49 protein-coding genes and 2 pseudogenes (1 of these 51 cut by a window edge) are annotated in these 56,599 nt (G+C 61.5%); 27 read left to right on the forward strand and 24 right to left on the reverse strand.

The genetic code is table 11. The features are described from left to right. Nucleotides 1-149 precede the first annotated feature (149 nt). From ACIPZG_RS10440 to ACIPZG_RS10455, 4 genes are all read left to right on the forward strand, one after another. On the forward strand, nt 150-383 hold the full coding sequence (locus tag ACIPZG_RS10440; protein WP_400713143.1) for a hypothetical protein: 234 nt from the start codon (nt 150-152) through the stop codon (nt 381-383). Nucleotides 384-696: 313 nt separating this feature from the next. After that, nucleotides 697-939, forward strand: coding sequence for a hypothetical protein (locus tag ACIPZG_RS10445; protein ID WP_400713146.1), 243 nt, complete (start codon nt 697-699; stop codon nt 937-939). 94 nt (nt 940-1,033) lie between these two features. Continuing rightward, nucleotides 1,034-1,297 carry a DUF3077 domain-containing protein gene (locus tag ACIPZG_RS10450; protein WP_400713149.1) on the forward strand — a complete coding sequence of 88 codons (264 nt, stop codon included), beginning with the start codon at nt 1,034-1,036 and terminating at the stop codon, nt 1,295-1,297. Nucleotides 1,298-1,644: 347 nt separating this feature from the next. Continuing rightward, nucleotides 1,645-1,917 carry a PepSY domain-containing protein gene (locus ACIPZG_RS10455; protein ID WP_008094514.1) on the forward strand — a complete coding sequence of 91 codons (273 nt, stop codon included), beginning with the start codon at nt 1,645-1,647 and terminating at the stop codon, nt 1,915-1,917. A 70-nt stretch (nt 1,918-1,987) separates the two neighbouring features. Here ACIPZG_RS10455 and ACIPZG_RS10460 read toward each other — a convergent pair whose 3' ends face one another. Together ACIPZG_RS10460 and ACIPZG_RS10465 are read right to left on the reverse strand one after the other, a co-directional pair. Continuing rightward, nucleotides 1,988-2,758 carry a class II aldolase/adducin family protein gene (locus tag ACIPZG_RS10460; RefSeq protein ID WP_400713152.1) on the reverse strand — a complete coding sequence of 257 codons (771 nt, stop codon included), beginning with the start codon at nt 2,756-2,758 and terminating at the stop codon, nt 1,988-1,990. A 52-nt stretch (nt 2,759-2,810) separates the two neighbouring features. Further along, nucleotides 2,811-3,650, reverse strand: coding sequence for a TauD/TfdA dioxygenase family protein (locus ACIPZG_RS10465; protein WP_400713154.1), 840 nt, complete (start codon nt 3,648-3,650; stop codon nt 2,811-2,813). Between the two features lie 212 nt (nt 3,651-3,862). On the opposite strand from ACIPZG_RS10465, the gene ACIPZG_RS10470 reads away from it, so the two are divergent. Together ACIPZG_RS10470 and ACIPZG_RS10475 are read left to right on the forward strand one after the other, a co-directional pair. Then, the gene (locus tag ACIPZG_RS10470; protein WP_400713157.1) at nt 3,863-4,549 is read left to right on the forward strand and encodes a TetR/AcrR family transcriptional regulator; all 687 of its coding nucleotides are present in this window, start codon (nt 3,863-3,865) and stop codon (nt 4,547-4,549) included. 220 nt (nt 4,550-4,769) lie between these two features. Continuing rightward, entirely contained in the window at nt 4,770-7,184 is a 2,415-nt protein-coding gene (locus ACIPZG_RS10475) for a TonB-dependent siderophore receptor (RefSeq protein ID WP_400713160.1), read from the forward strand. Nucleotides 7,185-7,277: 93 nt separating this feature from the next. On the opposite strand, the gene ACIPZG_RS10480 is transcribed toward ACIPZG_RS10475, so the two are convergent. Both ACIPZG_RS10480 and ACIPZG_RS10485 read right to left on the reverse strand, forming a co-directional pair. Then, nucleotides 7,278-7,721 carry a GNAT family N-acetyltransferase gene (locus ACIPZG_RS10480; RefSeq protein WP_400713163.1) on the reverse strand — a complete coding sequence of 148 codons (444 nt, stop codon included), beginning with the start codon at nt 7,719-7,721 and terminating at the stop codon, nt 7,278-7,280. 111 nt (nt 7,722-7,832) lie between these two features. After that, a complete protein-coding gene (locus tag ACIPZG_RS10485; protein ID WP_400713166.1) occupies nt 7,833-9,626 on the reverse strand; it encodes an alpha/beta fold hydrolase in 1,794 nt (597 codons plus the stop codon). Between the two features lie 398 nt (nt 9,627-10,024). Between ACIPZG_RS10485 and ACIPZG_RS10490 the strand changes: the two genes are divergently transcribed. From ACIPZG_RS10490 to ACIPZG_RS10510, 5 genes are all read left to right on the forward strand, one after another. Further along, nucleotides 10,025-12,217, forward strand: coding sequence for a sugar kinase (locus ACIPZG_RS10490; RefSeq protein ID WP_400713169.1), 2,193 nt, complete (start codon nt 10,025-10,027; stop codon nt 12,215-12,217). A 1-nt stretch (nt 12,218) separates the two neighbouring features. After that, nucleotides 12,219-14,174 carry a hypothetical protein gene (locus tag ACIPZG_RS10495; RefSeq protein WP_400713172.1) on the forward strand — a complete coding sequence of 652 codons (1,956 nt, stop codon included), beginning with the start codon at nt 12,219-12,221 and terminating at the stop codon, nt 14,172-14,174. 51 nt (nt 14,175-14,225) lie between these two features. Then, the gene (locus tag ACIPZG_RS10500) at nt 14,226-15,527 is read left to right on the forward strand and encodes a hypothetical protein (RefSeq protein WP_400713175.1); all 1,302 of its coding nucleotides are present in this window, start codon (nt 14,226-14,228) and stop codon (nt 15,525-15,527) included. A gap of 148 nt (nt 15,528-15,675) precedes the next feature. Beyond that, the gene (locus ACIPZG_RS10505) at nt 15,676-16,710 is read left to right on the forward strand and encodes a L,D-transpeptidase (RefSeq protein WP_400713177.1); all 1,035 of its coding nucleotides are present in this window, start codon (nt 15,676-15,678) and stop codon (nt 16,708-16,710) included. Between the two features lie 72 nt (nt 16,711-16,782). Continuing rightward, complete coding sequence (locus ACIPZG_RS10510; RefSeq protein ID WP_400713309.1) at nt 16,783-17,493, forward strand: murein L,D-transpeptidase catalytic domain family protein; 711 nt, start codon at nt 16,783-16,785, stop codon at nt 17,491-17,493. A 132-nt stretch (nt 17,494-17,625) separates the two neighbouring features. Here ACIPZG_RS10510 and ACIPZG_RS10515 read toward each other — a convergent pair whose 3' ends face one another. Beyond that, nucleotides 17,626-18,018, reverse strand: a complete 393-nt coding sequence (locus ACIPZG_RS10515; protein WP_400713180.1) for a GFA family protein — start codon at nt 18,016-18,018, stop codon at nt 17,626-17,628. 924 nt (nt 18,019-18,942) lie between these two features. Here ACIPZG_RS10515 and ACIPZG_RS10520 point away from each other — a divergent pair. Then, nucleotides 18,943-20,214, forward strand: coding sequence for a RidA family protein (locus ACIPZG_RS10520; RefSeq protein WP_400713183.1), 1,272 nt, complete (start codon nt 18,943-18,945; stop codon nt 20,212-20,214). Between the two features lie 56 nt (nt 20,215-20,270). Here the strand turns inward: ACIPZG_RS10520 and ACIPZG_RS10525 are convergent. After that, nucleotides 20,271-20,339 (reverse strand): annotated as a pseudogene (locus ACIPZG_RS10525) (MerR family transcriptional regulator); the annotation flags it as partial. Between the two features lie 50 nt (nt 20,340-20,389). Between ACIPZG_RS10525 and ACIPZG_RS10530 the strand changes: the two are divergent. Together ACIPZG_RS10530 and ACIPZG_RS10535 are read left to right on the forward strand one after the other, a co-directional pair. Further along, complete coding sequence (locus tag ACIPZG_RS10530) at nt 20,390-20,770, forward strand: hypothetical protein (protein WP_400639816.1); 381 nt, start codon at nt 20,390-20,392, stop codon at nt 20,768-20,770. An 11-nt stretch (nt 20,771-20,781) separates the two neighbouring features. Beyond that, a complete protein-coding gene (locus ACIPZG_RS10535; RefSeq protein ID WP_400713186.1) occupies nt 20,782-21,003 on the forward strand; it encodes a YMGG-like glycine zipper-containing protein in 222 nt (73 codons plus the stop codon). 194 nt (nt 21,004-21,197) lie between these two features. Here ACIPZG_RS10535 and ACIPZG_RS10540 read toward each other — a convergent pair whose 3' ends face one another. Then, nucleotides 21,198-21,419 carry a hypothetical protein gene (locus tag ACIPZG_RS10540; RefSeq protein WP_400713189.1) on the reverse strand — a complete coding sequence of 74 codons (222 nt, stop codon included), beginning with the start codon at nt 21,417-21,419 and terminating at the stop codon, nt 21,198-21,200. Nucleotides 21,420-21,639: 220 nt separating this feature from the next. On the opposite strand from ACIPZG_RS10540, the gene ACIPZG_RS10545 reads away from it, so the two are divergent. From ACIPZG_RS10545 to ACIPZG_RS10575, 7 genes are all read left to right on the forward strand, one after another. Beyond that, complete coding sequence (locus ACIPZG_RS10545; RefSeq protein WP_400713192.1) at nt 21,640-22,512, forward strand: serine hydrolase domain-containing protein; 873 nt, start codon at nt 21,640-21,642, stop codon at nt 22,510-22,512. Nucleotides 22,513-22,730: 218 nt separating this feature from the next. Further along, a complete protein-coding gene (locus ACIPZG_RS10550) occupies nt 22,731-23,582 on the forward strand; it encodes an STAS domain-containing protein (protein WP_400713195.1) in 852 nt (283 codons plus the stop codon). A 4-nt stretch (nt 23,583-23,586) separates the two neighbouring features. Further along, nucleotides 23,587-23,949, forward strand: coding sequence for an STAS domain-containing protein (locus ACIPZG_RS10555; protein WP_400713197.1), 363 nt, complete (start codon nt 23,587-23,589; stop codon nt 23,947-23,949). Next, nucleotides 23,946-24,350, forward strand: coding sequence for an ATP-binding protein (locus ACIPZG_RS10560; RefSeq protein WP_400713200.1), 405 nt, complete (start codon nt 23,946-23,948; stop codon nt 24,348-24,350). Before ACIPZG_RS10555 ends, ACIPZG_RS10560 begins: the two co-directional genes overlap by 4 nt. Beyond that, entirely contained in the window at nt 24,341-25,357 is a 1,017-nt protein-coding gene (locus ACIPZG_RS10565) for an ATP-binding protein (RefSeq protein ID WP_400713203.1), read from the forward strand. Before ACIPZG_RS10560 ends, ACIPZG_RS10565 begins: the two co-directional genes overlap by 10 nt. Then, complete coding sequence (locus ACIPZG_RS10570) at nt 25,350-26,219, forward strand: sensor histidine kinase (RefSeq protein WP_400713206.1); 870 nt, start codon at nt 25,350-25,352, stop codon at nt 26,217-26,219. Before ACIPZG_RS10565 ends, ACIPZG_RS10570 begins: the two co-directional genes overlap by 8 nt. Continuing rightward, nucleotides 26,209-28,155 carry a response regulator gene (locus ACIPZG_RS10575; protein WP_400713209.1) on the forward strand — a complete coding sequence of 649 codons (1,947 nt, stop codon included), beginning with the start codon at nt 26,209-26,211 and terminating at the stop codon, nt 28,153-28,155. Before ACIPZG_RS10570 ends, ACIPZG_RS10575 begins: the two co-directional genes overlap by 11 nt. A gap of 5 nt (nt 28,156-28,160) precedes the next feature. Here the strand turns inward: ACIPZG_RS10575 and ACIPZG_RS10580 are convergent, their stop codons facing one another. The 4 genes from ACIPZG_RS10580 to ACIPZG_RS10595 form a co-directional block, all read right to left on the reverse strand. Next, a complete protein-coding gene (locus ACIPZG_RS10580) occupies nt 28,161-28,520 on the reverse strand; it encodes a WYL domain-containing protein (protein ID WP_400713212.1) in 360 nt (119 codons plus the stop codon). 124 nt (nt 28,521-28,644) lie between these two features. Then, the gene (locus ACIPZG_RS10585) at nt 28,645-31,152 is read right to left on the reverse strand and encodes a TonB-dependent siderophore receptor (protein WP_400713312.1); all 2,508 of its coding nucleotides are present in this window, start codon (nt 31,150-31,152) and stop codon (nt 28,645-28,647) included. Nucleotides 31,153-31,261: 109 nt separating this feature from the next. Continuing rightward, a complete protein-coding gene (locus ACIPZG_RS10590) occupies nt 31,262-32,221 on the reverse strand; it encodes a FecR domain-containing protein (RefSeq protein ID WP_400713215.1) in 960 nt (319 codons plus the stop codon). A gap of 5 nt (nt 32,222-32,226) precedes the next feature. Continuing rightward, nucleotides 32,227-32,742, reverse strand: a complete 516-nt coding sequence (locus ACIPZG_RS10595) for a sigma-70 family RNA polymerase sigma factor (RefSeq protein WP_400713218.1) — start codon at nt 32,740-32,742, stop codon at nt 32,227-32,229. A 227-nt stretch (nt 32,743-32,969) separates the two neighbouring features. On the opposite strand from ACIPZG_RS10595, the gene ACIPZG_RS10600 reads away from it, so the two are divergent. Next, complete coding sequence (locus tag ACIPZG_RS10600) at nt 32,970-34,088, forward strand: DUF3616 domain-containing protein (RefSeq protein ID WP_400713221.1); 1,119 nt, start codon at nt 32,970-32,972, stop codon at nt 34,086-34,088. Between the two features lie 98 nt (nt 34,089-34,186). Here ACIPZG_RS10600 and ACIPZG_RS10605 read toward each other — a convergent pair whose 3' ends face one another. The 6 genes and pseudogenes from ACIPZG_RS10605 to ACIPZG_RS10630 form a co-directional block, all read right to left on the reverse strand. Further along, nucleotides 34,187-35,710 (reverse strand): DUF2235 domain-containing protein, encoded by a 1,524-nt coding sequence (locus ACIPZG_RS10605; protein ID WP_400713224.1) that lies wholly within the window; start codon nt 35,708-35,710, stop codon nt 34,187-34,189. A gap of 36 nt (nt 35,711-35,746) precedes the next feature. Further along, on the reverse strand, nt 35,747-37,450 hold the full coding sequence (locus ACIPZG_RS10610; RefSeq protein WP_400713227.1) for a hypothetical protein: 1,704 nt from the start codon (nt 37,448-37,450) through the stop codon (nt 35,747-35,749). A 42-nt stretch (nt 37,451-37,492) separates the two neighbouring features. Next, nucleotides 37,493-40,957, reverse strand: a complete 3,465-nt coding sequence (locus tag ACIPZG_RS10615) for a hypothetical protein (protein WP_400713230.1) — start codon at nt 40,955-40,957, stop codon at nt 37,493-37,495. Between the two features lie 457 nt (nt 40,958-41,414). Then, a pseudogene (locus ACIPZG_RS10620) lies at nt 41,415-41,795 on the reverse strand (response regulator transcription factor); the annotation flags it as partial. Nucleotides 41,796-41,945: 150 nt separating this feature from the next. Beyond that, nucleotides 41,946-43,826, reverse strand: coding sequence for a DUF1302 domain-containing protein (locus ACIPZG_RS10625; protein ID WP_400713233.1), 1,881 nt, complete (start codon nt 43,824-43,826; stop codon nt 41,946-41,948). A 114-nt stretch (nt 43,827-43,940) separates the two neighbouring features. Continuing rightward, nucleotides 43,941-44,849, reverse strand: a complete 909-nt coding sequence (locus ACIPZG_RS10630) for a LysR substrate-binding domain-containing protein (RefSeq protein ID WP_400713236.1) — start codon at nt 44,847-44,849, stop codon at nt 43,941-43,943. A gap of 147 nt (nt 44,850-44,996) precedes the next feature. On the opposite strand from ACIPZG_RS10630, the gene ACIPZG_RS10635 reads away from it, so the two are divergent. After that, nucleotides 44,997-46,421 carry an aldehyde dehydrogenase family protein gene (locus ACIPZG_RS10635; protein ID WP_400713239.1) on the forward strand — a complete coding sequence of 475 codons (1,425 nt, stop codon included), beginning with the start codon at nt 44,997-44,999 and terminating at the stop codon, nt 46,419-46,421. Nucleotides 46,422-46,501: 80 nt separating this feature from the next. Here the strand turns inward: ACIPZG_RS10635 and ACIPZG_RS10640 are convergent, their stop codons facing one another. From ACIPZG_RS10640 to ACIPZG_RS10660, 5 genes are all read right to left on the reverse strand, one after another. Then, nucleotides 46,502-47,875, reverse strand: a complete 1,374-nt coding sequence (locus tag ACIPZG_RS10640; RefSeq protein WP_400713242.1) for a DUF1329 domain-containing protein — start codon at nt 47,873-47,875, stop codon at nt 46,502-46,504. 67 nt (nt 47,876-47,942) lie between these two features. Further along, nucleotides 47,943-48,356, reverse strand: a complete 414-nt coding sequence (locus ACIPZG_RS10645; protein WP_400713245.1) for a GFA family protein — start codon at nt 48,354-48,356, stop codon at nt 47,943-47,945. Nucleotides 48,357-48,380: 24 nt separating this feature from the next. Continuing rightward, nucleotides 48,381-49,769: an MFS transporter gene (locus tag ACIPZG_RS10650; protein WP_400713248.1), complete on the reverse strand. Its 1,389-nt coding sequence runs from the start codon at nt 49,767-49,769 to the stop codon at nt 48,381-48,383. A gap of 69 nt (nt 49,770-49,838) precedes the next feature. After that, nucleotides 49,839-50,360, reverse strand: a complete 522-nt coding sequence (locus tag ACIPZG_RS10655; protein WP_400713250.1) for a flavin reductase family protein — start codon at nt 50,358-50,360, stop codon at nt 49,839-49,841. 66 nt (nt 50,361-50,426) lie between these two features. After that, the gene (locus ACIPZG_RS10660) at nt 50,427-51,488 is read right to left on the reverse strand and encodes an LLM class flavin-dependent oxidoreductase (RefSeq protein WP_400713253.1); all 1,062 of its coding nucleotides are present in this window, start codon (nt 51,486-51,488) and stop codon (nt 50,427-50,429) included. Between the two features lie 84 nt (nt 51,489-51,572). Here ACIPZG_RS10660 and ACIPZG_RS10665 point away from each other — a divergent pair, with 84 nt between their 5' ends. Next, nucleotides 51,573-52,496: a LysR family transcriptional regulator gene (locus ACIPZG_RS10665; protein ID WP_400713256.1), complete on the forward strand. Its 924-nt coding sequence runs from the start codon at nt 51,573-51,575 to the stop codon at nt 52,494-52,496. Between the two features lie 104 nt (nt 52,497-52,600). Here ACIPZG_RS10665 and ACIPZG_RS10670 read toward each other — a convergent pair whose 3' ends face one another. Together ACIPZG_RS10670 and ACIPZG_RS10675 are read right to left on the reverse strand one after the other, a co-directional pair. After that, nucleotides 52,601-53,161 carry a TetR/AcrR family transcriptional regulator gene (locus ACIPZG_RS10670; protein WP_400713259.1) on the reverse strand — a complete coding sequence of 187 codons (561 nt, stop codon included), beginning with the start codon at nt 53,159-53,161 and terminating at the stop codon, nt 52,601-52,603. Between the two features lie 447 nt (nt 53,162-53,608). Beyond that, entirely contained in the window at nt 53,609-54,355 is a 747-nt protein-coding gene (locus ACIPZG_RS10675; protein WP_400639831.1) for an enoyl-CoA hydratase-related protein, read from the reverse strand. Nucleotides 54,356-54,471: 116 nt separating this feature from the next. Between ACIPZG_RS10675 and ACIPZG_RS10680 the strand changes: the two genes are divergently transcribed. The 3 genes from ACIPZG_RS10680 to ACIPZG_RS10690 all read left to right on the forward strand — a co-directional run. Beyond that, a complete protein-coding gene (locus ACIPZG_RS10680) occupies nt 54,472-55,119 on the forward strand; it encodes a TetR family transcriptional regulator C-terminal domain-containing protein (RefSeq protein WP_008093403.1) in 648 nt (215 codons plus the stop codon). Nucleotides 55,120-55,195: 76 nt separating this feature from the next. Beyond that, nucleotides 55,196-55,912 carry a response regulator gene (locus ACIPZG_RS10685; protein ID WP_400713262.1) on the forward strand — a complete coding sequence of 239 codons (717 nt, stop codon included), beginning with the start codon at nt 55,196-55,198 and terminating at the stop codon, nt 55,910-55,912. After that, nucleotides 55,909-56,599 carry the 5' portion of a substrate-binding periplasmic protein gene (locus ACIPZG_RS10690; RefSeq protein ID WP_400713265.1) on the forward strand. The gene runs 74 nt beyond the window's last position, so only the first 691 of its 765 coding nucleotides appear in the window; the start codon lies at nt 55,909-55,911; its stop codon lies off the right edge, out of view. The genes ACIPZG_RS10685 and ACIPZG_RS10690 overlap by 4 nt, the downstream gene beginning before the upstream one ends.

A 56,599-nucleotide genomic window follows, 5' to 3' on the forward strand; every position in this document is an offset into this window, starting at 1 on the left:
ATCATCACAAGAAGTCGCAGCCAAGCACCCCGAACTCGCGAGCGCCATAGGGCAAGTTCTGCGGCTGCCAGTCGGCAGGCAAATCTTTCATGAGCCGCCTTGAGTCTTTCAGATAGTCAGACTAATACTAAATGACTGCCGGAAGAGGGATGATCATGCAGACGCGCTTTGTTGTGGTTCCCGCCGTACCTAGCCAGAAAGAAATTTTTCCTCGACGTGTTGGTTTTCCCAGCGCGCTGGGCGAGGGCTACGACCTGTACGACACGCAAGACAAGGTGCGCCTGAGCCTGAATTATTCGACGCGCGCCGAGGCTGAGTTCGACTGTGCATGCCGCAATGGTTGCCAAGGGACGAATGAGTCGAGCGTTGCCGGGAATGGCTGAGGTGTTTTGCGCGGTAGAAAATCAGTTTTAACCTCTTTCTTGTAGGACATTTCCCAAACATACTTCGGCCGCCTTTTTTTCGTTGCGGCCGCTTGGACTGCGCTCTAGTCTCGGCGGGTCGTTGCATTTTGACGACACGGCTTTGACAGGCCGTAACGAGCACATTGCATGGCTTTGCCGTTTATGGCGGCTGTGCATGGGGCACGCTTGCGTGCGCCGGTTTCTGTGTTCGCCGGTCTGTCAACCTATGCACAGCTGCCACCCTTCTGTTTGACAGCAGGTAGGTGGTGGTCCCACCAAGAGCACAGTCAATATGTTGAAAATTGTCCCCGATCCACCGTACAACTCCCATTCCCTCGAAGACACCCTCATCCAGGCCACGGACTACGCCCTGTGTGCGCAGACCGTGATTCATCAGGCACTGCTGCTGCAGCCCAAATCACCGGCTTCGATTCTGATGATGGCGTCGATGCATGAAATGGAGGCGCTGCGGGTGATGCTTGAGTCGATGTTGATCCTGGTGCAGATGCCGGGTGAGCCTAGGACTTTGCACTAGGGCTCAAGTGATGTGTTGTCTGGGCTGGCCTCTTCGCGGGGCAAGCCCGCGAAGAGGCCAGCCCAGGCTGCGAGAATGTCAGGGAGATTGAACGATGAATACAGACGACACCCATTTCACTGTCGGCAAAACCACCTTCTTCCAGGGCGAAAACCAAACCCACCCCCTGTTCCGCATCGAGCCCGGCATCCCTTGTCAGAATGCCCGCGAACAGGCCTCGGAACTGATGGGTTATGTACGAGAACTGACCATCATCGGCCTGATGGACGAGAAACCCATGATGATCTGGGCAGCGCACTACCTGAGTGCCCTGGCCAAGGCACTGATGGATGATGCCGAGCTGGGCATGATGCACTGAGTGCTTTGTCGACCAGACTGGCCTCTTCGCGGGACAAGCCCGCGAAGAGGCCGGCCCAGGCAGTGAAAATTTCAAGGAGATCGAACAATGACCACAGACAACACCCATTTCACGGTCGGCAAAACCACCTTCTTCCAAGGCGAAAACTAGACCCACCCTGCACTGGCCTCATCGCCGGCAAGCCGGCTCCTACACCGACCTGTGGAGATCTTGAGGATTGTGCAGTACCTGTGGGAGCTGGCTTGCCAGCGATGAGGCCGGCGCAGCAGCCCGCCATGTTTCAAACTGAACTGCGCCACCGCAGCCTGAGTCGCATCCTTTGAACCCCGCAAAAAAGGATGTTGGCAATGAAAACCATGACTCGACTGTTCACCGGCCTGGCACTGGCAGGTGCATTGGGCGCCTCGATGGCCTGGGCCGATCAGCCCGGCGCCGATTGGACAGTGACCAAGGATCAGGCCGAAGCTGCCCTGAAGGGCGCTGGCTATACCCAGATCACCAAGATCGAAGCCGACGACGGCCATTGGGAAGGGGAGGGCATGAAGGCGGACGGCAAGCGCTACGAATTCCAGGTCGACCCGCACAAGGGCACGATCATCAAGGATGAACTCGATCGCTGAAGGCACGCTTGTCCTGCCAGAGCCCGCGCCTGTGCGCGGGCTTTTTCATGACCAGGCGGGCGTCATCCGGCTATTCAAGCACTGTCGGATCGCGCCGGATCTCCGCCCGCGCCATGGCTTCCCAGAGGAACGGGAACCCGTTGGCATCGGTACGTTCCCCGGTTGCAAGCGCGACGCTGGCGGGTAACGGTGCGCCGCCTCCGAGTACCTCGACACGCCAGGCCAGGCGACTACGCCACTCCAGCGTGATGGCGCGCAAATGCGCCTGGCGAATGCCGTTGGCCACTACCAGCACGCCATGATTGGCAAGCAAAGCCCATTTCCGTGTACCCAGTGCCTCCACGGCGGCCCGGCCCAGTTGAATGTCTTCGACCGTGCCTCGGTACTCGTCATACAGCACCGGGTCAGTGTCGACCAAGGCCGAGGTCTGGTCGTAGATCGGCGGCACACGTCCCACCGCCGACCACACCGATCCCCACTGGGGGTGGTTGTGAATCACCACGCCAACATCATGCCGCGCCGCGTGCACATCCATGTGCAGGTTGATGGCCGGGGTGATGTTCCAGTCGCCCTCGATCACCTTGCCCTGCTGATCGAGGCGCACGATATCCGAGGCGGTGACCTCACCCCAGGTGAGTTCCCACGGGTTGGCCAGGTATGTGCCGTCCTCCTGGCGAACGGTGATGTGGCCGGCGATATGGTCGTTATAGCCCTCGCGGGACAATACCCGGCACAGCAAGGCCACGCGCTGGCGCGGTGTCAGATCGGGTAGCAGCGGGTAGCGACCTGGCCTGGGAATGTAGCGGGCCAGCAAATCATGGTTCAGTTCATCCTTCAGCATGGCTGTTTCCTCTTCAGCGACCGATGCAAGTGGTGATCAACCCGTCAGCGAGTCAGGCGTGGGCGGCCCCACGCGCGAACACCGAGGTGCGATGCATGCGCCGTTGGTGCGGTTGATAGTCCAGGATGGCGTTGTGCAGCACGCTGCGGTTATCCCAGAGCAGCATGTCCCCGACCCGCCAGCGATGGCGAAAGCCGAATTGAACCTGCTGGCAATGGGCATTCAGGTAGCCGAGCACCGCATCGCTTTCGGGGCTGGCCAGGCCGTCGATATGGGTGGTGTAGGTCGGGCTCAGGTACAACGCCTTTCGACCTGAAACCGGGTGCGCGATGACCAGTGGATGAAGGTGCCTGCGGTTCATCTTGATGACATCGACATAGCGCTCGTGCGTGACGACGTTCTGGCGCAGCGCCGCCGTCATCGGTCCGTTCATGTCGTGCCAGGCATTCAGGCCTTCGAGGTACTGCTTCATGCGTTCGGACAATCCGTCGTACGCGGTGGTCATGCTGATCCAGCAGGTATCGCCGCCGCAAGGCGGCAATACCTGCGCGTGTGTCATGGTGATGATCGGGGGGCTGGGCAGGAAGCTCTCGTCGTGGTGCCACATATCGGCGCGATCGCCCTGTTTGGAGTCGATCACGGTGATCTGTTCGAAACCTTTGCCCAGGTTGGGATAGAAGGTGTGAACTTCGGGCTCGCCGAAGTACCGGGCAATCGCCAGGTGCTGCTCGGGCCGTAACCCAGGTACAGACAAGATCAAGGTTTCATGCGTGATAAGTGCGGCTTCAAGTTTCGCCAGTGTTTCTGGCAAAACGACTGAAGCGGGATCAAGATCAAGCACTTCGGCGCCCAGGCTTGGACCAAGGGGGCGGACGGTGAACGTTGACGACATGGGCAATCTCCCGGCAGGGCTGAATATCCGAACTTGTCGAGCGCATCATTGCGCGGTGGGCAGTTGTCTGATCGACGAAAACGATCATACTCACGTCGCCAAGGCTCAGATATTCGCATTCCAGGAATGCTGGGTTTCATTTCTAAATGCTTGATTTTAATAATAAATACTAAAAATCATGGCGCCATGAAAAACGCCATACTCGGATTCTCATGAGCATAAGCAGCGGTGACTCAAAGGTGACCCCAAGCGCAACGCGCGAGCAGCTTCCTGCGTTACGCAAGCGCCCGACTCAATCGCGGTCGCGCGCATTGGTGGACGCTGTGGAGCAGGCGTGCCTGCGGATTCTGGATGAATCAGGCGAAGCCGCGCTGACCGTCGCCCGCATCGCGGAAATATCAGGGGTCGCAGTCGGCTCGATCTACCAATATTTCCCCAACAAGGACTCGATCGTTGCCTTGCTGTACGAGCGTATGCTCGACGAAGAATCCGAGGAGTTGCTTCGGGTGCGCGAGCGGTTGATTGGCGTGCCATTGAAATCGGCACTGCGCGTTATTCTGGCCAACATCATTCGTGTTGAAACACGTCTGTTCAAATTGAACAGGGCCTTTCACTTGCGTTATCACTCTGCCCTTCACCTGGGCATGTGGCGCGGTCCCTATCAAACGGCCGGTGAGTTCATCGAAGCGACCTGGCTGCCGCTCCTGCACATGTATGAGCATGAGATCACCACGCAGCACCCTGCGTTGGCGGCTTACTTGCTCGGGCAGGGGTTACGCAGTGTCATCCGCTCGGTATTGGAGGACGTTCCGGCGCACCTGGAACATCCCGCCTTGCTCGACAGCCTGGTCGCCATGGCTGTCGGTTGCCTGCGTCCTTCAACCTACGACTGCGAGTAGACGTAACTACGTTCCAGTAGATCCTGCTCCGGGTCAGCAGCCCTCGACGCTCCCTTCTCTCGAACCTGGCGTGAACCAGGCCCGCAACATTACAAAACTCAAGTTGACAGCCAGCGGATAAAGAACTGAACATCGCGCCGCCGTTATGCGAAGGATTCCCATTATCAATACGTTTAGTGTTGGGATTGCTCGCGTATTCCATCCAGTCAGGAGTCCATGGATGTCCGCTTGTTTTGTTTCCCCCGCTTTCAGCATTCGCCAAGCCGCGCTGGTGGTGAGCCTTTCCAGCTCGATGCTGGCCTGTGCCAATGCCTGGGCAGCGCCTGTGAGCTACAACATTTCCGCAGGGCCTCTGGCGACCGCCATCCATGAATTCGCCACAGTCAGCGGGGTGATTGTCAGCTTCAGCAGCGAAGAAACCGCCGGCCTGCGCAGCGAAGGACTTCAGGGCAGCTACGAGCCGGAGCAGGGGCTCGCGCATCTGCTGCAAGGCACTGGTCTGCAGCTGCAGCAGGTGGCAGACAAGCGCTACATGCTGGCTCGCCCCCTCCAGGAGGGCGGCGCGATGGAGCTGGGGGCAACGACCGTATCGAGCGTGCAACTGGGCGCCACCACAGAAGGCACCGGCAGCTACACCACAGGTTCAGCCAACACCGCGACGGGGCTGCGGCTCTCTGCGCGCGAGACCCCTCAATCGGTAAGCGTGGTCACCCGTCAGCAGATCGAAGATCAGAACCTCAATGACGTTGCCGAGGTGCTTGAACAGACCCCAGGCGTGGTCGTGGACAGCATGGGGCCAGCGGGCAGCGACGCCAACCATATCTACGTGCGCGGCTTCGAGGTTGGCAGCATCCAGGTCGACGGCGTCAACCGCCCCAATACCTATGGTTTTCGTGATGACCTTGCCGACATGGTGAGCTATGACCGGGTCGAGGTCGTGCGTGGGGCCACGGGGCTGATGTCGGGCACCGGCGACCCGGGCGCGACCGTCAACCTGATTCGCAAGAAGCCCACCCTCGAAACCCAACGCAAGCTGACCCTCAAGGCGGGCTCGTGGGACGACTACCGCACCGAGCTGGACGTGTCCGGCAAGTTGTCGGAAAGCGGCAACGTGCGTGGCCGCTTCGTCGCGTCGAACACCAACAGCCAGAGCTATGTCGACCGCCAGTCCCTGGATAAGCAGGTGGCATACGGGGTGCTGGAGTGGGACGTTACTGACAGCACGATGCTGACAGTGGGGGCGGAATATCAGGAGATGGACAACGACGGGGCGGGCAACCACGGCTTCACGATGTACAACTCCGATGGCAGTCACTTCAATCCCTCCCGCTCGTTCAACTCGGCCGCGGACTGGAGCTACCACAAGCGTCGCACGAAAACGGTGTTCACCACCCTTGAGCACCAGCTGGACAACGGCTGGCAGCTGAAACTGAATGCCGAACACAACCGCCGCAGCTATGACGACGCCTTTGCCACCGCAGCCAGTGGCACCGTCAACCCCGATGGCAGTGGCGTCTCCACCTGGACGGGCCGTTGGGCCGGTGAGCCCCGGCAGACCTCGTTCGACCTGTCGGCGACCGGCCCATTCGAATGGTTCGCCCGCGAGCACCAACTCTACCTGGGGGCCAGTCACTACAAGGCTTACTACCGGAACGACGGTTACCCACTGTGGACCATCCAGTCCATCGACAACATCTTCACCTGGGACGGCTCGCTGCCCATCCCGGACGCTATTCACACCAAGTCTTCGGAAGATGCGCTGGACGAAACCCAGGACGGCCTGGTGGCGTCGGTCCGCTGGAGCCTGGCCGATGACCTGTCGCTGATTACCGGCGCGCGGTTGATCGACTGGAAACGTGACGAAGCCAATACCGACTTGTCGACCGGCCAGACCAGCCGCACCTCGCGAACCGAAAACGGCGTCGTCACGCCGTACGTGGGCCTGGTGTATGACCTCGACGAACACTGGTCGGCCTACGCCAGCTACACCACCATCTTCAAGCCGCAGAGCAACAAGGATGTCAATGGCACCTATCTTGATCCTTTGGAGGGCGTGAACTACGAGATGGGTCTGAAGAGCGAGTTCTGGGACAAGCGCCTGACGACCGCGTTCAGTGTCTTCGAGGTGCACCAGGACAACCTCGCCGTCGCCGACGGCAGCAACCTGGCCCCGGACGGTAACCAGGCCTACCGTGCCGAATCCGGTACCAAAACTCGCGGTTTCGAGATGGAAATGGCCGGTGAGATCCTGCCCGATTGGCAGGTATCCGCGAGCTACACCTATGCCGTGAGCAAGGACTCGGATGGCGAGCGCCTGCTCACTGAAATACCGCGCGATACCTTCAAGCTGTTCACCAGCTACCGTCTGCAGAGCCTGCCGCAGTTGAAGGTGGGCGGTGGTGTGCGCTGGCAGGGAACCGAGTACTACAAGGATGCTGGACCTAACGGCGAAACGTTCACTCAGGGCGAGTACAGTGTGGTGGACCTGATGGCGCAATACGCGTTCACGCCGCAAACCAGCGTCTCCTTGAACCTCAACAACGTGTTCGACGAGAAGTACTACACAGCGATTGGCGCGCGTGGATGGTATGGCGCCCCGCGTAGTGCCACGGCCACGTTGGTGTATGCGTTTTAACGCACCTACTTGACCTCTGGTGGCGTCTGACCCGGCCTCATCGCCGGCTTGCCGGCGATGAGGCAGGCGTTGGCAACAGAATTCTGCAAGCCTTCACATTGAACGCTCGTACGTAAGGTAGTCATTCGCCCCCGTGCCCATGCATGCGAAGCCCGCTTTCTGATACATCAACCTGGCAGGATTGTCAGGCCGTACACTCAAGCGCAATCGAGTGAAACCCTGTCTCGCCGCGTCCAGCACATAGGCATCCAGTAGTGCCGTTCCAACGCCGCTACGCCGATGCTCCTGACTCACACTGATGGTGCACAGTTCTGCGTAGCCATGCTCGGGCGCCCACAACGAGTAACCGGCAAAATCTTCGCCAATGATGGCAATGGTCATCCGATCGAAATTCTCCACCCAACGTGTCAGGTGCCGCTCCAGGTTGGCGCGCCACGCGGCTTCATGATCGGGCTCCCAGCTGCGGATATAGTGCTCTTCGCCTCGGTAGATGGCTGGAAGATCGGTCACACAAGCTTGCCTGAGTCGGAGCGCCATTCAATGAGTCCTTTATTGAAGAGGGCTGCATCGTAGGGCACCGGCTGGATCATCGCAAAGCGCTGAACCCCACGACTGGCGTGGGGTAGGCTTCAGGAGGAGAGGGCGACCTCAACGCTCCATGACATAGGTGCCAGGTGCGGGGCAGAGGGGCGGGTACTTGCGCGAGCCGAGCTTCTTCGGCGCCGGCAGGCTGTCGCCCGAGCGCTCCCCGATCCACTCGCGCCAATGGGGCCACCAGCTGCCTTGCTGGCGCTCTCCGGCGTTCTCCAGCCAGGTTTCGGGAGTTTCGGCTTCGGCTGGCGCCGCATAGTAGAAGGACTTGGGGTTGCCCGGCGGGTTCACCAGGCTCTGCAAGTGGCCGGCATTGGACAGCACGTAGGTGGTGTCCTCGCCAAACAGCCTTGCGGTGCCGTAGCAGCCCTGCCAGGGGGTGATGTGGTCGGTGGTGCCGCCAACCACGTAGGCACCCACCTTCACCTGGGTCATGTCGATCGACTCGCCGGCAATCTCCAGGGTGCCCGGGTTGCTGTAGGGGTTCTGCTGGATCAGGTCGAGGTAGTCCGCGTGCAGTTGGGCGGGGAGGCGGGTGGTGTCGTTGTTCCAGGCCAGGATGTCGAAAGCCGGTGGCTTGTTGCCCAGCAGGTAGTTGTTGACCCAGTAGTTCCAGATCAGGTCGTTGGGGCGCATCCAGGCGAACATGCGGGCCATGCCCTGGCCGCTCAGCACCCCCTGGCGGCGTGAGCTGGCCTTCGCCGCGCGCAGGGCGGACGGGGTGGTGAACAACCCCAGGGTGGTGTCGCCCAGCGCCGAGGGCATGTCGAGCACGCACACGGCCCAGCTGGTATTGGCCACCTTGTGGCCTTCGCCACGGGCCGCCAGCCAGCCCAGGTAGGCCGCCAGGGTGATGCCGCCCGAGCAGGAGCCCCACATGTTCACATCTGGGCTACCAGTGATCTTGCGCGCCACGTCCACCGCCTGGTCGAGGCACATTGCATAGTCGGACAAGCCCCAGTCGCGATGCTCGCGGGTGGGGTTGCGCCAACTGATGACGAAGAGGTTCACGCCGCTGTCCTGAATCCATTTGATCAGGCTTTTTTCCGGCGCGAGGTCAATGGCGTAGTACTTGTTGATCTGTGGTGGCGACATCACCAAGGGCCGGGCAAAGACGTTTTCGGTGGTGGGCGCGAACTGCAGCAGCTCGAACATCTCGTTGCGAAACACCACTTCGCCCTTGGCGGTGGCGATGTTCTCGCCCACCTTGAACGGCGTGCTGTCGACTTGTCTGGGCAACCCACGGTTGTGCAGCATGTCCTCGCCGAATTGGCGGGCGCCCCTGGCCAGGCTCATGCCTCCGGTGTCCACCAGCTTGCGCAGCGCCGCCGGATTGGTCAGCGGTGAGTTGCTCGGTGCCACGGCATCGGCCAGGAGCGCTGCCACGAACCGGGCGCGGCTCTTTTCCAGCGGGGCAAGGTCGGTGGACTCGATGAAGCGGGTCAGCTCGGTTTGGCCGGCCAGGTAGCTCTGCAACAGGGCGCGCAGGAAGACGTTGGATTGCCAGGCCGGATCGGCGAAACGCTTGTCTTTCGGGTCCGGCGCGAGGGAGGAGTTGCCACCGACGATACCGCGCAGCGCCTTCAGGTAACCGCCCAGATGAGCACCCGCCTTGAGCGGCGACTTGCCTACGGCCTTGAGCAGGTAGCCGGCCGAGCTGGCAAGGTCTGCCGGGCGCACGCTGACGAGCGGATTGCCCGCCAGGGTCTGGTTGGCAGCGGTGCCGATCAGTGCTTGGTGCTCAGTGTTGTCCGGGAGATCGACCTGCTTGCGTACGCGACGCTTTCGGGCGGTTGCAGGGGGGCGCTGGGTGGGGGTTGCAGTCTCGCTCGTTCGGGTGGATCTGCTCATGGTGGCTCTCGTGCTTCCGGGCTTTTGTTTTGTTGTGCGCCGACTCTACGGCAGCAGTGGCTGCGGCCACTTCTCATCCCACGACAGCGGTTTTTCACTTCATGACGAGGGCAACACTGGGCCGACGAACTGGAGGCATTGGCAGTCGTTCACGATTGACCGCAATCGACTCATTACATTTTCTGACTCATTTGTTTAAGGGAACAGCTTTGCAGCCGATGCACTAGGTGTGTGTCGTCAACCTGAAATGGGTTGGCACTGGATAATGCTCGCGAGCCTTTGTGTCGCGAACCATGGAAAGCCTATCGGCAAAGGCCGGGCGCTGCCGTGTGACTTGCGCATGACTCATCTGCCAACGCTCAGTCTTGCCCTGAATAGATTCGACAAGGAAAAAAAGAATGGCCCTGCAGTCCCCCGAAATCCTGCTTGAGAACCTTAACAATGCGCTGCGCCACCTGCGTGGCGCATGTACCGACTTGGGCAGTGAGGAAATCGACGACAGGCTGCTGGAGGTCATGCGCCGGTTGCTGCTCGCTGAGGTGCTGGGGAGCACTTGGGTCGTGGCCATTGGCGGTTCTCAGGGCGCTGGCAAGACGACGTTGATGGCGGCCATGTATGGCCTGCGCGGGGGCGGCCCGCAGTGGCTTGAAGGCAACGAAGGGCGGGGCGAAAAAATGCCCGTGCTGGTACTGGAAGAGGATGACAGGCAGCAGGCGCAGGGGTATGTGCGCAGACTGGTAATGGAAGAAGGCACCACCAGCTTCAAGCTTCGGGATATCCAGGTTGATGCAGTGGAGTTCCAGCGTGCGATCAGCGATCCGCCTGCAGGCGATCTGCTGCCCGTCCTGCGCGTGCCGCGACGTTATTTCAAGCGAGACAACCAGGCATGGTTGCTGTTGCCAGGCTACGAAAAGCAAGACCGTGAAAACCGCGCGTGGCAAGACTTGATGCGCCAGGCCATGGTCGCTGCCGGTGGATGCATCGTTGTAACCGACGAAGCGCGTATGGCGAACCAGCAGCAGGTCGAAATCGTCAAGGACATGCTCGAGGGGGAACTGGCCGGGGTTCGGCCCTATGTAGTGATTACCAAGACTGAGAACAGCTGGCAGAACCCTGCAGCGCAAGCACAACTGCGCAGCAGTGCGCAGGCCACGTTCCAGGTGGCGACCGAAGTCGCGGACAAGCACATCATCCTTACCGGTACTGATGATGAGGAATATGTCGCGCACTGGATGCCGCAATTGCGGCGCGCTATCGATGACTTGAACTTCTCTGGGCAGGCCAACCGGCATCTGCAGATGAGTGACCTGTCGGATCTGATCGGCAAGGACCTGACTCGCGTACTTAATCTGATCCGCAGCAAAGCCCGGCTGTATTTCGGCAGCGATAGCGAGAACGAGAACGAACAAGCGCTTACCGGCTTGCTTGAACAGTTCGATGATGCTGTAGATGCGCTGCGTGACAAGCACGCTGAACATGTAGTTGGTTTAACGGATACCGCACGTAGCCAGGCAGCCACGAAGCTGGACGCAGCGCTGGCACGCGAGCACGAAGGATTCAAGAATTGGATATCGAACGCTTTCGACACCACCAGTGAGGCCAAGCAGAAGATGCAGCGGTTGGTGCAAGATGCCTGGCAAGACGAAGCCACGACGCTGTTCACTCGCTACTCGCAAGCGCTGGCTCAACTGACGGGCGAGCAACTTGGCCGCCAGACACCGACTTCGGTTGCCGTAAGCACCAAACCACGCATTGCGCCTGAACAGTCCCGGGCACTGGTTAAAGTGGGGTACATGCAGGAGTCGGGGCAGCTTGTCAGCTATCAACGGCTGACACCTGAAATTACCGGTGATATCCGCATGTTGCTTGGCCACAACAGCCAAGAGGAGGCCATTGCGCATCAGGCGTCCAGCAAGGCATTGGGCATGAGTATTCATCTGGTTCCTGCCGTTTCGCTTGAATACACCCGGCTGTTCTACGCCTTGCCCGAAGTCGTCGGGCTCAAGGAGGGCGTATGGGAGGCAGCCCCGACGCAGGGCAGCAACGTTGTACAAGAGGGTGTGGAAAGCTTGCGAGCCGGTGTCGATCTGGGCAAGACCGCGATACGCTCACTTGCGACCGTCATGGCAGTGGATGTAGTCAGCGATGGCGACGCCGACATCCTGGGTGCCATTTTCGGTAAAGCCGGGCCATCGGATGGGGGCACCGTTCCTGCGGTGCCGATGACCCTTCATCCCGCTGCCGTGGCGGCGACTGCCGTGGTAGCGGCGGCCTACCTGACCACGGTAGCCGTGTCGCGTATTCGCACGTTCGAGAAAGCCGCCAGCGCTCAAGCGCATGCCATGCTGGAAAACGTGCATGCTCATCACGTTAAGCACTTGAAGAATCAGTTCGATAAAACCATGGCTGCGGCGCGTGCGCGCATTGTCGAAGGCATGCGTGCGCGTTATCGGCTGGACGAAACCATGATGCGCAAGGACCGCCTGGCCAGAACGCTGGCCGATGTGCTGTCCCTTACCAGCGACCTTCGCCACGAATTGGATGCTTCGGCAGCCGGTCTGAATGTATTCGTACCTGGGCGGGGTGCCTGAAATGTCTTCGACTCCGGCTGTGGATTATTGGCATGCCTTGCAGATACGTCAGCCGGAGTGGGCATTGCGCGCCTATGCGCGGCTGATCAAGACGCTAAGCAAGGACGTACAGGAGCGGTTGCAGCGCAAGGACACAACCAGTGAGCCGTACGTGGTGGTGTTTGGCAAGACGCAGGTAGGTAAAACGACGCTGCTGCTTGACCTCATGGGCGTTGCACCTGATCGAATGAACAGGATTTCTTCCGTCTTGCGTGGCGGCAGGGAAGCGGGCAAGTCGGCGACTGCCACGACCATGGAGTATTGCCGTTCCACGAGCGATCGCTGGGGCTTGTCGCGTAACGGCAAGCTACGCTGGCTCGAACACGACGAGCAGATGACGCAGGCGCTTGGGGCATTGCGGGTCGAGATGGAAAGCGGCCGGTTGAAAGGCGAGTCGACACCCTGTGTGGTGCATATCCCCAAGTCTTGTTTCCTTGGCAGCACGCAGGTTCCGAGTGTGCGAATGCTGGATCTTCCAGGTGATAACCCCGCCAATGAAGAAGAGCAGCGGCATGTCCATCAGATGGCGAAAACCTATCTGCCGTTTGCCGATTTGATTTTGCTGGTGGGCAAGGGTGATGACCTCGGCTTCTTGCGGCCTGGGGTGATCACGCTACCGGGTATCGAAGACTGGCAATCCATGCCGTACCGCTTTCGCATCGTGACCACTCACTCATATTCGGCGCAGTCATTGAAGGACATTCTGCGTAAAGAGTCCGACGTTGACGTTACTCGGGTAAGGCAGCGGTTGATCCAGCAGATCGAGCGCTTCGGCACGTTGAGCCAGCCAGCCCAGGAGGCTCGCTTGTACTTTCCGCTTGAGTTCGGCAAAAGCTGGGCCTATGCGCAGTCTGCAGAGCCGGAACTTTACGCCCGAATGGCGCCGATAATTACCAAGCTGCGTGACGAACTGCTTACGCAGATCGCCAATAGCATCACGCCCATGGGGCGACTGCGCAGCACGCTCGATACGCACATCAGTGTCACGTACATACAGCGTAAAAAAACCGAGGCGATCGACAGCGCGATCCAGGTGCTTGAAAAGAAACTGGACATCGCTGAGGACGAGTGCAAAAGCTGGGACAAGATGGTAGTTGGCGCGCACTCCAGTTTCGACAAGCTGGCTGCACTTATGAAGGAAAAACCTGCCGAGCTAGGTGCCAGCGCTATCGAACGTGCTGCCAAAGCGTTGCTGGCCAAACCGCCCAGTGCATGTGTGCCCAAGGAAGGCCCTGAAAAAGACGACTGCGAGACCCTCAAGACACTGATTCGAAAGTACTACGAGGGGCTCATGGCGCTGCGTCTGGATGTATCTGCCGAGGGTTGTCCTCTTGGCTATTGGCGGCGGGTGAGCAGTGCCCTCGTGCAGCCCGAGACGGAGCGTGTGGAAGAGCTTTTTGATGATGCGTTTGGACCCATCCGCTACACGCTTGACGATTACTGGTTTGATACCTATCTGTCCTCGTCGAACTACCAGGCTGACCTGCGCAGCGTGCGTGAAGCTGGCAGCGAGGTATTCGCCGAATTGGTGGTCGTTTGGGCGAAGTGCTGGCTGCAGGCGCTTAATCGCATCGATGAGCAAGTACGCAAAGAGCTCGTAAGTGCGCGCGTAACGCTTGCTGTATATGAGGAAGAGGCCAGCGCGGCGCGTGCGCGACACGCTCAAATTCAGCAGATGATCGCGGGCCATGTTGCAGAGCGCCAGCGCATCGTCCTCAACTCCAAAGAGGATCTTGAGCGCTGTGAACGCTTCAAGAACTTGCTTGAGCAGGAGTACGCCGCTTCGCTGGATCAGCAATATACCGCTGCGCTGCAGGAGACCGACAACAGTGAAGCGTTGCTCCAGCTGCTTTCGTGCGTAGCCTTGAATCATCAGTATCACGAGTTTCTGGCGCTTAACGATCAGCAGGCGAGCTAGAGGCAAACCCGACATGTCAAAGCGCTCCATCGAGTGCTTCAGGAAATGACCGTGAGTAATCAGACCCTGGAAAAAGAAAAGAGCCTCGCTGAGTTGATGGTGAGAATCCTGAAAGAGCCGCTCAAGCCGCTGGACAAATCCATGGCGGACTTGAATGGCGAGCTTTCAGACGTCAAAAAGGAAATCGAGGAAACCCACAGCGTGCTTTCGCTCTGCCTGGACCAGGCCGAGATAGCCGCCAAGCAGGGCAAGCAGGCTGTTCAATCGCTGAGAAGCCTGCGGGACGAACAGTCGACGTGGATGCCTACCCTCCAGGCCTGGATCGCTGAGCAGGCGCAGTCGGGGGTGGAGTCTGTAGGGAAGCAGTTAAGCTCACTTGCAGACCGCCAGTTGGCTGCGCAGGAGGATGTACTTTCAGCGCTGTCAACCATTAGCCACGCCCAAGGCAGTGTCGCACAGGCGATGGCGGCGTTGCCCGATCACCTGAGTGGCGCGTTGGACGCGACCAATGCCAAGGTCGCGTCCGTTGCTGAGCATTTGCAGCAGCTGCTCGAGAGCCAAGCCTCGGCCCTGGCGGCAGTGAGGCGTGATGCGCTTTCTGCTTTGGCAGAGCTTCGGCTTGAGCAAGCCAATGATAAGGCCTCGATGAATGAGGCGATGGCTTCTGGGGTTGCTGCACTCCAGAGCAGCATCGCCGAACATGCCCAGGTCGGTGCCCAGGCCGTTCAATCGCAGGTGCGTGCAAGTACCGAAGCTAATGCCTTGGCCCTGGCAGTCGTGAAGGATGATGTACTGTCTGCATTGGCACAGGTTCGCGTTGAACACGGCAATGCTGTGCAAGCAATCGATGCATTGCCCGATTACTTGAAGCGAGAGCTGGAAACCACGAATGCCAGCCTGGCGTCGGGTCATCAGTCTCTGGAGGAACAGATCCGCCAAAGCCACGCAGCTCTGGAGAAAGGCATTGCCCAGAGCGAAGCTGATATGGCCTCGATGAATGAGGCGATAGCCACCCGTGTGAAAGGTGCCACGCTTCAAATTGGCCAGCTTGTGGTGCATCAGCAACGCACCTTTTCAGCTGCTCACCAGGCAGTGCTCACCGAGGTTGCGAATGCAACGGGGCGTGCGCAGGCTACGATGTTGCAGAGTTTACAAGTAGGGCAGTCCCTGGGTGAGTCGCTGGATAGGGCTTTTGCTCAGTTGACGGAAAAGCTGGATCAGCAGACAGCGCTGCTGAACGCCCGTTTCCATCGAAGCGAGGCCAAGGTCAAGCAGTTAACCATTATCATGAGCATGTCCTTCGTCTCGATGCTGGCTTACATAGCGTACGATTTGCTGAGCAAGGTTAACTGAATCAGGCGCTTGGTGGGGCATCTTCCCAGTGGTTCTGCGCCCAGGGAGATCGGGGAATATCCACCGTGCCGGGGCCAGGTTCCATGCATTTGCTCGTAGACGAATGTTCCGATTAAGCTGGCGCGATGCTTCTATGAGGATGGATTCGATGTTGCATATACCGCTCGGACTGGGACTGTTACTTGCCGTCGCGTTGGTCGAAGCGGCTCCACTGCAGGTGCCCACCCCGGCCCAACTCAGGAGCCAGCTCGATAGCCTCAAGCCTGGTCAGTTTCTCTGGTACCCGCAGGTCTCGCCGGTGGGGCCGGTGACGGTGGTGATCAGCCTCACCGAGCAACGTGCCTACGTCTATCGCAATGGCATCGCCATCGGTGTCAGTACCGTGAGCAGCGGCAAGCCAGGCCGGGAAACCCCTACGGGGGTATTCAGCATCCTGCAGAAAAAGGTCGAGCATAAGTCCAGTCTCTACAACAGCGCACCGATGCCCTACATGGAGCGGCTGACGTGGGACGGCATAGCCCTGCACGCTGGCCATCTGCCGGGATACCCCGCTTCGCATGGCTGCGTGCGGCTGCCGATGGGGTTTGCCAAGAAGCTGTATGAAGTCACCGGTTTCAGCTCGACCACCGTCATCGTTTCCGATACCCACAGTGCACCGGTGGAGGTCTACCACCCCGGCGTGCTGGCACCGACGGTGAGCCAAGGCAAAGCCCAGGGTCCGCTGGTATTGAGCAACCAACAGTTCTGGGACGATCCGGACCCGACGTCGGGACCCCTGTCGATCCTGATCAGTCGCGCCGACCTGCGCGCCTATGTGTTTCGCGGTGGCCAGCTGATCGGCTCGGCGCCCGCACTGTCGCCTGAAAGCCGTCAGCATCGCAGTGGAATGGCGGTGTATTCCCTGCTGCAAAAGCCGTCCGTCTTGGCAACGGATGCTGCGCTACCCTTACGCTGGTCGGTGGTGGGGCTGAGCAACCCGGAGTATGGGGATACGCCCTATGAACAACTGGGGCAATTGAACTTGAACCCGGAATTCCGCCGTCATTTGCGCGCGGCGATGGACGTCGGCACGATGCTGGTGATCACCGATTGGGCGTCCACGCGGGATACGCGCAGCGATGGAAAATTCACGGTGATCAGCACCGACGACGGTGAAGATCTTAAACCGTTGGTCAAGAAATGATCGGAAATCCTGCAGGAATCAAGCACAGTAGCGGGTTTTGGGCACAGGTTTTTTAACAGGTAATCCATGTCGATGTTCGAACCCTTGCGGGGAGCCATCCGGCTCTCAGTGGCCAGTGTTGGCCTGTTTTTCCTCAGCGCCTGGCATACCGTCCAGGCACAACCCTTGCCTAGCGCCGCCGAGCTGCAGCAGTTGGCGCCTGGCGCCAGCCTTTCGACCCTGGCCCTGGCACTCACCGCCTACGCGTGCGCCAGTCACAGCGACGCGGACAAGTTGCTGACGGTGATCGATTATTCCAAGGCCTCGCGTGACAAGCGTCTGTGGGTGTTCGACCTGCAAGCCCGCAAACTGCTGTTCGAGGAGTGGGTTGCCCATGGCAAGAACAGCGGCGCCGATGTGCCGACCACGTTCTCCAACGCGCCGAACAGCTACCAATCTTCCATTGGCCTGTATGAGACGGGCCAGACCTATAGCGGCAAGCACGGCCGGTCGCTGCGCCTGCAGGGGCTGGAGCCGGGGTTCAACGACAACAGCATGTCGCGGGCGATTGTCATGCATGCCGCCGCCTATGCCGATCCCAAGGTCGTTCCGGGCCTCGGTCGCTTGGGCCGCAGTCAGGGGTGTCCTGCCGTTCGGCCGGCAATTGCTGGCAAGTTGATCGATACGCTGCGACGCGGGAGCTATGTGTTCGCCTATTACCCGCAGCAAGACTGGCTGAAAAAATCGCGCTTCCTGAATGCCCAGAGCTGTCCGTTGGCTAATCAGGCGATTGCCAGCAAGTAGGGAAAGCGGCTGGTCGTGTTGCCTGTGCCGGCCTCATCGCCGGCAAGCCGGCTCCCACAGGGGAAATCACTGCATTCAATGCCTGTGGTGTCACTGTGGGAGCGGGGTGCTCGTCCACCCGCCAAAAGCGCGTCAGTCTTTGGAAAGGGTGGGCGTGTACCAGGGGGCTGCACAATCGACGTGTATGTGTTTTTGCTTCTGGGGCAGGAACGGGGTATCGAGCGTGCCCAGCGCTATCGAAATCCAGTCGGCAAACTCGCCTTCAGACCGTGACCAGAACAAGGTCGAACCGCATTCCACGCAGAACTCGCGCATTACCGTCGGTGAAGAAGCATAGGTTTTGATGCTGCTGGCGCCGCGAAGTATTCGAAGTGCGCTACGCGGGACGCTGCCATACGAAGCAAATGCTGCCCCGTGACCTTTGCGGCACTGGCTGCAGTGACAATGACTCACCGCTTTTGGCGGGGCGATTAGCGCGTAACTGACCGCTGAGCACAAGCAGCTTCCTTGGTAGGCCTCTGCCATACGCACCTCCATGTAGATGATAAAAAGCGCCAGCCTAACCGCCCCAGCTTGATCGGTCGACCGAGTGTTCCTGGCCGTTGGTCACTTGCAAGCGCGCTTCTTGCCCAGAGGTTCAAACTGCGAGGTGCGACTCTAAACGGAGGCGTACAACAATGAGCATTACCTTGGTGAGTGCGATGACCGCAGCGCTGCTGAGCGCAGCCTGCCTGACAGCACTTGCAGATTCAAACGACGCTAGCGACAGCACCTCTGGATTTGTCCAGGCTGTCGTTAGAAATGGTTCACACTCGATGCATCCCAACGCGCCTTTGCCCGTCGCGCAATATGCTGACGAAGACGCATCTGGATATATTCGGGCAGTCGGGAGAACGGGTTCACACTCGATGCACCCCAACGCACCTGTACTCACCGAGCAATTCGCTGACGATGACACAGAGGGGCTAGCACCCACTGAAGAGCAATAGCCCCACGCTACCAGGGAGCAATCGAGTCCGCCGCATGAGTGTTCGAAGCCCGCCGCCGTCAACGGCCGTTGCTGGAAGTGACTGTCATCCAGCACGGCACCCAACATCCGGCCTTCGCGGGCTTTTAACACGCGCAATTCAACTTCACTTTTTTGCAAAAGTCGTGCGACAGCAGGGTTGCGTCGTAGCCGGCCGATATTGTTAACAAACGGCTATTGAAGTTATGCCAAATTGATGGGACGCGCAGCCAATGCCGTTCAATACCTAATCCAAGTCAATAGCGCACCACGCAGAGACCACTACAATTGATCCTGCTCCATGGGACACCCCCGGCACTGGCTCGCGAGTCCTTCGTGGAAGTGAAGCCAGTCGGCCGACCAACGGTGGCAACCGTCGACAGCGCAGTGGAATAGGTGCTTGCCACACAACCCGCGAAGTCCAGAGGAACGGGAGTACTATTATGAGTGGCTATAACGCGGTATTGGCGAGAAACACAGGTAATGCTCCAAAAGGCATAGGTCCGTACTCTCAAACGGTAGCGTTCTCTCACTATAATAATCTTTCAGCTCAGCTACCGATCGACCCCGCATCGGGTACGGTGGTAGCGGGTGGCGTAAAAGCGCAGGCTGAACAGTGCTTCAAAAACATCAAGGCCGTTGTAGAAAGTATCGACCACACGATGGAAGATGTCGTAAGGGTTACTGTTTTCCTTAAGAATATCGGCGACATCGAAACGGTCAACAGCGTGTATTCCGGGTTCTTCCCTGGCTATGTACCCGTTCTGACGACCGTCGCAGTTGCCGCTTTGCCCATGGATGCTTTAGTTCAAGTGGAAGCGTTGATTTCAAACGGCGAAGGGACTATTCCACAAGCGCCACAGGCAGGCGACCTGATAAAAACGGTAAAGAACACGGAGCGCGCACCCGTCAGCGCACTGTCAGCGCAAACCGTGGCGTTTTCGCATTACAACAACCTGTCGGCCCAACTGCCGATCGACCCCAAAACAGGCAAGTTGGTAGCGGGTGGTGTAAAAGAGCAGACAGCACAGTGTTTGAAAAACATCAAGGCGATCCTGGAAGGTATTGATGTTCCTTTTGATGACATTGTAAAGATTACTATCTTTGTTAAAAACCTCTCGGACATCGAGCGTGTTAACGAAGTCTATACCACCTTTTTCCCCGATTCGGCCATTGCCCGGGCGGTAGGCTATTTCCCCGCGCGCACGGTAGTGGCAGCCTCCGCTTTACCCCTGGATGCTTTAGTGCAAATAGAAGCCGTGGTATCCCACGGCGATGGCACGCCACCGCAAGTGGTCGAAGACAGGCACGGGATTGTCATCAAGGCAAATAATACGGCGAACGCCCCCAGGCATGCGCTGTCTACCCAAACGGTAGCGTTTTCTCATTACAACCACCTGTCTGCGCAATTACCGTTGGACCCGAACACCGGAAAGGTGGTGGGCAGCGGGGTGAGGGAGCAGACGGAACAATGCTTGAAAAACATCAAGGCCATTGTCGAAAGTGTCGACCACACCTTGAGCGATGTCGTAAAGGTCAACGTCTTCCTTAAAAACATTGAAGATATCGCGGCACTGGATGAGGTTTACACGGCATTTTTCCCAGGTGGCGTGCCAGCACGCCGCCTAGTGGGCGTGTCAGCGCTTCCTGAAAATGCGTTGGTGCAAATCGACGTGGTTGTGGCAAACGCTGAAGGCACACCGCCCAAAAAATAGCAGGCAGTCAGTTACGAGAAAAGGAAGCCCGGGCCAGTCCCCTGCTTCCTTTTTTTGCTTGCCGCGTAGAACCGGATGCGTGACGGCGCCAACCCGCTGATTTTCGCCAGGTGGCCTATTCTGATAACTCACCTTGAAAAAACGTCGAAGTTCATCCTGGCGAGGAGGGAAGACGATGAGCGCATTGCGATGGGGCAGTCTGGTGTGGTTGGCATGGATGGCCCTGGTGACGGCATCGGGCATGGCACGCGCCGAAGGCGTTGCCATGATCACCGGCGAGCAATGGATGCAGTCGACGGAGCAGCTCAAGAAGGTCTATCTCATCGGCATTGCCAATGCCTACGAGGTAGAGGCGGCCTACTATGGCGCGAAGCCGCCGTCCGATGAGCAGAGCCTGATTCCACGATTCGGCAGGGGCTTGAAGGGTCAAACGCTCGATACTGTCCGTGAAAAGCTCAACCAGTGGTACGCCGCCCATCCCGACCAAGTGAAACGGCCCGTTATCGAGACCATCTGGTTCGAGATGGTACAGCCCGGACTGAAACAGAATAAGTAGCGGAGGTGAACATGAAGCGTTTGAGATTTTATGCCGTAGCCCTCGCCGCAGCGAGTGTGATCGGCTGCACCTCGATGAGCGCTGAGCAGCAGGGGACGGTGAGCGGGGCGGCCATCGGTGCTGCGGCTGGCGCTGGTATAGCCGCTATCGCCGGTGGCAGTGGATGGACGGGCGCAGCCGTCGGCGCCGTCGCCGGCGGGGTTGTCGGCAACATCAGGGGCAGGCAGAAGTAAACGGGCCAACCCGCGTTTGCTTGTAGACCCGCTCAGGCTGCGCCTTCAACCACAAGTCCCACTCATGCCGCAGCCCCCTGTGGGAGCCGCGCTTGCCGGCGATGGGCCGCGAAGCGGCCCCAACATCCAGATGTCCACCGTGTGCTTCGCGACAGGCAGCAATCGGCTGGTCTTCGCCGTTCGAGCGTCCAGGTTCAGTATTTGATATCCCGAGCTTTTTGACGTCCTTCCTGCTTCGTCTGCCGCTTTTCCTGTCGACAACGGGGATTGCTTTGGACATCGGCCGCTCGACAATCTTGTTTCGTCTCACGGGCATCCTGGCGCGTTTCCTGCCTGACATCGCGCGCGGCACGACGCTTCTCGGCTCTGTCGGTGGCCGCCCAAGATGCCCCGTTCGCCACCAGAAGAAAAATCATGGCTATCCAACCCAACGTCCTGTGCGTTCTCATTATCTGATCTCCAGGAGCGCGAATGCCGGATGTTAAGTACAGCTGATTTCCAAACGTCCCGCAGGCTAAGGGGCTGCCATTCATCCAAGCAATGTCCGTTGTCAATGCATAGGGTTGGCTTTGCACGCTGGCGAAAGTGCATGGGGTATCTTGTAGCGCTATAGATCTCTATACACCAAGGAAGCCAATGCTCAGTTCGCTCATCGTCAATGGTCGATCACAACCGCCTGGCCGATCAGAACTGACGGCCCCCTGGTGGAGTTTTACAAAAACAGTTCTGGCAGCGACAGCCCTGACGTTGGTGCGCGATGGCCGGGTCGGATTGGACGCCCCGATTCCTGATCAGCCTTTCACGTTGCGCCAGCTACTGCGGCATGAGGCAGGCCTCGCCGATTATGGCGAACTTGCGGCGTATCACGCCGCGGTCGCCAACGGTGAGTCTGCCTGGTCGGCAAGTGAGATGATGCAGCGACTCGATGGTACTCGGCTTCGCTACAGCCCAGGCACCGCGTGGCGTTATTCGAATGTGGGCTACATGCTCGTCGGCAGGCTCATCGAACGGCTGACGGACCTGCCGCTTGATGATGCCGTGAGTCAACGTGTCCTCATCCCGCTGGGTCTGTCCAACGTGCGCTTCGCTAGAACGCGTGCTGACTTGCAGGCGACCGGAAGCCACTCAAACTACGATCCCGGCTGGGTTTATCACGGTTTGCTGGTCGGCCCGATTTCACAAGCAGCGTTATTGCTGGATCGACTTTTCAGCACAGTCTTTCTCGCTCCGGATTTGCTTCTGCAAATGCAGGCAGCCCGGGCACTGGGCGGCCCGATTCCTGGACGCCCCTGGCTCAGGCCGGGCTATGGCCTGGGTGTGATGCAGGGGGCGGTAGACGGTGGACTCACCTTGTGCGGGCACACAGGCTGCGGGCCGGGCAGTGTCATTGCCGTCTACCGAATCTGCGACGCAAAGGCATCGGTTTGTTGTGCTGCCTTTGAAGCGGACGCAAGTGAAGGTGCCGTTGAAGCGTACGTTGTCGAACAACTGGTGCAAGCCCTTCGGTAAGTGCGCAAGCCTGTGGGAGCAAGACAGTTGCTCCCACAGGTCCACCACAAAGTGGACTGTACCCGCATCCGCCGTTCACTCCAGCGCATGGCCAGTGAACATGGCCTAAAGTTAGCGGCACGGTAGATGGCGCAATGAAACCATCGTGACGCCACAACTTACTTCATCGGCAGACGTCATTTTTTGAAGTCGGCACCCTTATTCAGGAGCGAACCGCAATGGCAGCACTGCAGAACAGCACGGTGGAAGCGATCGTCGGGAGTCAGGCGCAACTGCAAGGGGAGTGGCTGGCGGCGCTGGAAGCCAACGGGGCAACGCGAAATATCCGCGAACACGACCTGCGTCAGGAAACCCGTGACTTTCTTCAACTGCTGCTCGACGGTCTGCGCAAGGAGTGCGGCACCCAGATCGGCGTCGAAGGCTGGGAGGAGGTCCGCCGCTTCCTCGATAAACTGTCAACCACCCGCGCCCAGATCGGCCAGGAATCCCACCAGACCGCCTACTTCATCTTTGCCCTCAAGGGCCCGCTGTTCACCCTCCTGCAAGCCCATTACCGCGAGCAACCCGCGCTGCTGGCCGAGCAGCTATGGGAAATATCGCAGTTGCTTGATGCCTTCGGCCTGCACATCATCCGCACCTACCAGAAAACCCGTGAGGCGGTGATCAAGCGTCAGCAGGAAGAACTGCTGGAGCTTTCCACCCCCGTGGTCAAGCTGTGGGAAGGGGTATTGGCCTTGCCGCTGATCGGCACGCTCGACTCTCAACGCAGCCAGACGGTGATGGAGTCGCTGCTGCAGCGCATCGTCGACACAGGTTCGGAAATCGCCATCATCGATATCACCGGCGTGCCCACGGTCGATACCCTGGTGGCCCAGCACCTGCTCAAGACCGTGACGGCCATCCGTCTGATGGGTGCCGATTGCATCATCAGCGGCGTGCGCCCACAGATCGCCCAGACCATCGTGCACCTGGGCCTGGACCTGGGGACCCTGACGACCAAGTCCAACCTCGCCGACGCCTTGAAACTGGCGCTCACGCGCCTGGGCACGGCCACTGGCGAGCGGGTGTGAGGCGATGGAGCGCATTCCCATTCTGCAAATGGGTGAGTTTCTGCTGGTAACCATCCAGGTCGACATGCATGACCAGCTGGCACTGCGGCTGCAGGACGACCTCACCGAGCGCATCGACCAGACCTCGGCCCGGGGCGTGCTGATCGACATCTCCGCACTGGACATGGTCGACTCGTTCATCGGCCGCATGATCGCGAGCATTTCCGGCTTGTCACGGATCATGGATGCCCAAACCGTACTGGTCGGTATGCAGCCGGCGGTGGCGATCACCCTGGTAGAGCTTGGCCTGACCCTGCCCGGGGTGAGTACCGCGCTCAACGTCGACCGCGGCATGAACCTGCTGCGCCAGCGAGTAGGCCGCTCATGACCATTCACCAAAGCGGCAGTCAACCGGTGCGCATCGAACAGGACGTGGTACTGGCCCGGCAACTGGCACGCAAGATTGCCAGCGAATGCGGCATGCGCCTGGTCGACCTGACCAAGCTGGTCACGGCCGTCAGCGAGCTGGCCCGCAACACGGTGGTGTACGGCGGTGGTGGCGACATGGACTGGGCAGTCATCGAAGAAACCGGGCGGGTAGGGCTGCGCCTGGTCTTTCGCGATGAAGGGCCGGGCATCGCCGATACCCGGCTGGCACTGACCGATGGCTGGACCTCGGGTTCAGGCTTGGGCCTGGGGCTGACCGGCGCTCGTCGGCTGGTCGATGAATTCGAACTGGACACCGCTCCCGGGCAAGGCACCCGGGTAACGATCACCCGATGGACATGAACCTGGTCGCGAGCCTGACCCAGGTCCTTCGCCTCGATGACGCCAGCCAGGTCGGGTACGCCCGGCGGGTCGTGCAGAAACTTGCCGAACAGCTCGGCTTTTCTGCGACTGACGCCGGCCGTGCGGCGATCGTCGCCACCGAACTGTCCAGCAATGTGCTCAAGCACGCCGAACACGGAGAGCTGCACCTGCGGGCGCTCAGCCATGGCGCCCATCAGGGCATCGAGCTGATCGCGGTGGATCGTGCCCAAGGTTTCGACCTGCCCAGTTGCCTGGCCGACGGCTATTCCACCGGTGGCACCCAGGGCATCGGCCTGGGGGCGGTCAGCCGCCTGGCACAGGTGTTCGATGTGCATGCCGACGCAGGCGGGGCGGTGGTACTGGCGCGGCTCTACAGGCAGGAAGACACGGCCAGGGACCTGCGCATTGGCGTCAGCCAGCATTCACTGCATGACGCAGAGGCGTGCGGCGATACCTGGCACGTGACGCTTGCCGAACAACGCCTGAGCGCCCTGGTGATCGATGGCCTGGGCCATGGCGAGGCGGCCGAGCGTGCCGCCAAGGTCGGCGCCGAAGCGTTTGCCCAGCGCCCTTTCAACGCCCCCGAATACCTGCTGGGTGAGCTGCACCATGCCATGGCCGCCACCCGAGGCGGGGCCGTCGCCATCGCCCAGTACGACGGGGCGGGCGACAAACTGACGTTCATCGGCATCGGCAATATCGGCGCGACACTGATCGGTGGCGAGCGCACGCGCGGCCTGGCCTCGCACCCGGGCATCGTCGGCGGGCAATACCGCAAGGGCCAGGTGTTCGACTACGCTCAAGTGAAAGGAAATCTGTTGATCATGTTCAGCGACGGCCTGCAGTCACGTTGGAGCCTCAATACCTATCCCGGCCTTGCTCACCGCCACCCAGCCGTGATCGCCGCCGTATTGCATCGCGACTTCTGCCGAGGACGGGACGACGTGACGGTGCTGGTCATCGACCTGGAGACCGTGCATGGCTGAACCCGACATCAGCGCCGAGCAGGCCGCCCTCGTGGCGCGTCTGCAGGCCGAAAACCAGGCCCTGCGCACGGAATTGGAGGAAACCAACCAAGGTGTGCTGGCGCTCTATGCCGAGCTGGACATCCAGGCCGAGCAGTTGCGCCAGGCGTCAGACCTGAAAAGCCGCTTCCTCTCCTACATGAGCCACGAGTTTCGCACGCCGCTGGGCTCGATCCTGAGTATCACCAGCCTGCTTGCCGACGAAGTGGACGGGCCGCTGAGCAAGGAGCAGCAACTGCAGGTGGCCTTCATCAGCACGGCAACGCGCGAACTGAGCGACATGGTCGAGGACCTGCTGGACCTTGCCAAGATCGAAGCCGGCCGGATCACCATCTCGCCAGCCTGGTTCGACATGCTCGACCTGTTCGCCGCCTTGCGCGGGATGTTCCGCCCGATCGTCGATGCGGGCACGGTGGACCTGATCTTCGAGGAGCCCCAAGGGCTGGGGCAGATGTACACCGATGACAAGAAGCTTGCGCAGATCCTGCGCAACTTCATCGCCAATGCCCTGAAGTTCACCACCCGCGGCGAAGTCCGGGTGACGGCGCAGTTGCATGGCAGCGACCGGGTCCGTTTCGCCGTCAGCGACACGGGAATCGGTATTGCCCCGGAACTGCTGGGCGGATTGTTCGAAGACTTTGCCCAGCTTGATTCACCCCTGCAGAAACGTCTGCGCGGCACAGGCCTTGGGTTGTCACTGTGCAAGCGTTTCGCCGCGCTGCTGGGCGGCGAGGTGGGGGTGGACAGTACGCCCGGCGTCGGTTCGTCGTTCTTTGTCATCCTGCCCCTGGCGCTGACCCAGGAGGGCGCTGATGAACGCTGACGTGCACCTGCTGATCGTCGATGACAATGCGGCCACGCGCTATGCGCTGCGGCGTCGCCTTGCCCTGCATGGTTACCAGGTACTCGAGGCCGGTACCGGGGGCGAGGGGCTGGCGCTGCTCGGCAGCGAGCAGATCGATGCGCTGATCCTCGATGTCAACCTGCCCGACATGAGCGGCTTCGATATCGTCAGGTTGCTGCGTGCGCGGCCGGCGACCGCCTTGCTGCCGGTGATCCACGTATCGGCGGCGTCGATCCAGACCGGCGATATCATCACCGGGCTCGATGCGGGGGCCGATGCCTATCTGGTGCATCCGGTGGACCCGGATGTGCTGGTCGCCACCCTGCGTACCCTCCTGCGGGTGCGCGACACCGAGCGGGCGTTGCGCGAAAGCGAGGCCAACTTTCGAGAAATCTTCACCAATGTCTCGGCGCCGATCGCCGTGCTCGATGCCAAGCTCAAGGTGCATGAGTGCAACCATGCATTCGCCCAACTGATCCAGGACAACCGCCACCCCGAAGTGCTGCAGGAATGCTTTGCCGACCACCAGACAACAACCCTTGCCGCGTTACGCCAACATCTGGTCGACGGTCAGCGCTGGCGGGGCACCCTGGGCATGAGCGTGGGCGGGGTGCCGCGGGACACCGAGTGGCAGCTTTCACCCTATCGGGCACCGGGTTTGAGCCTGGTTTTCGTCGAAGACGTCACCGCACATCGCCATCGCGAACGCTCGCACCTGGCACGCCTGGATGACGCCAACACCCAGCTGGCGCGGGAAATGGAGCAGCGCGAACGGACCGAGGCGCAGCTGCTGCAATTACAGAAAATGGATGCCCTGGGCAGCCTGACTGGCGGTATCGCCCATGACTTCAACAACCTGTTGACGGGCATCATCACCAGCCTGGAGCTGATCCGCAAACGCGTTGCGCAAAACCGTGTGGAGAAGGTCCCGGCCTATGCCGACGCGGCGCTCAGCTCGGCCATGAGCGCCGCCTCCCTGACCCACCGGCTGCTGGCCTTCGCTCGCCAGCAACCCCTGGACGCCCGCCCGGTGGACGTCAACGAGCGAGTGCGGTCACTGGAAGAGCTGATTACCCGGACCATCGGCGAGCGTATCGTGCTGACGCTGGAGCTTTCCAGCGAACCGACCATCGCGCTGGTCGACCCGATCCAGCTGGAGAGCGCGGTGCTCAACCTGGTGATCAACGCTCGCGATGCACTGGCCAGGGGCGGGCATATCTGGGTGAACACGGCGGCGACCTGGTCGCATGGCGACCCCAACCTGCAGGACGGCCGTTATGTCGCGGTGACCGTCCGCGACGATGGCAGCGGCATCGCGCCGGAGCTGCTGGAAAAGGTGTTCGACCCGTTCTTCACCACCAAGCCGCTGGGCCAAGGCACCGGGCTGGGGCTGTCGACCATCTATGGCTTCGCCCGCCAGTCGGGTGGGCACGCGGCGATCCGCAGCGTGCCGGGGCAGGGTACCGAAGTCACCTTGATGTTGCCGGGCAGCAATCAGCAGGAGACCCGCGAGGAGCACACGCCACGGCCCGAGCAGCAGGGGGCGGGCGAGCATGTGCTGGTGGTCGAGGACATGGCGTGCGTGCGCCTGTCCGTGGCCGAAGTCCTGGCCGATGCCGGCTATCGTTGCACCTTGGCCGAAACCATCGAGCAGGCACTTGACCATCTGCGTGAAGATGCCGATATCGCATTGCTGCTGACCGATGTCGGTCTACCCGGCATCAGTGGCCGCGACTTGGCCGATATGGCGCGTACCTATCGCCCTGGCCTGCCGGTGCTGTTCATGACCGGCTACGCAGAGACGGCGCTGGATCGCCAGACCTTCCTCGATACCGGCATGGACCTGCTGATCAAACCGTTCCAGATCGGCGAGCTGCTCGACAAGGTGCGGCTGAGCCTTGGCCAGGTGAAGTAAACCGTTCAGCGCTCGCCCGAACCTGTGAAAACGACCTGCGTGAGCAGTCTCTCGCATATGTACGCCCGCAAATCAGTGGGGGCCAGTACTTCGATGTCTGCCGCGTTGCTGAGCAGAAACAGGCGTAGCCCCTGGCTGTCGTTTAACCGGCAGGTCAATACCCAGCCATGCCGGTCCTGCGTGACGAGCTGATCGGCAGACAGCGGATTCTCGGTGAGTCGGTTGTGAAGGTTTGGGCTCAGGCGCAGTTTCAGTTCGACAAGCGTGATCAGGTCTCGCTGTGCTTGCGGCGACCCAGGGTCGTAACCTGCGGGCTCAGCGATGTTGGCCACCGTGGTGCGGACACTGACCACGCGGTGCAGCATCAGCGGTTTGGCTTTGCCAGGCGCAGGCTGCCTCTGTTGCGGGGCAGCTTGTCTGCCTGAGCCCACGCTGCTGGCCGGGCCCTGGCTCCGCGACACCGTGCAAACAGCGATCTCGCGTCGGGCCTCAGAAACTCCCTTTGAGCGTCACCATGAAGTTGCGCGGCTCGCCATAGAAGTTGCCCCATGAAACGGCGCCCACGCTCTGGTAGTACTTCTTGTCGAACAGGTTGTTGCCGTTGAGCGCTACCGTCCAGTTCTCATCGATTCGATAGCCGATGCGCCCACTCCAGATGGCGTAGCCGGCTTGAACCGATTTCACCGCAGGCGTCACGTTCCCATCGCGGAACGAAACGTCGCTCTGTGCCGTTACCCCGGCCCCCACGCTCCAGCGATCCAGTGGCCCGGCCAACTGGTAGTCACCCCAAGCCCGGAACAGGTGGCGCGGGAAGTAGCTGATCGAGAAGGCCGGTTCCTGCGGGTTGTCATCCATGCTGTCCAGGTACTTGGTCTGGGTGTAGGTGTAGCCCGCCAGCACTTGCAAGCGGTCGATGACCTCGCCGCTGATTTCCGCTTCGAAGCCCTGTGCCCTGACCTTGCCCACATCGCTGTAGCAGAAGCCGTCCGAGGAGCCGGGGCAGGAGGAATCGTAGTTGGCTTCGGCGCGGTGCTCCTCGACCGTGCGGAACAGGTTGAAGGCGGTGTTGACGCGGCCGTCCAGCAGCTCGCCCTTGATGCCGACCTCGTAGCTGGCGCCGGTCTTGGGTTGCAACGGGCTGCCGGACTCATCGGTGTAGGTGCTCTGGGGCTGGAAGATGTCCGCGTAGCTGGTATAGACGGACCAGTTGTCGTTCAGGTCATAGATGAGCGCCGCGAAGGGCGTGACCTCGCCGTTTTCCTGGCTCTTGTCGTGCTGCCAGTAGTCCCAGGCCTGGGTGTAGGAGTCGCGGGTATTGCGATACCAGCTGACGCGCGAACCGAGGACGAAGGTGAGCGGCTCGGCCAGTTTCAGCCGCAGCGTGGCGTAGGTTCCGTACTGCTTGGTGTCCGTTTCGGTGGGAATCGGGCCACCGCGGTAGGAATTGGGCGGGTAGAAGCTGTCGTCAGGCTCGGGGATGTGCGGGTTGGGGTTGAGTGGGTCCTGGCGGGTACCGAGCAAGTCGGTCATGTTGATCAGCGCCCAATGGTCACGGGTCTTCGCGCGGCTGGCGTTGGCCCCGACGATCACTTCGTGCTGCAGGCCGAATGCATCGAATTTGCCGTCCAGGTAGGCATCGAAGCCGTAGTCGGTCTGGTCGTAGTCGAACAGCCCGGAGTACACCGATGAGGGCGCCGAGCTGGCATCTGGCGTTACGCCACCTGGGGTTTCCGACAAGGCATATTTGATGTCCTGGTCGTTATGGGTCCAGACGCCGGCCACCTTCATCGCCCAGTCGTCATTGAACTGATGGTTCAGGTCGGCGAATACCGTGGTGCGCTCGCTGTCCCAGCTGTTCCAGGACGCCCCCAGGCAGGTCGAGCGGCTTAGCTTCAAGTCCTTGCCATCGCTGTAGCGCGGCAGGCCGTGCCAGCAAGGACGGGCATCGAGGCGTTCGTAGGCGACACCGACGCCGACCGTGGTATCCGGCGTTACGTCGTAGTCCAGGGCACCATAGAAGATCTGGTCGTTGCGCTTGCCCAGGTCGTAGAAGTACTGGCGATCCTGCTGCGCCACCACGGCGCGACCGCGCAAGGTACCCGACGCGTTGAGTGGGCCGCCGGTGTCCACCTGGCCGCGGTAGTTGTCCCACGAGCCTGCCGAGAGTGTCAGGCTGGTGGTCGGTGTGCTCTGACCACGTTTGCGCACGAAATTGACCCCGCCCGCCGAGCTGCCCGAGCCTTTCATCATGCCCGCCGCACCCTTGAGCACTTCGACACGGTCGTAAAAGGCCATGTCGCCGGAGAAGCTGTTGGCCTGGACATACTCGCCCCCCACGTCCAGCGGCACGCCGTCGTACTGGTACTGCCCCTGCATCATGAAACCGCGGGAGTAGAAGTACTTGCCGCCCATGGGCGACTCGTACACCGCGATGCCAGGGGTTTTCTCCATCGCCTGCTCGATGGTGTTGATGTTCTGGTCGTCCATGTACCTGCGGGTCAGGACGGTCACTGCTTGAGGCGTTTCGCGCAGGGTGTGCACGCCTTTGCCTATGGTCACGGCGCGGGCCGCGTAGGCGTTGGTGCCTTCCGAGGTCGGGTCCAGGTGCCGGCTGGAGACAGTCGTGGCGTCCAGTTCCAGTGAGCCCTGCTGGTTGGCCAAGGGGCGCAGCGCAACACTGCCATTGCTTTGCGCCACGGCTTGCAGGCCAGTGCCTTGCAACAGTACGGCAAACCCTTGGGCGACGCTGTAGTTGCCCTGCAACCCGCCAGAAGGATGGCCTTCGGTCAAAGCCGCATCGAACGACAGCGCGCTGCCTGACGCCGAGGCGAACGCGCTGAGCGTTTCGGTGAGGCTGCCAGCCGGAATCTGGTACTGGCGCATGTCGCTGATCTGGGCCGCGCAGACGGCGGCCGGCAAGCTGGCCAGGGTGACGGCACAGAGGCTCAGGCCAATGGCAGCGGTCAAAGGTCTGAGTCGGTGGGTGTACGGGTACATCATGAACTTCCTCCCCAAAATGAAACCGATCGAACGGCATCTGTCTGAGGATTGGCCGAACAGCCGAGGCAAACAGTGCAACATCGCCAGGAATTTTTTCGGCGATGTCTCACGCGTGCTTGGGCATGACGCTCACCCAGTAGTCGGTGCGACGCACGATACGCAGCTCAAAGCCGCTTTCCAGTGCGGCAAGGGCACGTTCGGTATCGTCCAGGGGAAAGGCACCGGAGACCCGCAGCCCGGCAATGGAAGGGTCACAGCGCAGCCAGCCGCGGCGATAGCGTGACATTTCTTCGAGCAGATCGCCCAGCGGGCGCTTGATAGCGATCAGGTTGCCCGTTCGCCACGAGGCCACCGAGGCATCGCTGAGCCAAGGGGCGCCGGACCGGGCACGGTCGAACCGCACCTGCTGGCCGGCGTCCAGGCGCAGCGACTGGTCGCTGTCCGCAGGGCGGATCTGCACGGCTTTTTCAATCACCGCCACTTCGCAGTAGCGCGCGTCGGTCTGCACGGTGAAGCGGGTGCCCAATGCCTGCACCTGGCCTTGGGCAGTCTCAACCAGGAATGGACGGGCGAGGGCGTCGGCAGCCGTCTGCACCATTACCCGGCCGCTGAGCAGGCGCAGCAGACGCCGATCGTTGTCGAAACGCACGTCCAGCGCCGAGCGGCTGTCGAGCAAGACCTGGCTGCCATCTGCCAACGAGACGCCACGCTGTTCGCCAACACCGGTGTGGTGAGTGGCGAGCAGGTTCGTCCTCACGTCGCTTTCCCAGCCGGCCCATCCCACAGCGCCTACACCGGCGAGCACCAGCAGCTGGCGCAGTACCCGGCGGCGCGATTCCCTGGCCTGCTGCAGGGCCGGTGCCGCGAGATTGCCTGGCACACATTCGACCAGCTGGCGCACGGCCTCGACCTGCTGCCAAGCGTGCCGGTGCAGCGGGTCGGCATCGTGCCAGTGCTGCCAGCGTAGTTGCACGGTGGCCGAGTCCAGCCCGGAAGTGAGCTGCGCATACCACTGCGCCGCGCTGCGCAGCGCCTCGCGTTCGGCGGGGTCCAAGGGTGGGCGCACGTGTGTCACAACAACCCCAGGCGCATCAGGCAGCAATGCTCCATGGCCTTGGCCATGTGGTTGTTCACCGTGCGCAGGGAGATGCCCAGGCGCTCGGCGATCTTCGGATAGCTCAGGCCCTCGAACTGGGAAAGGATGAACGTCTGCCTGACCTTATCGCCCAGGCTGTCGAGCATGCGGTCGATTTCCAACAGGGTTTCCAGAACGATGGCCTGTGTTTCTTGCGAGGGGTAGACGTCGACAGGGAGTGCGGCCAGCGCTTCGAGGTAGCTTTGCTCCAGTGCACGGCGGCGGAACAGGTCGATCACCAAGCCTTTGGCTACCGTGCTGAGGTATTGCCGCGGTTGGCGAATCTCCAGGGCCTGACGGGCCTTGATCACCCGCACGAAAGTGTCTTGGACGAGGTCTGCGGCATCGCTGCTGCAATCCAGGCGCTTGCGTAGCCAGCCGCGTAGCCAGGCGCTGTGGGTACTGTAGAGCTCGTGGGCGGCAAAACGCAGGGCACTGTCGTCGGCAGACATGGAAATAGATCAATAATGATAATGAGTCGCAGTTTGACCTTTTTGTGCGCGCTTTGGCAATCATCGGGACGCCGGAATTCAAGTCGGAAATTGTGCTTTGGCACGAAATAAAGTGCATAGCGAAATCGTCTAGGGCGTGTCTTTGCAATTGCTCGCCACTCGCTGTTGACTAGTTCGAGTGAGCAGGGGCGGCGCTTGCTACGACGGGTCAAACGAGGGCCTTCAGCATGAACAAGGGGCATGTCGTAACCTTGCAATTCGATGCCGATCTCAATGACCTGGCCAAAGGCAAGGCGCTTCGCGATGGGCTATCCGTTGCCTTGCAGATCGGCACGACGCTCTGGGTTGCCAACGATGAAACGGTGAGCCTGGAGCGGCTGACGCCACTGCCGGACGATGGCGCTGGCGCTTGCCGCTACGGCCAGCACAAGCAGTTTCAGCTCGGCGATTATCTGGCGCTGCCAGTGCCACCCGGCGATGACCCGGAAGAACTGGACGAGGCAGACATCGAGGGGCTGGCCTTTGATGGCGGTTATCTCTGGCTGGTGGGTTCGCACAGCCTCAAGCGCAAGAAGCCGAAGCTCAAGGAGGGGTACGGCAAAGCCAGCCAGCAGTTGGCCAAGATCGGCCGCGATGGCAACCGCTACCTGCTGGCCCGCATTCCCATCCAGGAAGAGGCCGGCGGCTGCCGGCTGGAAGAACGCATTACCCGGCACGGCAAGGACCTCTACGCCGCCCGGCTGCGGGGGAACGCGTTTGGCGACGAACTGACCGACGCGCTGCAAGACGATGAACATCTCGGACCATTCCTTGCGATCCCAGGCAAGGACAATGGCTTTGACATCGAAGGCCTTGCGGTTGTGGACGGGCGGATCTTCATTGGCCTGCGCGGGCCGGTCTTGCGCGGCTGGGCGGTGGCGCTGGAGCTGGCGGTCGACGACGACCCCGGCTCTTCCACCCTGAGCCTGAAGGCCATCGGGCCGAACAAACGGCGCTACCGCAAGCACTTCCTCCAACTCGGGGGGCTGGGCATTCGCGACCTGTGCGTGCAGGGCTCGGATTTGCTGATCCTTGCGGGGCCTACCCTGGATCTCGATGGGCCGGTCAAAGTTTTCCGATGGCCCGGTGGTTGCGCACCCGATGACGAGGCTATGGTCCCGTCGAGCGTATTGCAGCCCATGCTGGATGTACCTTATGGCGACGGCAGCGACCATGCAGAAGGCATCACCCTGTACGTGCCTGAAACCGGGCAGAAGCCTTCGTTGCTGGTGGTGTACGACGCTGTCGCCGAGCGGCGCAAGGTGGAGCAAAGCGCAGTGCTGGCGGATATTTTCCAATTGCCGTGAAGGCGGTGCTTCATGCGCTGTCGCCGCGGGCAGGGTAGGGGGTGCCGGCGGCGACAGTCCGTGCGCTGATAACGTCTAACGTCGATGAAACCGACACCTCATCCTTTCACCGTCAGCGCAACATGCCCTCGGTTGTTGCCATAACAGTTCCACGCATCATTGGCATAGGCATACAAATAGCCCGACCGCTTTGGTGTATAGGTGCGCCCTTTACCTATCTCGAACACTTCCGGCTTGATCAGATACCCTTTGGCATCCACCCCATCGCTGTTGGCGATCGCCCCGATCAGGCTGAACCAGTTGAACTGTTCATGACGCTTGGTGAAGTTGAAGTTGGCATCGTTGTTCTTGAACAGCTTGCTGTACCAGGTCTCCACCTGGCCGAGGGCGCTGGCCACCAGGTGGGCGACCTCCGCCGGCTGGAAATTACCGTCACCGGTACCGCCGGGGTCGCAGCTGATCGAACTGTCGAGCCATTCCCCCGAGGCACTGAAATGGTAGGTCTTGCCAGCTTCCAGCCACAGGCCGGTTTCGTTCCACGGCACGCGGGCCGCAATGTCGATCACCAACGGGAGGGGCGGTGCGATCAGGCGAGACTGCCGGTAGGGGTGTTGAGTGATGGGCGGGTCATTCTGACGCTCGAGCGCGGTTTGATGAAAACTGGCTTCTTGCGCCTTGAGGTTGGGGATGCTGCGCGGTTGCGTGGGCAACAAGCTGAACACGCCGTCGCACGAGTCATGCATCATGTCGTGAAAGTCAGGGCGAATCTGCTTGATGGTCTTGGGGGTGAACGCCAGCCCACATTTCGAAGCTTCCTCGACCATCCACTGCAACGCGCCGTCAGCCAGGCCGCTTTCACGATAGCCACCGCCGACATCGGAGTGCACGCCGGGGAACCACAACTGCTGCACGTCACAGCCTGCGGGCACATCTGTCCATAGCGTGGGCTGGAAGGACGCACGGCGCTCGTCCATCGCCAAGGCATGACGGCCCGTCTTTACCGCGGCGTGGAAGGCGGTGTCGTGGAAGGTGTAGCGATTGCGATCATCGAGCAGGTTGAGCAAGGCCATGTCGTCGGGTATGCCCAGTGCGCCGACGGTGTCCCACACGCCGATGAAGCGAATCGCAATGCTGGCACCTTTGGCGTTATGAAATTGCCAGCCCAACGTGTCCCAGTCTTCGCGATCTTCCAGTTTGCGTCGGTAGCCGAATTTCATCAGGCGGTCGATGTTGCTCCAGACGTCCGCTGGCGGCATGTCTGCAATCTTCAGCAAGCCGCAACGACTGATCAATCCGCTCAGGCTTCGAACGGTATAGGCGCCACGGCTGAACCCGAACAGATAGATGTCCATGCCCGGCTGATAGCAGTAACAAAGCTTCTGGTAGGCGCTCTTGATGTTGGCGTCCAACCCTGACCCTGTGCCGCCACCCAACGCCTTGTCCCACCATTTGCCGGAGGTACCGACACCGGGGTGATAGTACTTTTCCTGATGAACACCGGCGGCGTCCTCGTCCGCCACGGCGTTATGCAGCCTGACCACGTTGGTGGGGGCCGGGACACCTTTATCCAGCTGTTCGGGCGTGTTCCAGGTGCCGTCGCAGCAAATCACGATGTTGGACATGAAACCGCCCTCTGTTCGGGTTGACGAAGTGATGAACTACGCATGTATCCAGAACGCACTTTCGGCAAATTGCTCGCCGTTCCACCAGTTGGCAGTACCGGTTCCATACGCGAAGTTGCGCGCACCTGCCTGGCTCTGCAGCGGCGCAATCACGTCACCGGCGGCATCGCGCCTGGCGCTGTGGGTGGCGTCCTCGGGCACCACTGCCACGATGTGCCCAGACCGGCCATCTTCCTTGCGCCGTGCAACGATCAGGGCAACGCCGCCCTGGTTGGCTGCCTGCTGCAGTTTGCTGAGCGTGCCGGTTTGCCGCCAACCGAACGCGCTGCCGAAATCACGCAGCCAGCGGAACAGGTCGTTGGCCCGCATTTCGGTGATCGTGGCACCAATCAGCGGTGCCACGGGCTTGTCGTGCGACAGGTCCAGCAGCGCCCTGGCCGTCCACCAGGTGCGCGGCAGATACACCCCGGCGAGGGCGCAATAGTCGTGGCAGTAGATGTTGCAGAAGGTCAGGCCATCGCGTGGCTGGTAGCGTTTGTTGGCTGGGTTGTCGACGCCCAGCCAGTCGATGATGGCCGCCAGCTCGGTGCGCAGTGCCTGGGGCGTGTCGCCTTGGCGTTGGGGTTGACCGCGTTCGTTCAGCGAATGTGCAGCGGCTGGTGCAATGCGTCGGGTGACCTGGTTGGGCTTGTGCGCCAGGTGCGCAGCGACGATGCCGGTGCTGGGCGCCGTAGGCGCCGGAAGGGTAATGGGCACATCCTCGATCGACTCATCCGCCACCAGGAATTTCTGCGCGACGAAGCCGTGCAGCAACGCGCCGGACAGTGAGGTCTCGATCTCCCGGAAGCCGTTCTGCGCACGGATACCGACAGCACGTACCGGGTGGCCGTCGGGCAGGTTGCCGATGACGTTGGCATTCGACGGTTCGCTGATGCGCGGCTCGCTGCGCACGCGCAGGGTGCTTTCGCGGGTGTCCACCCGCAGGAACTCACCGGTGGCCGTCAGTGTGCTCGGTGGTGGCAACAGCGCAAGGCCTGGCGCGGCAGGGGCCAGCTGTGGCGGCGCGCCGTCCATGCTGACGGTATGGGCCAGTTGAATGAAGTCGAGCAGGTTCTCGCCGTAGAACCGTTGGCCATCGAAAAAGCCCTGGCGCAGGCCCTTCTTCGGGTTGAAACCGCCGGTGTTGTAGGCGATGCCGACCGATGCCAGCTGCTGGTCGCTGAGCGATTGCGCCTTGGACAATCCCAGCGTTTTCAGGCCGCGCTTGAGTTCGCTCAGGCACTGATCGAGTGCGCCATCGAATTGGGCGTAGCGCTGGTCGAGGAAGTAATCGGGGTCATCCTTGAAGAACTGCAGGTCGCGCTGAAAGATGCCGAAGCCGTGGCAGAACTTGTTCTGTCTTCTCGCCACGGGCGCGTAGCCGCGAATGTGCTCGGCCATCTCCACCAGCGAACGATGGGCGAGTTCGAACATCTCCTCGCCGCGCGGGGCTGCCAGCAACGCGGCCTTGTCCTTGGGAAAGGCTTTGCGTCCCTTGTCCGCGTCGAGCGTATCGCCGACGCACAGCCTCAGTACCTCGGCTTCCGGGAGGTCGTGGCGCAGGTTCTGCCAGATTTCCCCCGTCTCCTGGCAAGCGATTGCAGTGAGGAAATCCACGGTCAGCGGAGTCCCGGTCAAGGCAGGTTGCAGGCGGTCCTGGAAGTGTGACTTGAACCATTGGACATCGTTTGCATTAGGCATGATGTGCTCCTCTGCCGGCCCCAAGGCCGGCGTGTGGTTGCATCAGAACTTCGCGTAGTTCAACGCATCGACCAGCGCCGACCCGCCGATGCCGGTCAGTGACAGCAGCAGCGCGCGTACCAGCGGCTCGTCGGCATACCGGGAAAAGGCGCCGGTGTTCAGTGCCACGATGCGTTCGCGAATCAAGCGGAACTTGGCGGACAAGGTTTCGTTGCCCGCGATTTCAAGCAAGTACTGGTCGATGCGTTGAAGGCCGACTGTCCGCGCTTTCTCGGCAGCCCTGCGCAGCGAAAGCGCCGAAACGAGCAAGATCAGGCCCGTCAATGCGAAGGTGATGATCATCCCTGGCGGGGTTGGCCAGTTGTCGAAGTAGCTGCTGCGAGAAACGATCAGGATCAACAGCACCACGGTCGGCGCGTAGATCAGGCGGCTGACGGCGGCGGTGCGTTTGGCGATCAGGGTCAGGCCGAACCATTCGTCGATGCTGGGGTGAGCGGCCTTGGGCACCGGGTTGTAGATGTCACCGAACAGCGCTTTCTGCTCGCGTTGCAACTCCCTTGGCCAGATCCAGTGCTCCTGGCTCAGTTGGCGGATGAAGCGGGTCAACAGGCGGTTGGCGTCGACTACCCAGAACACCAGCAGGTTGAACGCCAACACAGGCGGGAGCCAGTTCCAGCCTCGCAGCGGCGGGTTGCCGCGCACGGGGTCGCCATCCATGGGCCACAGCACGAACAGCAGGCTTGTGAGCACCAGGAAGATCCAGGAGCCGAGCATCGCGCGCAACAACCTAGCACCGAAACTGCCGCAGATACGGTGTTCGGTCCAGTACGTCAGGACTTCGTTAGAGCCAGGTTGGGTCTTCTTGGGCTGGGCGTTGGGTGAGAGCGGCAGGAAAACGTGATTGAGCCACTCGCCCAATGCCTTGGCCAGACTATTCGGTGATCGCATTTTTCCATGGTCAGTCAACTTCATCAGTTGCTGCCACAAGCCGACCCTTTCAACGACATGCAGGTGGTATTCGCGCTCGATCTCCTGATGATTGAGCCGCAGATTGCGCGCACCCCAGGCCAGTGCGGCGAGCGATATGATCACCGCGAGCAACCTCAGGGCCAGGGTTGGCCAGGCACTGATGCCTTCGAACAGGAACATCGGTTCGCCCAGACCTTGCTCGGTCAAGCTTTCGCGCTCTTGATAGCCGCGCAGCAATACCAGGATGAAGATCACCAGCGGCACGAGTACGTACCAGGCATTGGCATCGAAGAGGCCACTAGCCACGGCCGAGTTACCGGCGGCATTGCCTTTGTTCCGTGCGCGACGGTTCAGGCCTGTTGCGATCAGCCCCAGCAGGATCAGGCCGAAGGTTACCCACAGCATCTCGACCCGCCAGGCGTTTGTGGCGATCCATGCCGTCAGCGCTGCCACGCCATACAGGGCTGATGGCACCCATACGCCCAGCCCCGTGCTTTTGTCGCGGTTACTGCTGCTCCACCAGCTCAACACCAACCCGAGGACCACCAGTACCAGTGCCAGCGGTCCTGCCATGAATAGCGACAGAATGCGATTCAACCGATGCTTCAATGCCTCGGAAGGCTCTGGATAAATGGGCGGGGAGGGGTCCTGCAGGCAGCGCAGGGCCATGATGTCCTGAGGCCGGATATAGGTGCCCTGACTCGAACGATTGCTGATCGGTGCGCAATCGATGGCGCGTCGCTTGGTGAGGCTGCTTTCCAGCGGTATGAAGCCGCTGATGCCCACTTCGTAGATGCTCGGTGACAGAATGCCGGCCTTGGAGTAATCGAACTTCCAGCGCTTGGCGTCGAACGGCTCGGGGGCCAGCGCTGCCAGCACCGAGACAAATACCGCGCTTTGCAGGCTGTCGCGAAACGGCGGCATCTCCTGCTGCAAGGCGCGGGTGAGGGTCAGGCCGTAGGGCGATGCCAGCACCAGGTTGCGCGTCACCTGGGCTTGCCCGCGCTGCAACATGCGCGCATCCAGGTCGGTGGAGAAATACAGTTTGTTGGGCATGCGGCTCTTCAGGGCCTGCAGCACCAGCAGCTTGTCATAGGTATCCAGGCCCAGCACGCCGATTGCGCCGATGCCGCTGTTGCCCGCATCACGGAAGGCCTGGTCCTGCATCATGATGTGATCGGCCAGGCGGCGCAGGTAATCCAGTTGCGAGTTGCCGTCGGATTTTTCCAGTGGGCTGAGGTCGACCGTGCGGTTGTCTTTTTCGGTTTTCTGGTCAGTTTTGGCAATGGTGTCCTCCGGTAGACGGCCATCCAAACCGCGCAAGTAGCTGTAGCGCAGAACCCAAGGGTCGACCCTGGAGCTGTCCAGAGGCGGCATCGAGGGCCGCTCGCCTATTTTGCTGCGGAAACTTTCGATCAGTGCGCGGCTGTAGAAACTGTCCCATTCGGAAATCAGTGCGATGCGATTCGCGCTGCGCCGCTCGGGGAAGCATTGCCGTTCATCTTGCGGGGTGGCGCAGTGTGCGCCGGCTGCGGGGTCGACATGGCGTAGCTTGAGCTCGTCGAGTAACAGGCGAGCCATCGTGGTGTCGTCGCTGACGGTGCGGATCAGCTGGATGCCCTTGAACGGGGAGACGGCCTTTTGGCCGCGTTTGTCGAAGTCACCTAGCAACAGCTTCTTGTCAGCGGTGGCCAAGGGTGAATAGATTTCGATGTTTGGCGGAATGACTGCTGGCGTGAAAGTTTCACCACTACCCGCGAGAGTGGGAGGAAGAGGAGGGGGAGGAGGGGGAGGTTTACCGTCAGTGCCGAGCCCGTAGCGTGCGAGGGCTTCTTGTCGGTACATGATGCGCAGCATGTGTGAATCGGCGGGCCCGATCACCTTGAGTGTGGCGTCTGGCATTTCCGTACTCAACGTGTCCCTGAAACTGCTCAGTTGGCCCAGCGGATCCTCCTCGAGCACATCCTGCTTGAGCCAAAGCAGCCTAACCCGCGCTGGAGGCAGCGGATCTTCGTCGTTGATCGGGGCGGGTACCAGTGGGTCGGCTACGAAGTCCTCGTAGGGTACCTCCACTTCCGCGGGTACTTTCTGCTCTTTGGCAAAACCCAACGAATATGTCATGGCCAGGCAGCGAACATGTTGCTCATCTTCGGGGACAAGTCGAGCGCCCTTCAGGCCTGCCAGAATGGCATAGCGCATCCGGCGGCGAAGTTCGACAGCTTCGGCATAGGCGCCATCTTCCACCAACGCAACGATGAGCTGGGCCTTCTTTTCAGGTTTTGTGCCAGTGCACGCCGCGATAGGGGGGGTGATATTAAGTTCCTTGATACGTTTACGGTAACGCTCAAGTGCATCGAAAGGGTCCTGCCACAGGCGTGCTTCGATCGGCATGTGTGGCTGGAACTGGCTACCCTCCGGGCGGGTTTCAAGGAAGGGCGCGCGGGTCAGGGCAAAGGTGGAAATCACCAGGCTGAGTATCAATGCGCTGCCGGGCAGCCAGACCGCATAGTTACTCGTTGAATTGTTGTTTGTGTCCATGGGGCATACCTGAATCAGGTCGCCCTTGGCACAGGAGCGGGACCGTATCCAGAAGCCACGAACAGCGGCTTGCACTACGTCGATGAGGTCGAACGTGCGGAGCGGCGAACATTGTTCTCTGTTGGCAGAGACTGGCAAGTTGAAGTTTAGAAAAACCCGGCAGGCTGGCAAGTTGCCAGATTAGTGCGTTGTCTGATTTCTGATGTTCGGTACTTAAAAGAGCACTTGGTGTATCGGCAAGTTTACACTCCGATTCATTTTGATCTTTCGAGACTGCACTCCCGAAGCGACACCCCATTCTTCGAACGCTGTGGTTTTTTCCTGTGAGAGCCGGCTTGCCGGCGATAGGGCCCGAACCGGCGCTGCAAGCTGCCCCGTTTTGCCTGTTCCGGCCTCATCGCCGGCAAGCCGGCTCCCACAGGGATCGCGTGGATTGCCCGCGAATGGGCGCTGCTCCTCACACCAGCAACCCCATGACCTTGGCTTGCGCAACAGCCTGTGTGCGACGCTCCACGCCCAACTTGCAATTGATTTTCCGCGCATGGGTTTTCACCGTGTGCAGGGAAATGAACAGTCGCTCAGCCACTTCCTGGTTCGACAAGCCTTGGGCGATCAAGCTCAGCACCGTCAATTCGCGCGCGCTGAGTTGCGACTTTGAAGGGGGTACGCCAGCACAGTGCGGCACAGGGGCGTGCAGCGAGCGCTGTGGCCAGGCGGTCACAGGCAGTAACGCCTGCAGCAGGCGTTGGCCTTCGCCTGCGCCAAACAGGTGGTCGCAAAGCTGCTCGAGCGCAATCGGCTCAAGGACGAGGGTGCAGGAGTGCAGGGCTTGCATGGCGGTTCTCAGCCTTGTTCTTGTTGTAGACAAACCGGCTTGCCAGCAGGTGCAGGGCACGGCTGGCAAGCGACACTACAACAGGCGAAAAACCAATGAAAATCAATAAAGACGAGTTCTGATATTGGGTTGCCTGATATCGGCGAGTGCGTGCTAGAAGTTCACGCCGAAACTGGCCGCGAAGAAGTCGCGGTCGACGGCCGTGTTGTAATCACCGTCGAAGAAATCGGTGTAGGAGACGCTCGCGGTGTAGGTATTGCGGTACTCGGCATCCAGGCCGAGGCTGAGGGCTTTGGCCCCTTCGGTGAACTGGCCGTTCGGGCCGTAGCCCTGCACGTCGTGGGACCAGGCCAGGTTCGGTTTGAGGTTGATTCCGGCAAAGACGTCGTTGTAGTCCCAGATCGCGCGCAGGCGGTAACCCCACGAGGTGCTGGTGGTGTAACCCTCGTTTTCGCAGAAGCGGGTCAGGTTCTTGCCATTGGCACCGACCGTGCCTAGGTTGAGCTGGCGACAGGTATTGATCGCACCCCCGGCGCTGGCCGGCAACGGCCCTTCACCGAACACCGGATCGCGCCCGTAGCGCGCCTGGGCGCTGCTTTCCAGCCCGCCCACATGCACCACGCCGAGCTCGCCGACCAGAGTCAGGCGCTCGGCGCCCATCACCTGATCGAAGAAGTGAGTGAAGGTGGTCTGGAACTGGGTCAGCTCCTTGCGCCGATAGCCATGCAGGTCCTGGCCCGGTGCGATGTCCAGCACCGAGGCGTTGGGCAGCACCGGCCCGCCCAGCGGGCCGACTGCCGCGAACAGGATGTCCTGAGTGTTCAATTGTACGGGGGCATTGGGCCGGTAGCTGATCTCGCCCTGCCAGGCGGTGCCGGTGGGCAGGGTGGTGGAGAAACTCAGGCCGTACAGGTGAATATCTTCGGGGTACTCGATGAAGTAGCGGGAGTTGGCCGCCACTGCTACCGGTTGCAGGGCGGCGGCCGGCCCGGTCAACAGCGCTTGGGCCGCGGTGTATACCTGCTGGTTGGCCGCCGTCGCGCTGAAGAACGGCTGACGGCTGTGGTAATTCATGTAGTACGCGCCGAACTCGGTATTCAGAGCATCGGAATTGAAGCGCAGTGCAATTCCGTATTGGCCGCTGTCGCGGGCATCGCGGTCCGCGCCACGCGGTACACGCACGCCTTCCTGGTTGATATCGGCGCCGAACACTCGCTGCAAGGCCGCCAGCCCGCCTGCGGGGATTGCCGAACGAGGCGAGAGGACTCGCAAGTTGCCTGTGCAGCCGTCTGCCACCACGTCAGGCTGGGCGAAGAAGGTGCCGCAGTTGTCGACCACCGTCTGGTCCCATTCCAGCTGGTAGAAAGCCTCGGCCGACAGGCTGTCCGACAGGCTCTGGGACACATAGAACATGTTGACCGGAATCAGCCCTTCCTTGACTTCGGCGCCGGGTCGTCGGAACGCAGCGGCATCCACAGGGTTGATGGCATTGATGCCGTTCTGGATGAAAGTGCTCTCACCCCAGCTGACCACTTGCTTGCCCAGGCGCACCGAACCGGGTTGCTCGGCGACCTGGTAGTTGTGGTAGACGAAGGCGTCGAGCAGTTGCGCACCGGAAGACTTCGCCGCCTCCTTGCGGCCACTGTTGTCGATGTCCTTGAAAGGACGGTGCTCATCCTGGAGTTCGAAGTCGTACCAATACTTCCCGCGCAGGAATATACCGGTATCGGCGTACTTGAGTTCAAGGTCGTGAATGCCCTTGAAGATCTTCGAGAACGTCTCGCCCTTTTTGAAGTTGAGGTGCGAGTCGTCGGAAGTTTGCGCCAGGCCCTCGCCACCGTTGTTGCCACCAATCAGGTCACGATCAGGGTTGGCGGTTGACCAGCTGGCGCCTACCGACAGGGAAGAATCGAACGTCCCTTCGATTTCCCCGATGTTGAAAGCTACCGCCTGGGACTGGGCAGAAAATGCCAGGGAACCGGCCATTACCAGCAGGTGCGGTCGAATACAGGCATGCCTTGTTGTTGTTTTCATGCAGCTCTCCAGTCGAGGGGAAGGGGAGCCACAACTTAATGATCAGCAAAGGCCGGCGGTAAGCACCGCAAGTATGATTCTGCTCATACCAACGACTGATTCAGATCACTGCGCCTACAGCCGAGCGCAAATGCTGGCGATACCGTTACGCAACCACTGGTGCGCAGGATCGTGCTGGAAACGCTGGTGCCAGCTGAGGTGGATGGGGATTTCCAGGCCTTCGAGTGGAGTCTTGAAACACTTCAGCGGGTGCAACGCTGAAAATGTCCTGGCCATGCGTGATGGCATGGTACATACCACGTTACTGCCGGCAACGATCCACGGCATGCTGAAGAAACTGTGCACATGCAGGTAGTACTCGCGGCTCACTCCGAGTGCTTCCAGGCGCCGTTCCACGGGGCGCAGGTCATCGGCGTCCGGCCATTCCAGCACCAGATGCTTGAGCGTCAGGTACTGTTCGAGCGTCAGCTGATTACCCACCCGCGGGTGGTCGCGCCGTACCATCGAGTACAGTTCCTCCTTGAGCAGCAACTGGCTGTTGAACGCCTCGCCCGGCAGGGGCTCGGTCCACAGGCACAGGTCGATCTTGCCGAAGCGCATCTTTTCCTGCAGTTCACCCTGCATGTAGGTTTCGACATTGATCCGCACCTTGGCACCGAGGGTATCCAGCCAATCCATGAGGGGCGCGAGCACGACCACTTCCCCATAATCCGACAGCACCAGGTTGAACACGCGCTCGCTGCAAGTGCAGTCGAACTCGACGCCCTGGGTCAGGGTGGTGACGACCATGTCGAGAATCTTTCGGATGGGCTTGGCAAGTTCCTGTGCCCGGGGCGTGGCACGCATGCCGTGGCCCGTACGCACGAACAGATCGTCCTTGAGCACGTGGCGCAGGCGCGCCAGCGCATTGCTGATCGCCGGCTGGCTCATGCCGATCCTGTCCGCAGCCCTGGACAGGTTCTGCTCGGCCATGATGGCGTCGAACACGGTCAACAGATTCAGATCGACACTGCGCAGATTCATCACTCGCGTCCTGATTGAACTAACAGAAGAGGGGAGGCGATATAGGCAAGGCGTATATCTGCCTTATCGATTATTTATTTTTTTCCATTTCTTCGGCGTCGTACCGTTGCTCGCGGGTTTCCAAAGACAAGCACTGGAGTTTCAACTGTGAGCATTGAACTGACTTCCCGGTACCTGATGACCATCGATGGTCAACCTACCGACAGCGATCGTCACCTCGGGGTGATCAATCCGGCCAACGAACAGGTCATCGCCCTGGTACCCGATGCCAGCCGCGAGCAACTCGATGCGGCAGTCGCGGCTGCGCGTCGTGCCTTTCCCGCCTGGTCGGCAATGCCTGTTGCCGAGCGCCAGGCACTGGTCGCCGACATAGGGCAGAAACTGCTTGAGCAGCTGGAGGGCTTTGCCCAGCTGCTGACCCGTGAACAAGGCAAGACCCTGGACTACGCCCGCTTCGAAGTGGGCGCGGCGGCCGCCTGGTTCAGCGAATTCGCCAAGATGGCGCCCACCGAAACGATCATCGAGGACAGCCCCGAGCACCTGGTCAAGGTCCGTCGCGTACCGATTGGCGTGGTCGGTGCGATCGTGCCCTGGAACTTCCCCGTGCTGCTGGCGGTGTGGAAACTGGCCCCAGCACTGGTCGCGGGCAACACCGTGGTGCTGAAGCCTTCGCCGTTCACGCCACTGACGGCCCTCAAGCTCACCGAATTGATCAACACCTTGCTGCCGCCCGGTGTGGTCAACGTGGTGAGCGGGGGAGATGACCTCGGCCCGTGGCTGACGGCTCACCCGCAGATCGACAAGGTGTCCTTCACCGGCTCCACCGCCACCGGCCGCCGCGTGATGGAAAGTGGCGCGCGCAACCTCAAACGCCTGACCCTTGAACTCGGCGGTAACGACGCGGCCATCGTCTTGCCGGACGTGGACATCGCGCAGACCGCAGAGAAGCTGTTCTGGGGCGCCTTCAGCAACAGCGGTCAGTTCTGCCTGGCGATCAAGCGCCTGTACATTCACCAGGACATCTATGAGCCGCTCAGCCAGGCCATCGTCGAGTACGCCCGCAACGTCAGCGTCGGCGACGGCAGCTTGCCAGGGACGGGGCTGGGGCCTGTGCAGAATGCCGTGCAGTTCGAGCGCCTGAAGGCGTTGCTGGCGGATATTCGCGAACAGGACCAGCGCGTGTTGCTGGGGGGCAACCTGGCGCAAGGGCCGGGTTATTGCTTCCCCGTCACGATCGTCGACAACCCGCCCGATGATTCGAGAATCGTCACCGAGGAGCCGTTCGGCCCGATCCTTCCTCTGCTGAAGTTCTGCGACATCGATGAAGTCATCGCGCGCGCCAACGACAGCGAATATGGCCTGGGCGGATCGGTCTGGAGCAAGGACGTGGAACTGGCCACTGCCATTGCCCAGCGCCTTCAGACCGGCAAGGTGTGGATCAACGAGATCCATGAATTGAACCCCTACACGCCACTGGGTGGACATAAACAGTCGGGCATCGGCGTCGAGAACGGCATCGATGGCCTGATGGAGTACACGAACGCACAAACGCTCTCTATTCGTCGCCAGTAAGGACGTTATCGTCAGTCAGCAGAGGGGAAAAAAAGGGCGGCTGGATAGCCGCCCTGCACAACCCAATGCAACACCGCGACTCAGCGCACGCCCGTCTGGCGCAACGCGGCCGGGGTGTAACTGCTGGTCGACGCCACGGCACCGAATTCGATGCTGCGCTTTTCCTCGTTTTTCAGCCCCAGTACCGAATAGCGGCCCGATTGCAGGTCATAGAGGGCCTCAGCGGTATAGCCGGGTGCTTGCTTGTGGTAGTACTGCTGGGCATGCCCTTCACCGACCCGCCACAGTTGCCCACGCCCGTCGTAGTGATCGACCTCCGCCAGCTGCCAGGTGTCTTCGTCGAAGTACATGTGGCGTGTCGAGTAGATATGGCGTTGACCGGGCTTGAGCTTGGCCACCACTTCCCAGACCCGGTGCAGTTCATAGCGGGTCAGGTCCTGGTTGATATGGCCGGCCTTGATGATGTCCGCGTACTTGAGGCTGGGGGCGTCCAGCTTGTAGCTGTTGTAGGGGATGTACATCTCCCGTTTACCGACCAGCTCCCAGGTGTAGCGGTCTGGCGCGCCGTTGAACATGTCGAAGTTGTCTGCGGTGGCCAGGCCGTCGGCGGCGGTGGCCGGGCCATCGTAGGCGACCTGTGGCGCCCGGCGCACGCGACGCTGGCCGGCGCTGTACAGCCAGGCACCGCGCGGCTCCTTCACCTGGTCGATGGTTTCGTGCACCAGCAGGACGTTGCCGGCAAGGCGCGCGGGCCCGGTTACCCGTTGCAGGAAGTAGAACAAGATGTTTTCTGCCTTGTCCTTGTCCAGGTCGGGCAATTCACGCGGGTAGGAGATCTCGTCCTCGATCTGGATCATGTTGAATGATCCATCGGCCTGCGGCTGGACGCGGGTCGCCAGGCGGTGCAGGTTGCCGCCCCGGTAGCGGGTCATGTGGTTCCAGAGCACTTCGATGCCATTCTTAGGCACCGGGAACGCATAGTAGCGGGTATCGGAAAAACCGCTCAGGCCGTTGCCGCCATCCACTTCTTCGGTCTTGGTCGCGCTGGCCTTGATGATCGAATAGATGTCGGCTGGCAGCGCTGCGGTGCGATGGCTGGGGTATACCGGGATTCGGTAACTGTCCGGGTAGCGCTTGAACATGGCCAGCTGGCCTGCAGAAAGCTTGTCCTTGTACTGCTCGGCATTGGCTGCAGTGATGACGAAAAGGGGTTTCTCGTTGGCAAAGGGATCAGCCAGGAAACCTTTGCCGTCCACCGCGCCCGCTGTGGTTGGCAGGCCTCCGCTCCAGGCCGGAATGCTGCCGTCGGCGTTCGCGGCCTTGACGCTGCCCATCGGGGTCAGGGTGGTGCCCAGCTGTGCGGCCTCCTCGGGGGACACTTTGGCCATCACGGCGGTAGCCAGCAGCGAAAGCGTCAGGACGCCGGATTGCAGCAGTATTTTTCTTGTTTTCATGGACTCGCTCTCAGGGTTTGAACAGGCCAGACCGGCTTCGGTCTACCGTCAGCCGGCCGGGGTGGGGTTATTCGCTGGGTGCCTGCTCGAAGCACGGCAGTGAACGGTCGATGACGACCCAAGGTTGTGCCGAAGCGCACCACAGGTGCAGATTCGGCGGGGTGTTGGCCGGCTTGCTCAAGGTCCCGGCCTTGACGGCCAGCAGCCCCGGCATCGTGGTGATTTCCGAGTACAAAGCCGAGCCACAGCCGCTGCAGAAAAAGCGTCGGACCGGCAAACCGCTACCGCCAGCCTTGCTGTACGAAGCAAGGCCGGTGCCCTGGATCAGGAAGCCTTCGGCCTGCACCAGCAGGTTGACCGAAAAGGCGCTGCCGCTCTGCTTCTGGCAGTCACTGCAATGGCAGACGGCCGTGGACAGGGGCGCCAGGTGGCTGGAGTAGTGGATGGCGCCGCACAGGCAGCTGCCTTCGAGGGTTCTCATGAGGGTGTTCTCGGTGGTGGAGGATTAGTTCGAATGGGCACTGGCAGGCTGCCACTCGCGTGCCTTTAGCGCGGTGCTGGCAAAGCTGCGCTGGGCCAGCAGCAACAGCGGGCAGGCCAGGGCGCAGGCAAGCAGCGTGACGATCAGCAGCGAAAGACCGATGGCGGCGGAGTCGACCAGCAGGTAGTCGGTGATGGCGCCCACCGCGACGGGGCCGATACCGACTCCGAGCAGGTTGAGTACGCCGGTGAACAGTGCGATGAACTGGCCGCGCATGGGCGCAGGCGCTATTTCGACGATCAGCGCTGGGCCGACGCCGAACAGGCACACCCACAGCGCCGCACTCAGGGCCAAGAACGGCAGCGCCAGCGCGGCGCTGGGTGCCAACAGCAGCGGGGTGGCGCTCAGCGGCAGCAAGAGGCTGGCGAGGACCGCGACGCGCAGGTTGCCATTGCTCACGCCGCGTCGACGCCAGTAATCGCCCAGCCAACTGGCGCCAAGCACGCCCAGTGGCGAACTGATGCACATGATCAGGCCCATGACGGTGCCGGCCTTGGCATAGCTCCAGCCGAACGCGCGAACCAGATAGCTGGGTACCCAGGCGCCGCCGCCATACACTGCGGCGTTGTAGCAGCCCATGCCGATCAGGATGGCGACGAAGGTACGCCGATGGACCCGCAGGAACGTCAGCACCTCGCCCAGCGGCACCGCCGGCGTGGCAGGCGTGTGGGTGATCTGCGCAACACGGCCCAGTCGCGGTTCAGGAATGCCAAGTGTCAACAGCAGGATGAACAGGCCCGGCAGGCCGATCGACATCATCGTGGTCTGCCAGGGCGCCAACGTCCCGAGCATGGGCAGCGTCAGCGGATGGGCGCTGAAGTAGCCAAGCACGAGCCCTGTGGCGAGCAGGCCGCCACCCACTCCGATGGGGCCACCGGCACCGAATATCCCCAGGGCACGGCCACGTTTCTCCGGCACGAACAGGTCGCTGATCAGCGACACGGCACCCGGCAGCAGCACCGCCTCGCCAACAGCCACGCCGACGCGGGCCAGCAACAGGTGCCAGAATTCGCTGGCCAGGCCGCTGGCAGCCGTGGCCAGGCACCACAGACCGATGCCGGTGGCGATGATTGCGCGGCGATTGCCGCGGTCGATCAGACGCGCGATGGGCAGGCCCGCCAACGAATAGAAGGCCGCAAAGGTGAAACCGTGAAGCACGCCCATCCAGGTGTCGTTGACGTGCAGTGATTGCTGGATCGGGCCGACCAGCAGGCTGAGGACTTGGCGGTCCATGATCGAGAACACGTAGGCAAGCAGCAGTACGGCGAGGGCATAGCTGGCTCGCCCACGGCTGGGCTGCAGCCGCACCGCCAAGGGCGTGGCCGTGGGTTTGAGGGTGGTTGTGCTCGACATCGTCGGTCATCTCGTAGGCTGGGTCTGTCACCGGGGCCGCGCGGCGTGAAGTCGCCGCGCGGTGCTGCGTTAGCGTGCCGACAACGCGGCGTCCGGTTGCTGCCAAACAGGTGCAAGGCGACGGTAGGCGCCACTGTGGAACACCAGCGGCGCCTTCTCGAAGCGGTCGAACGCGAGCACTTCGCCAACCAGGATGATGTGATCACCCCCTTCGTACTGATAGGTGGTCTTGCACTGGAAGCGCGCCGAGCAGCCCGCCAGTAGCGGGATGTCGCTGGGGCCGCGCTGCAGTTCGAGGCCGGCGAACTTGTCTGTGCTGCTCTTGGCGAAACGGTTGGACAACGGCTCCTGGTCGGTGGCCAGGATATGCACGGCGAAGTCCGCGCCTTCGGTGAACGCGTGGGCCGACGAGGAGCCCTTGCTGATGCTCCACAGCACCATCGGCGGGTCGATCGATACCGAGTTGAAGCTGTTGGCAGTCAGTCCGTAGTCCTGGCCGTCCGCGCCGCGGGTGGTGACGATGGTCACACCGGTGGTGAAGGCGCCGAGCGCTTGGCGGAACTGCTTGGGGTCGAATGGGTGGCGGGTCATCGATGGAACTCCAGTTGCCGCCGGGCGTGCCGGCGGCTGATTGTTATTGGGAAGGAGTGCGCGGGTTCAGCGATTGAGCAACGGCATGACCAGGCGGCCGAAGCGCTCTGCTTCCTCGTGGTGCGGGTAGCCGGACAGGCAGAACCCGCTGCAACCGGCGTCGACGAACGCCTGCAACTGGTCGGCGACTTGCTGCGGGTTGCCCACCACGGCGATGCCTGCGCCGGGGCGCACTTCGGTGATGCCGGTCCACAGATGCGGCGTCATCTTGCGACCGGCAGTGGTGGAGAGCTCTTTCATGCGCTGGTTGGCTACCGACTCGGCCATCATGGTCTTGACCTGTTCGGTCCAGGCCGGATCGGCGCCGTTGACCAGGGCATCTGCCGCGGCCCAGGCTTGCTCTTCGGTTTCCCGGCAGATGATCTGCAGGCGCATGGCGAACTCGATGGCCTCACCGCGGCCATACTTGGCCGCCCGCTCTCGCATGTCCTTGATCTGCTCGGCGATCCGCTCCGGGTAGTCGCCCCAGAACAGGTGCACCGACGAGTGTCGCGCGGAGATTTCCGCTGCCTGCTCCGAACCGCCACCGAGGAAGAACGGCGGATGGGGCTGCTGGAAGGGGGCCGGTATGATTTTCGGGCTGCGCGCCTGGTGGTACTGGCCTTCGTATTCCACGCCGTCTTCGGTCCACAGCCGTTTCATCAGCTCGACTTCTTCTTCCAGCTGCTCGTAGCGCGCTTCCTTGGAAACGATCTGGCCCTCGGCGTAGGCATCCTTCTCGCTCAGGCCGGCGATCAGGTTGAGGTAGATGCGCCCCTTGGACATCTGGTCGAAGGTTGTGACCATCTTGGCCTGGGCGACGGGATGGAGGAACCCAGGCTTGACCGCCACCAGCGCCTTGAGTTTCTGGGTGCGGGCAATGACGAAGGAGGCGGTCACCCAGGCATCCCAGCAGAAAGGGGTCACGGGGATCAGCACATAGTCGAACCCGGCCTGTTCGGCGGCGACTGCTACCCGTTGGAAATGCTCCAGGGACTGCGGGATGCTCTTGCTCGGATCGCTGAAGGCCGTGGTATCGCCAATGGTGGGAATGAACCAGCCAAACTGCAGGGGTTTTTTATTGTTCATGCTTGGGCTCGTGTACGGGGGAACGATGGAGCCACTTAATCAAAGCCTGTACAGTGAGAGAAATGAATATGTGGAATTCTGACCATGAACAGCATGAATACCCGCACGCTAGACCTGAACCTGCTCGTGGTATTCGCGACCCTGTGGGACACACAGAATGTCACCCGTGCCGGTGAACGCCTGGCACTCAGTCAACCGGCGGTCAGTCATGCCCTGCGGCGCCTGCGCGAGCGCTTGGGTGACGAGCTGTTCGTCAACGGACGCCATGGCCTGGTGCCGACCGCACGTGCAGCCGAACTGATTGGCCCGGTGCGCGATGCGTTGGGTCGCCTGGACGAGGCGCTGCAGGGCGCCGCGGCTTTTTTGCCGGCAACGGCCCAGCGCAAGTTCCGCATCGCGTCCGGTGATTTCGTCGAATTCCTGATCCTGCCAAGACTGATCCAGCACATCGCCCTTGAAGCGCCCGGCGTGATGATCGAAGTGGTGCCGCTACCGCCGAGCAGTGCCCTGCCAGCGCTGCTGGAGAATGGCGAAATCGACCTGGTGATCGGTACGCCGCCGTCGCTGGTTGCCGGCCTGTGCGAGGAGTCGATCACCACGGTCCCGCTGCTCACGTTGATCTGGGAACGTGAAGGGGTACCACCGGGACGGTTTCCGCTCGGTCTCTACCTGGAACGGCCGCAAGTGATGATCGAAACCCACCAGCGCCACGGCAACATCATCGACGCGGCCCTCCAGGCCCAGGGCCTGTCTCGTCGCGTGGGGGTACTGGTGCAGAACTTCATGGCGATGCCGGTGATTGCTTCCCAGACGGGGTATATCTGCAATCTGCCAGGGCCGATTGCGCAGGTTTTTGCCGGGACTTTCGGCCTTAGCTGCCATGAGCCGCCGATCGATTTCCCTACACCCGAGCTGATTGCCTACTGGCATGCCCGGTTCGATGCAGACCCGGGTCTGAAATGGTTGCGTGGGCGGATCAAGGCGTGCGTCGACAGCCGCCCGGAATGAACACAAGGTAGCTGGACGATCCCATGCAGCCAGTTAGGGCCCTATCGCCGGCAAGCCGGGGCAGACCGCTCGGGAAATGGGATCTTGCCGCCGTTCTCATCGGCTCAGGCGCCGAGCACGGCGGTGCTTGCCTGTATCAGCCACGCCTCGATCCCGGCCTCGTCCACCGGCCCAGGGCGCCGGCGCAGGCCGTGCGCTGTCTCGACCAGGGCAAAGATCGCCTCGCTGGCGCAAGCCTTGCCGGTGCACGGCAAGGGCGCCCCGCGCCGGTCCTGGTCGATGAACGTCAGCAGCGGCGCACGCAGGCGTCCATGCGCCTGGTCCAGCCAGTGCCACTGGTCGCTCGTCAGGTGCCGGGCTTCATGGCGCAGCAGCAGATCCTCGTGCGGGTGCGAGCGCTGACGGGCCAGCAGAAATCGCAGGTAACCCGGCACGTCACGACTGAACGACCCGTTGTGCCACGCAGCCAGGCGTTGGGCCAGCACCTCGAGCAGCACATCCAGCAACAGGTCCTGTTTGCTCGCCACATGGTGATAGAGGCTGCCCGACTGCAACCCGCACCGCGCCGCCAGCTGGCGCATGCTCATGCCGGCAAAGCCACATTCGGCCATCAGCTCGGCGGCGTGCAGCAGCAGATCGGGCGTGCGAGGAGCGTTCTCGGCCATGGGAAACCCTCTGGTGTCGTAGTTGTGTGCCATCACCCTAGGCGCGTGTCTCACTCGCGGATAGGCGGGGATTGACTGGCTCACTGTATTCACCATTACCGTGCTGGACACCCCCCAAATGGATATTGCCCAACTCAACTCGCTCATTCACGTGGCCGAACGCTTCGTCTTCGGTGATGGTCATTGGATGGTTATTGTTGGGGGAGGCGTTTGCTTACGAACCAAGGGTAGGGCGCGAGGGTGTGCGGAGGATTGGCTTCAGGGGTCAGAAAATGTGCAGCTTTGTCGCGGCTCGATGGCCTTCACTTGTGGGAGCGGGCTTGTCCCGCGAAAGGGCCGGCCCAGGCAACAGAGGTGTATGGCCAGGGCTTCGCCCTGGTTCGCGGGACAAGCCCGCTCCCACAAGTTGATACCCACAAGTGACTGCCAAGACCCGGTTCAGGCAGCCTAGCGCTTCGCCATTGCCGCCAGTGCAGCCTTCGCTTCATCACTGTTCAGCCGCTCGATGAACAGCAGCCCTTCCTTGGCCACCGTCGCCGCCAGCTCTTCGCGATGCGCATCCTTGAGCAAGCGCTTGCTGATGCGCAGCGCATCGGCCGGCAACTGCTGCAGGCGCCGCGCCAGCTTCGTGGCGGCGGCCTGGCACTGTGCGCCATCCTCGAACAGCTCGGTCGCCAGGCCCCACTGCACCGCCCGCTCGCCGTCGATCAGTTGGCTGCACAGCAACAACTGCGCAGCCCGGGCATGCCCTAGCAGCCGTGGCAGCAACAGGCTCGCGCCAAACTCCGGGCACACGCCCAACGGCACGAACGGCGTGCGCAACTTGGCGTCGCGGGTCACCAGTACCTGGTCGCAATGCAGCAGCACGGTGGTGCCGATGCCGATCGCAGGCCCCGCAACCGCAGCGATCAGCGGCTTGTCCAGTGCCAGCACCGCCCACATCATGCGAAACACTGGGCTTTGCAGGTCGGTCGGGGGCTGGTCGAGGAAGTCCGGCAAGTCGTTGCCGGCGGTAAAGCACTCGGCGCTGCCGGTCAGCACGATCACCTCGACCTGCGGGTCGCTGTTGGCCGACTCGAACAACTCCGCCAGCCGCGTGTACATGGCGTTGGTCAGGGCATTGAGCTTGTCCGGGCGATTCAGGCGCAGGGTCAGCAGGCCTTCGTCGAGTTCGTGCTGGATCAGGTCGGTCATCAGGAGCCTCTGTTGTTTTTGTGAGGGGGGCTGAAGCAGGTGTCGCCGGAGTATCGCGTTTCAGGCGACTTGCTGTACAGTCGTTCAACTGGACTATCCCCGCTTGAGGACGACCGATGACCCAGGAAGCCCGCTTCAGCCGCATGCTGCCCGAACTGCGCAAGGCCAATCTGGTCGAGGCCACGCTGGCCTGCCTGAAGCGTCATGGCTTCCAGGGCGCCTCGATCCGCAAGATTTCTGCCGAAGCCGGTGTCTCGGTGGGCCTGATCAGCCATCACTATTCCGGCAAGGACGAGCTGGTCGCCGAGGCTTACATGGCCGTCACCGGCCGGGTCATGCAACTGCTGCGCGAGGCCATGGACCAGGTCGCGCCCAACGCGCGCGAACGCCTGTCGGCCTTCTTCCGTGGCTCGTTCAGCGCCGAGCTGCTCGACCCGCAGCTGCTCGACGCCTGGCTGGCGTTCTGGGGCGCGGTGAAAACCGCCGAGGCGATCAACCAGGTGCACGACCATTCCTACGGTGAATACCGCCGCGAACTGCGCAGCTTGCTCAGCGAACTGGCGCGGGAGGAGGGCTGGGAAGACTTCGACGCGGACCTTGCCGCCATCAGCCTCAGTGCGCTGCTCGACGGGCTGTGGCTGGAGTCGGGCCTGAACCCGGGGACCTTCACCCCGTCCCAGGGCGTGCAGATCTGCGAAGCCTGGGTCGACGGCCTGCAGGCCGGCGGTCGGCAACGTTTCACCCTGACCCGCGAGGGCTGTTGATCGGCCGTTCAGCAATCGCTAGTCTTGGCGCACTCTAATAAGAAACACGCCTACGGGCGCTTCAGGACCCTACGCAATGACCTCTCGCGTACTGATCGTCGACGACGATCCGCTGATTCGTGACTTGCTCCAGGCCTACCTGTCCCAGGAAGGCTATACCGTCAACTGCGCTGCGACCGCGGAACAAGCCGAAGCGCTGTTGGCCGAACAGCCGGTGGAGCTGGTGATGCTGGACATTCGCCTGCCCGGCAAGGACGGCCTGACCTTGACCCGCGAGCTGCGGGTGCGCTCGGAAGTGGGGATCATCCTGATCACCGGGCGCAACGACGAGATCGACCGCATCGTCGGCCTGGAATGCGGCGCCGACGACTACGTGAGCAAACCGCTCAACCCCCGTGAACTGGTGTCCCGCGCGAAGAACCTGATCCGTCGCGTGCGCCACGCCCAGGGCTCCCGGCCGGCCGGGCCTGCCAACGTCACCCTCAAGCAGTTCGGCGACTGGTCGCTGGACTGCGACCGCCGCCGCCTGATCGATCCGCAAGGCGGCGAAACCTTGCTGACCCATGGCGAATTCCAGTTGCTCAGTGTGTTCCTGCGCAACAGCGGCCATACCCTGAGCCGCGACCAGCTGATGGACCAGATCCGCAACCGCGAGTGGGTGCCCAACGACCGCTCCATCGACGTACTGGTCGGCCGCCTGCGGCGCAAGCTGCACGACGACCCGGCCGAACCTGAACTGATCATCACCATCCACGGCGCCGGCTACCTGTTCACCGCCAGCGTGGCCGCGTGAGCCACTACCTGCTCGGCTTGCTGGCGCTGCTGGCCAGCGCGGCGCTGCAGGCCGCAGACACCATTCGCTATTGCGATTATCCGGTGTACCCCCCTGTGTCCTGGAGCGATGGCAAGCAGCCGCGCGGGCTGGCGCCGACGGTGGTCCGCGAGCTGTTCGGGCGGCTGGGCTACCAGGTCGAGATGGTGGTGCTGGGCAACTGGCAGCGCTGCCTGCTCGACGCCGCCGAAGGGCGGGTGGATGTGGTGCTGGCCTACACCTCGGAGCAGCGTGCCCAGTCCATGCGCTTTTCCCAGGTGCCGGTGCTGCGCGAGGAGGTGGCGGTGTTCGCCAACCGCCAGCGCCCGCTCAAGTTCGACAAGCTCGAAGACCTGGCCCAGTACCGCGGCGGGCTGCTGTTTGGCGAAAGTTACGGCCCCGAGTTCGACCGCTTCGTGGCCAAGCACCAGAACATCGAATGGGTGTCGGACAGCGGGCAGAACTTTGGCAAGCTGATACGCGGGCGCATCGACTTCGTGATCCAGGAGCGGCGCACCGGCCAGCTGTTCGTCGAGTCCCTGCCCGGTGCCCGGGACATCGTCGCGTTGCCGGCGGCATTGAGCGTCGACTACCTGCGCGTGGCCGTGTCGCGCCGCTCGCCACTGAGCGAGCGGATGAGCGAGGTCGACGCGCAGCTGCAGAAGATGA

The organism is Pseudomonas sp. NPDC089395 (genome assembly GCF_044749525.1).
In the GTDB taxonomy this organism is placed as follows: Bacteria; Pseudomonadota; Gammaproteobacteria; order Pseudomonadales; family Pseudomonadaceae; genus Aquipseudomonas.

Excerpts from the sequence above, each read along its gene's own strand:
- ACIPZG_RS10440 (WP_400713143.1), top strand. The coding sequence starts at position 150 with ATGATCATGCAGACGCGCTTTGTTGTGGTTCCCGCCGTACCTAGCCAG.
- ACIPZG_RS10445 (WP_400713146.1), top strand. The coding sequence starts at position 697 with ATGTTGAAAATTGTCCCCGATCCACCGTACAACTCCCATTCCCTCGAA.
- ACIPZG_RS10450 (WP_400713149.1), top strand. The coding sequence starts at position 1,034 with ATGAATACAGACGACACCCATTTCACTGTCGGCAAAACCACCTTCTTC.
- ACIPZG_RS10455 (WP_008094514.1), top strand. The coding sequence starts at position 1,645 with ATGAAAACCATGACTCGACTGTTCACCGGCCTGGCACTGGCAGGTGCA.
- ACIPZG_RS10460 (WP_400713152.1), bottom strand. The coding sequence starts at position 2,758 with ATGCTGAAGGATGAACTGAACCATGATTTGCTGGCCCGCTACATTCCC.
- ACIPZG_RS10465 (WP_400713154.1), bottom strand. The coding sequence starts at position 3,650 with ATGTCGTCAACGTTCACCGTCCGCCCCCTTGGTCCAAGCCTGGGCGCC.
- ACIPZG_RS10470 (WP_400713157.1), top strand. The coding sequence starts at position 3,863 with ATGAGCATAAGCAGCGGTGACTCAAAGGTGACCCCAAGCGCAACGCGC.
- ACIPZG_RS10475 (WP_400713160.1), top strand. The coding sequence starts at position 4,770 with ATGTCCGCTTGTTTTGTTTCCCCCGCTTTCAGCATTCGCCAAGCCGCG.
- ACIPZG_RS10480 (WP_400713163.1), bottom strand. The coding sequence starts at position 7,721 with ATGGCGCTCCGACTCAGGCAAGCTTGTGTGACCGATCTTCCAGCCATC.
- ACIPZG_RS10485 (WP_400713166.1), bottom strand. The coding sequence starts at position 9,626 with ATGAGCAGATCCACCCGAACGAGCGAGACTGCAACCCCCACCCAGCGC.
- ACIPZG_RS10490 (WP_400713169.1), top strand. The coding sequence starts at position 10,025 with ATGGCCCTGCAGTCCCCCGAAATCCTGCTTGAGAACCTTAACAATGCG.
- ACIPZG_RS10495 (WP_400713172.1), top strand. The coding sequence starts at position 12,219 with ATGTCTTCGACTCCGGCTGTGGATTATTGGCATGCCTTGCAGATACGT.
- ACIPZG_RS10505 (WP_400713177.1), top strand. The coding sequence starts at position 15,676 with ATGTTGCATATACCGCTCGGACTGGGACTGTTACTTGCCGTCGCGTTG.
- ACIPZG_RS10510 (WP_400713309.1), top strand. The coding sequence starts at position 16,783 with ATGTTCGAACCCTTGCGGGGAGCCATCCGGCTCTCAGTGGCCAGTGTT.
- ACIPZG_RS10515 (WP_400713180.1), bottom strand. The coding sequence starts at position 18,018 with ATGGCAGAGGCCTACCAAGGAAGCTGCTTGTGCTCAGCGGTCAGTTAC.
- ACIPZG_RS10520 (WP_400713183.1), top strand. The coding sequence starts at position 18,943 with ATGAGTGGCTATAACGCGGTATTGGCGAGAAACACAGGTAATGCTCCA.
- ACIPZG_RS10530 (WP_400639816.1), top strand. The coding sequence starts at position 20,390 with ATGAGCGCATTGCGATGGGGCAGTCTGGTGTGGTTGGCATGGATGGCC.
- ACIPZG_RS10535 (WP_400713186.1), top strand. The coding sequence starts at position 20,782 with ATGAAGCGTTTGAGATTTTATGCCGTAGCCCTCGCCGCAGCGAGTGTG.
- ACIPZG_RS10540 (WP_400713189.1), bottom strand. The coding sequence starts at position 21,419 with ATGATTTTTCTTCTGGTGGCGAACGGGGCATCTTGGGCGGCCACCGAC.
- ACIPZG_RS10545 (WP_400713192.1), top strand. The coding sequence starts at position 21,640 with ATGCTCAGTTCGCTCATCGTCAATGGTCGATCACAACCGCCTGGCCGA.
- ACIPZG_RS10550 (WP_400713195.1), top strand. The coding sequence starts at position 22,731 with ATGGCAGCACTGCAGAACAGCACGGTGGAAGCGATCGTCGGGAGTCAG.
- ACIPZG_RS10555 (WP_400713197.1), top strand. The coding sequence starts at position 23,587 with ATGGAGCGCATTCCCATTCTGCAAATGGGTGAGTTTCTGCTGGTAACC.
- ACIPZG_RS10560 (WP_400713200.1), top strand. The coding sequence starts at position 23,946 with ATGACCATTCACCAAAGCGGCAGTCAACCGGTGCGCATCGAACAGGAC.
- ACIPZG_RS10565 (WP_400713203.1), top strand. The coding sequence starts at position 24,341 with ATGGACATGAACCTGGTCGCGAGCCTGACCCAGGTCCTTCGCCTCGAT.
- ACIPZG_RS10570 (WP_400713206.1), top strand. The coding sequence starts at position 25,350 with ATGGCTGAACCCGACATCAGCGCCGAGCAGGCCGCCCTCGTGGCGCGT.
- ACIPZG_RS10575 (WP_400713209.1), top strand. The coding sequence starts at position 26,209 with ATGAACGCTGACGTGCACCTGCTGATCGTCGATGACAATGCGGCCACG.
- ACIPZG_RS10580 (WP_400713212.1), bottom strand. The coding sequence starts at position 28,520 with ATGCTGCACCGCGTGGTCAGTGTCCGCACCACGGTGGCCAACATCGCT.
- ACIPZG_RS10585 (WP_400713312.1), bottom strand. The coding sequence starts at position 31,152 with ATGTACCCGTACACCCACCGACTCAGACCTTTGACCGCTGCCATTGGC.
- ACIPZG_RS10595 (WP_400713218.1), bottom strand. The coding sequence starts at position 32,742 with ATGTCTGCCGACGACAGTGCCCTGCGTTTTGCCGCCCACGAGCTCTAC.
- ACIPZG_RS10600 (WP_400713221.1), top strand. The coding sequence starts at position 32,970 with ATGAACAAGGGGCATGTCGTAACCTTGCAATTCGATGCCGATCTCAAT.
- ACIPZG_RS10605 (WP_400713224.1), bottom strand. The coding sequence starts at position 35,710 with ATGTCCAACATCGTGATTTGCTGCGACGGCACCTGGAACACGCCCGAA.
- ACIPZG_RS10610 (WP_400713227.1), bottom strand. The coding sequence starts at position 37,450 with ATGCCTAATGCAAACGATGTCCAATGGTTCAAGTCACACTTCCAGGAC.
- ACIPZG_RS10615 (WP_400713230.1), bottom strand. The coding sequence starts at position 40,957 with ATGGACACAAACAACAATTCAACGAGTAACTATGCGGTCTGGCTGCCC.
- ACIPZG_RS10625 (WP_400713233.1), bottom strand. The coding sequence starts at position 43,826 with ATGAAAACAACAACAAGGCATGCCTGTATTCGACCGCACCTGCTGGTA.
- ACIPZG_RS10630 (WP_400713236.1), bottom strand. The coding sequence starts at position 44,849 with ATGAATCTGCGCAGTGTCGATCTGAATCTGTTGACCGTGTTCGACGCC.
- ACIPZG_RS10640 (WP_400713242.1), bottom strand. The coding sequence starts at position 47,875 with ATGAAAACAAGAAAAATACTGCTGCAATCCGGCGTCCTGACGCTTTCG.
- ACIPZG_RS10645 (WP_400713245.1), bottom strand. The coding sequence starts at position 48,356 with ATGAGAACCCTCGAAGGCAGCTGCCTGTGCGGCGCCATCCACTACTCC.
- ACIPZG_RS10650 (WP_400713248.1), bottom strand. The coding sequence starts at position 49,769 with ATGTCGAGCACAACCACCCTCAAACCCACGGCCACGCCCTTGGCGGTG.
- ACIPZG_RS10655 (WP_400713250.1), bottom strand. The coding sequence starts at position 50,360 with ATGACCCGCCACCCATTCGACCCCAAGCAGTTCCGCCAAGCGCTCGGC.
- ACIPZG_RS10660 (WP_400713253.1), bottom strand. The coding sequence starts at position 51,488 with ATGAACAATAAAAAACCCCTGCAGTTTGGCTGGTTCATTCCCACCATT.
- ACIPZG_RS10665 (WP_400713256.1), top strand. The coding sequence starts at position 51,573 with ATGAACAGCATGAATACCCGCACGCTAGACCTGAACCTGCTCGTGGTA.
- ACIPZG_RS10670 (WP_400713259.1), bottom strand. The coding sequence starts at position 53,161 with ATGGCCGAGAACGCTCCTCGCACGCCCGATCTGCTGCTGCACGCCGCC.
- ACIPZG_RS10675 (WP_400639831.1), bottom strand. The coding sequence starts at position 54,355 with ATGACCGACCTGATCCAGCACGAACTCGACGAAGGCCTGCTGACCCTG.
- ACIPZG_RS10680 (WP_008093403.1), top strand. The coding sequence starts at position 54,472 with ATGACCCAGGAAGCCCGCTTCAGCCGCATGCTGCCCGAACTGCGCAAG.
- ACIPZG_RS10685 (WP_400713262.1), top strand. The coding sequence starts at position 55,196 with ATGACCTCTCGCGTACTGATCGTCGACGACGATCCGCTGATTCGTGAC.